The sequence below is a fragment of the Citrobacter sp. LUTT5 genome, from assembly GCF_009905315.1.
GTDB lineage: Bacteria > Pseudomonadota > Gammaproteobacteria > Enterobacterales > Enterobacteriaceae > Citrobacter > Citrobacter freundii.
In genome coordinates this window covers 918,823-976,493 of record NZ_CP047606.1, presented here as the reverse complement: position 1 = coordinate 976,493, position 57,671 = coordinate 918,823, and the positions used below count along the sequence as shown (strand labels likewise).

The 57,671-nt window shown below is 53.6% G+C and carries 48 protein-coding genes and 3 tRNA genes (2 of these 51 only partly in view); 17 read left to right on the top strand and 34 right to left on the bottom strand.

Annotation, left to right across the window (positions count from 1 at the left end; genetic code table 11):
* The 4 genes from rlmM to GUC46_RS04615 all read right to left on the bottom strand — a co-directional run.
* Positions 1-196, bottom strand: partial view of a 23S rRNA (cytidine(2498)-2'-O)-methyltransferase RlmM gene (gene rlmM / locus GUC46_RS04630; protein WP_003034040.1) — the beginning only. The gene continues 905 nt to the left of window position 1, outside the view; 196 of the gene's 1,101 nt are visible here — the first part of the coding sequence; it begins with the start codon at positions 194-196; its stop codon lies off the left edge, out of view.
* Positions 189-584, bottom strand: coding sequence for a DUF423 domain-containing protein (locus GUC46_RS04625; RefSeq protein ID WP_003034037.1), 396 nt, complete (start codon positions 582-584; stop codon positions 189-191). Before GUC46_RS04625 ends, rlmM begins: the two co-directional genes overlap by 8 nt.
* An 18-nt stretch (positions 585-602) precedes the next feature.
* Complete coding sequence (gene gcvA, locus GUC46_RS04620) at positions 603-1,520, bottom strand: glycine cleavage system transcriptional regulator GcvA (protein ID WP_003034035.1); 918 nt, start codon at positions 1,518-1,520, stop codon at positions 603-605.
* A 363-nt stretch (positions 1,521-1,883) separates the two neighbouring features.
* Positions 1,884-2,111, bottom strand: coding sequence for a YgdI/YgdR family lipoprotein (locus GUC46_RS04615; protein ID WP_003840386.1), 228 nt, complete (start codon positions 2,109-2,111; stop codon positions 1,884-1,886).
* Between the two features lie 192 nt (positions 2,112-2,303).
* On the opposite strand from GUC46_RS04615, the gene csdA reads away from it, so the two are divergent.
* Positions 2,304-3,509 (top strand): cysteine desulfurase CsdA, encoded by a 1,206-nt coding sequence (csdA, locus tag GUC46_RS04610; RefSeq protein ID WP_160179854.1) that lies wholly within the window; start codon positions 2,304-2,306, stop codon positions 3,507-3,509.
* Positions 3,509-3,955 (top strand): cysteine desulfurase sulfur acceptor subunit CsdE, encoded by a 447-nt coding sequence (gene csdE / locus GUC46_RS04605; RefSeq protein ID WP_003840390.1) that lies wholly within the window; start codon positions 3,509-3,511, stop codon positions 3,953-3,955. Before csdA ends, csdE begins: the two co-directional genes overlap by 1 nt.
* A 77-nt stretch (positions 3,956-4,032) precedes the next feature.
* Here csdE and tcdA read toward each other — a convergent pair whose 3' ends face one another.
* Positions 4,033-4,839: a tRNA cyclic N6-threonylcarbamoyladenosine(37) synthase TcdA gene (tcdA, locus tag GUC46_RS04600; RefSeq protein WP_003846496.1), complete on the bottom strand. Its 807-nt coding sequence runs from the start codon at positions 4,837-4,839 to the stop codon at positions 4,033-4,035.
* Positions 4,840-4,948: 109 nt separating this feature from the next.
* Entirely contained in the window at positions 4,949-6,046 is a 1,098-nt protein-coding gene (gene mltA, locus GUC46_RS04595; protein ID WP_003034021.1) for a murein transglycosylase A, read from the bottom strand.
* A 205-nt stretch (positions 6,047-6,251) separates the two neighbouring features.
* On the opposite strand from mltA, the gene GUC46_RS04590 reads away from it, so the two are divergent.
* The 3 genes from GUC46_RS04590 to GUC46_RS04580 all read left to right on the top strand — a co-directional run bounded on the left by GUC46_RS04590 (position 6,252) and on the right by GUC46_RS04580 (position 6,573).
* Positions 6,252-6,328 (top strand) — tRNA-Met (locus tag GUC46_RS04590).
* 48 nt (positions 6,329-6,376) lie between these two features.
* A tRNA-Met gene (locus GUC46_RS04585) sits at positions 6,377-6,453 on the top strand.
* Positions 6,454-6,496: 43 nt separating this feature from the next.
* Positions 6,497-6,573 (top strand) — tRNA-Met (locus GUC46_RS04580).
* Between the two features lie 74 nt (positions 6,574-6,647).
* Here the strand turns inward: GUC46_RS04580 and amiC are convergent.
* Positions 6,648-7,901: an N-acetylmuramoyl-L-alanine amidase AmiC gene (amiC, locus tag GUC46_RS04575; protein ID WP_160179851.1), complete on the bottom strand. Its 1,254-nt coding sequence runs from the start codon at positions 7,899-7,901 to the stop codon at positions 6,648-6,650.
* A gap of 234 nt (positions 7,902-8,135) precedes the next feature.
* Here amiC and argA point away from each other — a divergent pair, with 234 nt between their 5' ends.
* Positions 8,136-9,467 (top strand): amino-acid N-acetyltransferase, encoded by a 1,332-nt coding sequence (gene argA, locus GUC46_RS04570; protein WP_003034012.1) that lies wholly within the window; start codon positions 8,136-8,138, stop codon positions 9,465-9,467.
* Positions 9,468-9,591: 124 nt separating this feature from the next.
* Here argA and recD read toward each other — a convergent pair whose 3' ends face one another.
* The 12 genes from recD to rppH form a co-directional block, all read right to left on the bottom strand.
* Entirely contained in the window at positions 9,592-11,421 is a 1,830-nt protein-coding gene (gene recD, locus GUC46_RS04565) for an exodeoxyribonuclease V subunit alpha (RefSeq protein ID WP_003034009.1), read from the bottom strand.
* Complete coding sequence (gene recB, locus GUC46_RS04560) at positions 11,418-14,963, bottom strand: exodeoxyribonuclease V subunit beta (RefSeq protein ID WP_160179849.1); 3,546 nt, start codon at positions 14,961-14,963, stop codon at positions 11,418-11,420. Before recB ends, recD begins: the two co-directional genes overlap by 4 nt.
* The gene (gene ptrA, locus GUC46_RS04555) at positions 14,956-17,844 is read right to left on the bottom strand and encodes a pitrilysin (protein WP_003034003.1); all 2,889 of its coding nucleotides are present in this window, start codon (positions 17,842-17,844) and stop codon (positions 14,956-14,958) included. The genes recB and ptrA overlap by 8 nt, the downstream gene beginning before the upstream one ends.
* A 179-nt stretch (positions 17,845-18,023) precedes the next feature.
* On the bottom strand, positions 18,024-21,392 hold the full coding sequence (recC, locus tag GUC46_RS04550) for an exodeoxyribonuclease V subunit gamma (protein WP_048232726.1): 3,369 nt from the start codon (positions 21,390-21,392) through the stop codon (positions 18,024-18,026).
* 12 nt (positions 21,393-21,404) lie between these two features.
* On the bottom strand, positions 21,405-21,728 hold the full coding sequence (locus GUC46_RS04545; protein ID WP_003846470.1) for a prepilin-type N-terminal cleavage/methylation domain-containing protein: 324 nt from the start codon (positions 21,726-21,728) through the stop codon (positions 21,405-21,407).
* Positions 21,713-22,120: a DUF2509 family protein gene (locus tag GUC46_RS04540; protein ID WP_044713431.1), complete on the bottom strand. Its 408-nt coding sequence runs from the start codon at positions 22,118-22,120 to the stop codon at positions 21,713-21,715. Before GUC46_RS04540 ends, GUC46_RS04545 begins: the two co-directional genes overlap by 16 nt.
* Positions 22,117-22,680 (bottom strand): prepilin peptidase-dependent protein, encoded by a 564-nt coding sequence (locus GUC46_RS04535; RefSeq protein ID WP_130715406.1) that lies wholly within the window; start codon positions 22,678-22,680, stop codon positions 22,117-22,119. The genes GUC46_RS04540 and GUC46_RS04535 overlap by 4 nt, the downstream gene beginning before the upstream one ends.
* Positions 22,671-23,141: a prepilin peptidase-dependent protein gene (locus tag GUC46_RS04530; RefSeq protein ID WP_003033993.1), complete on the bottom strand. Its 471-nt coding sequence runs from the start codon at positions 23,139-23,141 to the stop codon at positions 22,671-22,673. Before GUC46_RS04530 ends, GUC46_RS04535 begins: the two co-directional genes overlap by 10 nt.
* A gap of 183 nt (positions 23,142-23,324) precedes the next feature.
* On the bottom strand, positions 23,325-24,119 hold the full coding sequence (gene thyA / locus GUC46_RS04525; protein ID WP_003033990.1) for a thymidylate synthase: 795 nt from the start codon (positions 24,117-24,119) through the stop codon (positions 23,325-23,327).
* Between the two features lie 6 nt (positions 24,120-24,125).
* A complete protein-coding gene (gene lgt, locus GUC46_RS04520; protein ID WP_003033987.1) occupies positions 24,126-25,001 on the bottom strand; it encodes a prolipoprotein diacylglyceryl transferase in 876 nt (291 codons plus the stop codon).
* Between the two features lie 188 nt (positions 25,002-25,189).
* On the bottom strand, positions 25,190-27,436 hold the full coding sequence (gene ptsP, locus GUC46_RS04515) for a phosphoenolpyruvate--protein phosphotransferase (protein ID WP_003033984.1): 2,247 nt from the start codon (positions 27,434-27,436) through the stop codon (positions 25,190-25,192).
* 12 nt (positions 27,437-27,448) lie between these two features.
* On the bottom strand, positions 27,449-27,979 hold the full coding sequence (gene rppH / locus GUC46_RS04510) for an RNA pyrophosphohydrolase (RefSeq protein ID WP_003033982.1): 531 nt from the start codon (positions 27,977-27,979) through the stop codon (positions 27,449-27,451).
* Positions 27,980-28,663: 684 nt separating this feature from the next.
* On the opposite strand from rppH, the gene mutH reads away from it, so the two are divergent.
* The 4 genes from mutH to GUC46_RS04490 all read left to right on the top strand — a co-directional run bounded on the left by mutH (position 28,664) and on the right by GUC46_RS04490 (position 31,658).
* Positions 28,664-29,359, top strand: coding sequence for a DNA mismatch repair endonuclease MutH (mutH, locus tag GUC46_RS04505; RefSeq protein WP_003840955.1), 696 nt, complete (start codon positions 28,664-28,666; stop codon positions 29,357-29,359).
* 75 nt (positions 29,360-29,434) lie between these two features.
* Positions 29,435-30,148, top strand: a complete 714-nt coding sequence (locus GUC46_RS04500) for a TerC family protein (RefSeq protein WP_003033961.1) — start codon at positions 29,435-29,437, stop codon at positions 30,146-30,148.
* Between the two features lie 144 nt (positions 30,149-30,292).
* The gene (gene ygdR / locus GUC46_RS04495; RefSeq protein WP_000758660.1) at positions 30,293-30,511 is read left to right on the top strand and encodes a lipoprotein YgdR; all 219 of its coding nucleotides are present in this window, start codon (positions 30,293-30,295) and stop codon (positions 30,509-30,511) included.
* A gap of 106 nt (positions 30,512-30,617) precedes the next feature.
* Entirely contained in the window at positions 30,618-31,658 is a 1,041-nt protein-coding gene (locus GUC46_RS04490; RefSeq protein WP_003033954.1) for an NADP(H)-dependent aldo-keto reductase, read from the top strand.
* Between the two features lie 82 nt (positions 31,659-31,740).
* Here the strand turns inward: GUC46_RS04490 and lplT are convergent, their stop codons facing one another.
* Together lplT and aas are read right to left on the bottom strand one after the other, a co-directional pair.
* Positions 31,741-32,934, bottom strand: coding sequence for a lysophospholipid transporter LplT (gene lplT, locus GUC46_RS04485; protein ID WP_016150926.1), 1,194 nt, complete (start codon positions 32,932-32,934; stop codon positions 31,741-31,743).
* Positions 32,927-35,086 carry a bifunctional acyl-ACP--phospholipid O-acyltransferase/long-chain-fatty-acid--ACP ligase gene (aas, locus tag GUC46_RS04480; RefSeq protein WP_160179835.1) on the bottom strand — a complete coding sequence of 720 codons (2,160 nt, stop codon included), beginning with the start codon at positions 35,084-35,086 and terminating at the stop codon, positions 32,927-32,929. The genes lplT and aas overlap by 8 nt, the downstream gene beginning before the upstream one ends.
* 597 nt (positions 35,087-35,683) lie before the next feature.
* Between aas and galR the strand changes: the two genes are divergently transcribed.
* A complete protein-coding gene (gene galR, locus GUC46_RS04475) occupies positions 35,684-36,712 on the top strand; it encodes an HTH-type transcriptional regulator GalR (protein WP_003033945.1) in 1,029 nt (342 codons plus the stop codon).
* Between the two features lie 13 nt (positions 36,713-36,725).
* Complete coding sequence (locus GUC46_RS04470) at positions 36,726-37,736, top strand: LacI family DNA-binding transcriptional regulator (protein ID WP_032937458.1); 1,011 nt, start codon at positions 36,726-36,728, stop codon at positions 37,734-37,736.
* 107 nt (positions 37,737-37,843) lie between these two features.
* On the opposite strand, the gene lysA is transcribed toward GUC46_RS04470, so the two are convergent.
* A complete protein-coding gene (lysA, locus tag GUC46_RS04465; RefSeq protein ID WP_130715403.1) occupies positions 37,844-39,100 on the bottom strand; it encodes a diaminopimelate decarboxylase in 1,257 nt (418 codons plus the stop codon).
* A 118-nt stretch (positions 39,101-39,218) separates the two neighbouring features.
* On the opposite strand from lysA, the gene GUC46_RS04460 reads away from it, so the two are divergent.
* Complete coding sequence (locus GUC46_RS04460) at positions 39,219-40,154, top strand: LysR family transcriptional regulator (RefSeq protein ID WP_130715402.1); 936 nt, start codon at positions 39,219-39,221, stop codon at positions 40,152-40,154.
* On the opposite strand, the gene GUC46_RS04455 is transcribed toward GUC46_RS04460, so the two are convergent.
* Entirely contained in the window at positions 40,126-40,833 is a 708-nt protein-coding gene (locus GUC46_RS04455; protein ID WP_130715401.1) for an aspartate/glutamate racemase, read from the bottom strand. The genes GUC46_RS04460 and GUC46_RS04455 overlap by 29 nt on opposite strands.
* 141 nt (positions 40,834-40,974) lie before the next feature.
* Between GUC46_RS04455 and GUC46_RS04450 the strand changes: the two genes are divergently transcribed.
* Entirely contained in the window at positions 40,975-41,301 is a 327-nt protein-coding gene (locus GUC46_RS04450; RefSeq protein ID WP_003033932.1) for a cupin domain-containing protein, read from the top strand.
* Positions 41,302-41,374: 73 nt separating this feature from the next.
* On the opposite strand, the gene araE is transcribed toward GUC46_RS04450, so the two are convergent.
* The 5 genes from araE to GUC46_RS04425 form a co-directional block, all read right to left on the bottom strand.
* Positions 41,375-42,793 carry an arabinose-proton symporter AraE gene (araE, locus tag GUC46_RS04445; protein WP_130715463.1) on the bottom strand — a complete coding sequence of 473 codons (1,419 nt, stop codon included), beginning with the start codon at positions 42,791-42,793 and terminating at the stop codon, positions 41,375-41,377.
* Between the two features lie 315 nt (positions 42,794-43,108).
* Positions 43,109-43,870, bottom strand: a complete 762-nt coding sequence (gene kduD / locus GUC46_RS04440) for a 2-dehydro-3-deoxy-D-gluconate 5-dehydrogenase KduD (protein WP_003033923.1) — start codon at positions 43,868-43,870, stop codon at positions 43,109-43,111.
* A 57-nt stretch (positions 43,871-43,927) separates the two neighbouring features.
* Complete coding sequence (kduI, locus tag GUC46_RS04435; protein WP_003840972.1) at positions 43,928-44,764, bottom strand: 5-dehydro-4-deoxy-D-glucuronate isomerase; 837 nt, start codon at positions 44,762-44,764, stop codon at positions 43,928-43,930.
* Positions 44,765-45,235: 471 nt separating this feature from the next.
* Entirely contained in the window at positions 45,236-46,414 is a 1,179-nt protein-coding gene (locus GUC46_RS04430; protein ID WP_130715400.1) for an acetyl-CoA C-acetyltransferase, read from the bottom strand.
* 102 nt (positions 46,415-46,516) lie between these two features.
* Positions 46,517-47,401: a LysR family transcriptional regulator gene (locus tag GUC46_RS04425; protein ID WP_071697464.1), complete on the bottom strand. Its 885-nt coding sequence runs from the start codon at positions 47,399-47,401 to the stop codon at positions 46,517-46,519.
* 101 nt (positions 47,402-47,502) lie between these two features.
* Here GUC46_RS04425 and GUC46_RS04420 point away from each other — a divergent pair, with 101 nt between their 5' ends.
* Entirely contained in the window at positions 47,503-47,958 is a 456-nt protein-coding gene (locus GUC46_RS04420) for a multidrug/biocide efflux PACE transporter (RefSeq protein ID WP_003840976.1), read from the top strand.
* A gap of 142 nt (positions 47,959-48,100) precedes the next feature.
* Entirely contained in the window at positions 48,101-49,330 is a 1,230-nt protein-coding gene (locus tag GUC46_RS04415; RefSeq protein ID WP_003840979.1) for an amino acid permease, read from the top strand.
* Positions 49,331-50,081: 751 nt separating this feature from the next.
* On the opposite strand, the gene rcnR is transcribed toward GUC46_RS04415, so the two are convergent.
* On the bottom strand, positions 50,082-50,354 hold the full coding sequence (gene rcnR / locus GUC46_RS04410) for a Ni(II)/Co(II)-binding transcriptional repressor RcnR (RefSeq protein ID WP_003033900.1): 273 nt from the start codon (positions 50,352-50,354) through the stop codon (positions 50,082-50,084).
* 120 nt (positions 50,355-50,474) lie between these two features.
* On the opposite strand from rcnR, the gene GUC46_RS04405 reads away from it, so the two are divergent.
* Positions 50,475-51,365, top strand: a complete 891-nt coding sequence (locus tag GUC46_RS04405) for a nickel/cobalt efflux protein RcnA (RefSeq protein ID WP_057102290.1) — start codon at positions 50,475-50,477, stop codon at positions 51,363-51,365.
* A 44-nt stretch (positions 51,366-51,409) separates the two neighbouring features.
* On the opposite strand, the gene GUC46_RS04400 is transcribed toward GUC46_RS04405, so the two are convergent.
* The 5 genes from GUC46_RS04400 to fdrA all read right to left on the bottom strand — a co-directional run.
* Positions 51,410-52,792, bottom strand: coding sequence for an amidohydrolase family protein (locus GUC46_RS04400; protein ID WP_071685087.1), 1,383 nt, complete (start codon positions 52,790-52,792; stop codon positions 51,410-51,412).
* A 12-nt stretch (positions 52,793-52,804) separates the two neighbouring features.
* Positions 52,805-53,755 carry a carbamate kinase family protein gene (locus GUC46_RS04395; protein WP_044713445.1) on the bottom strand — a complete coding sequence of 317 codons (951 nt, stop codon included), beginning with the start codon at positions 53,753-53,755 and terminating at the stop codon, positions 52,805-52,807.
* Positions 53,756-53,781: 26 nt separating this feature from the next.
* A complete protein-coding gene (locus GUC46_RS04390; RefSeq protein WP_057102292.1) occupies positions 53,782-55,332 on the bottom strand; it encodes a hypothetical protein in 1,551 nt (516 codons plus the stop codon).
* A gap of 117 nt (positions 55,333-55,449) precedes the next feature.
* Positions 55,450-56,868, bottom strand: coding sequence for a DUF1116 domain-containing protein (locus GUC46_RS04385; protein WP_003033887.1), 1,419 nt, complete (start codon positions 56,866-56,868; stop codon positions 55,450-55,452).
* A protein-coding gene (gene fdrA / locus GUC46_RS04380; RefSeq protein WP_003033884.1) for an acyl-CoA synthetase FdrA crosses the window boundary here: on the bottom strand, positions 56,868-57,671 show its 3' portion. 744 nt of this gene lie beyond the right edge of the window; the window shows 804 of its 1,548 coding nt (coding positions 745-1,548); its start codon lies beyond the right edge, outside the window; its stop codon occupies positions 56,868-56,870. The genes GUC46_RS04385 and fdrA overlap by 1 nt, the downstream gene beginning before the upstream one ends.

The following is a 57,671-nucleotide window of genomic DNA, read 5'->3' as shown; positions in this document are numbered from 1 at the left end:
AAATCAGTGAGCTAAACGGCAGCTCTTTCACTAGCTTTTCGGCATCATCCTGCTGATAGCATTCGAAGATGACGTAACCCGCATTGTCTTTCACGCGGGCAAAACCGAAGATTTCCCGGCGCCCTGCTTTATCCGTAATTTCTGCGGCGCACTCTTTTTCAAAACCCGGGCGACACAACAACACAACCTTATTCATGGCTAACGCCCTTACGTTTCAATCTAATAGCACCCACTAACATCAGCGCCCAGCCCACAAGGAAGCTGAAACCGCCGACGGGGGTAACAAACGCCCACAGCCGTAAATGAGAGAGCGCAAGGCAATACAGGCTGCCGCTAAACAGCACCGTTCCTAATGCCAGAAACACGCTACTCCAGTAAAACCAAATGCTAATGCGTCGCTGCATGGCGACGGCCAGGCCAAAGATAGCCAACGTATGGAACGCTTGATACTCAAGGCCAGTCTGGATCCACCCCATCTCAACGACACCGAGGGTTTTACTCAGAACATGTGCCCCAAAGGCACCCAACGCCACAAAGATAAAGCCACTTACGGCGGCAAAAATCAGCATAAAACGGCTGGTCATGTGAATACCCTACGTAAATTATTGTTCATAACGAAAGCGGAATTTTTCTTGTTCCGTGGCCGCTTTAGCCAAAATCCACTGACGGAAGGCGGCTATTTTACCCAGTTCTGCCTGACTGTCATGACAAACCAGATAAAATGCGTTTTTGCTGACCAGAACATCGTTAAACGGACAGACCAGACGTCCGGCTTCTATTTCGGACTGCGCCATGACGTTATTAGCCAGCGCAATCCCCTGTCCATGGATAGCAGCCTGTAGCACCATGGCGCTATGGCTGAAGATAGGTCCCTGCTGTACGTTGATATGATTCAAGCCAAGCTGGCGCGTATAGGCTTGCCAGTCACGGCGCGACGCATCGTGCAATAATGTGTGTTTAGCCAGATCGTCGGGCGTCTTCAACGGTTTATCACCGGTGAGTAATAGCGGCGAGCAGACCGGCAATAAATATTCTGCGTACAATTTTTCAACGCGCAGACCCGGCCAGTTGCCGCGTCCGTAGAAAATCGCCACATCTACATCGTCCGCCAGTTTGTCTTCCTGACGGTCCACCGCCTGGATCCTGACATCGATTCCCGGATAAGCTGAGTTAAAGCTAGAGAGTCTGGGCACCAGCCATTGGATCGCAAAACTGGGCAATAAACTGACGGTAAGTGCACCTTTTGCACTACGTGCCTGAAGTTTACGCGTCGCGTCGGTTAATTGCGAAAAAATCTCTTTGATGTCGAGGAAGTAGCTTTGGCCTTCTTCCGTTAACAGCAAAGATCGATTGCGTCGACGAAACAGCTTCAGCCCCAGGAAATCCTCAAGAGACTTGATTTGATGACTTACTGCGGCCTGCGTCACAAAAAGCTCTTCTGCTGCGCGAGTAAAGCTCAAATGACGCGCTGCAGCATCAAAAACACGCAACGCATTTAAGGGTGGTAATCGTTTTGACATGACTTTTAGGCTTTGATGTTAAATGAATTTAACAATTAGCTAACAGGCTGTAACCTATTAGTTTTTTTTATCTGAGCCATTATAAATTGTCCGTTGAGGTTCTACCAGCAAATACCTATAGTGGCGGCACTTCCTGAAGCCGGAACGAAAAGTTTTATCGGAATGCGTGTTCTGGTGGGCTTTTGGCTTACGGTTGTGATGTTGTGTTGTTGTGTTTGCAATTGGTCTGCGATTCAGACCATGGTAGCAAAGCTACCCTTTTTCACTTCCTGTACATTTACCCTGTCTGTCCATAGTGATTAATGTAGCACCGCCAAATTGCGGTGCTTTTTTTTGTCCGACTCTTTGTCGATGGATGACCGATTAGTTATCCAGTTCTACCATCTCTTTCACGTCAGTGCGGTTAATCTGCTGTTTGTTGCCGTTAGCGTCTTTATACGAAATCATCCCCGTTTCATTATCGGTCTGTGGCTTACCGTCAGCTACGATTGATCGACCATCGTTGGTATGCATCACGTAATTCGAACCGGAACAGGCGCTCAGGGCAAAAGTCAGCATACAGGCAGAGATAATTGCGGCAGTCTTTTTCATCTTCTTCTCCTTAAAGCGATTTATGCTATTAAAAACACACTCCGTAACAGGCAAAATTGCTCGCCTAACGCTATTTAGCATAAGACACTGAGCGGGCTTTGCCAGGATATCCAGAGTATTCCGATGGTTAGCGCAACCCTTGTATCAATGCCCTTTTTGCGCCACGATCGGTTTACTGAACTGAGGAATACCATGAACGCTTTTAACCCCGCGCAGTTTCGCGCACAATTTCCCGCACTCAACGATGCTGGCGTCTATCTCGACAGCGCTGCTACGGCGCTGAAGCCACAGGCGGTGATTGAGGCTACCCACCAGTTTTATAGCCTGAGCGCCGGAAACGTCCATCGCAGCCAGTTTGCTGAAGCCCAGCGCCTGACCGCACGCTATGAAGCCGCGCGGGAAAAAGTCGCAAGCCTGATTAATGCGCCGGATGAAAAAACCATCGTCTGGACCCGCGGCACAACGGAAGCGATCAACATGGTTGCTCAAAGCTATGCGCGTCCACGCCTTCAGCCGGGTGATGAGATTATCGTTAGCGCAGCGGAACATCACGCCAACCTCGTGCCCTGGCTGATGGTCGCGGAGCAAACGGGGGCTAAGGTCGTCAAACTCCCACTCACCCCCGATTTATTGCCAGACGTTGAGCGCCTCACGCAACTCATTACCCCGCGCAGCCGCATTTTGGCACTCGGGCAAATGTCGAACGTCACCGGTGGCTGCCCGGATCTGGCCCGCGCCATCACGCTCGCCCATGCGGCTGGCATGGTGGTGATGGTTGATGGTGCCCAGGGGATTGTCCATTTTCCTGCCGACGTACAACAGTTAGATATTGATTTCTATGCGTTCTCGGGCCACAAGCTGTATGGTCCAACCGGCATTGGCGTGCTGTACGGTAAGCCTGGATTACTGGAAGCTATGTCACCGTGGCTCGGCGGCGGAAAGATGATTAGCGAAGTCAGCTTCGACGGTTTCACCACCCAGGCAGCCCCATGGAAGCTGGAGGCCGGTACGCCTAACGTTGCTGGCGTTATCGGGCTAAGCGCAGCGCTCGAATGGCTGGCGGACGTCGACGTTGCACAGGCCGAAAACTGGAGCCGGGGTCTGGCGACGCTGGCAGAAGATGCGCTGGCGAAACGCCCCGGCTTTCGGTCCTTCCGCTGCCAGGATTCCAGTCTGTTAGCCTTTGATTTCTCGGGTGTTCATCACAGCGATATAGTTACGCTATTGGCCGAATATGGCATTGCGCTGCGCGCGGGGCAACACTGCGCGCAACCGCTACTGGCAGAACTGGGCGTATCCGGGACACTACGCGCCTCATTTGCCCCTTATAATACACAAAGCGATGTGGATGCGTTGGTCGCAGCCGTCGACCGCGCGCTGGAAATATTGGTGGATTAATGACAAGCCCTCTGTTCGCCGGACACCCGTTTGGCACAACCGTAACCGAAGAGACGTTACGCAATACCTTTATCCCGCTCACTCAGTGGGAAGATAAATATCGTCAGCTGATACTGCTGGGTAAGCAGTTGCCGGCACTTCCGGATGCGCTAAAAGCACAGGCCAAAGAAATCGCGGGCTGTGAAAACCGCGTCTGGCTGGGGCATACTCTTCATGAGAATGGCACTCTGCATTTCTTTGGTGACAGCGAAGGTCGAATAGTACGCGGGCTGTTGGCGGTATTACTCACCGCGGTCGAAGGTAAAACGGCCGCCGAGTTACTGGCGCATTCACCAATGGAATTATTTGACGAGCTGGGTTTACGCGCGCAGCTCAGCGCCTCGCGTAGCCAGGGGCTACATGCTCTTAACGAGGCAATTATCGAGGCTGCTCAGAAAGCCGGATGACGGCGCTGATGTGTCTTATCCGGCCTACAACACCGCACAAACCGTAGGTCGGATAAACATAGCGCCATCCGACACAATCAGGGCTGGCGCGCCGCTTTGGCCATCATCTTCTTCAGCGCATGGGAGACGGCAACAAAACCAAAGGTGGCGGTCACCATCGTGGCCGCGCCAAACCCGGATGCGCAATCCATACGTTTCGGCCCTTCCGCCGTCGCTTTCATCGCACATACCGAGCCATCTGCCTGCGGGTACACCAGCGCTTCGGTCGAGAACACACAGTCCACGCCCAGCTTGCCTTTGCTGTTTTTCACCACGCCAAAATCGCTTTTCAGCCGTTCACGTAGCTTGGCCGCCAACGGATCCTGGATGGTTTTTGCCAAATCAACGACCTGAATCTGCGTAGGATCTATCTGTCCGCCCGCACCACCGGTGGTCACCAGCGGAATTTTGTTACGCCGACAGTACGCGATCAGCGCCGCTTTTGGACGCACGCTATCAATCGCATCAATGACATACGAAAATCCTGCACTCATATATTCAGCAACGTTATCCGGCGTGACAAAATCATCGACCACGTTCACCCGGCACTCCGGGTTAATCTGGCGGATACGTTCAGCCATCACTTCAGCTTTTGCCAGGCCGACGTTATCGCGTAAAGCATGGATCTGGCGGTTAGTATTGGTGACACACACATCATCCATATCGATGAGCGTGATGGCGCCAATGCCGGTTCGTGCCAGCGCTTCCGCCGCCCATGACCCCACTCCGCCAATCCCAACCACGCAAACGTGCGATTGAGCAAACAGTTGCAGCGCATTTTCGCCATACAGACGCGCCGTACCGCCAAAACGCTGACGCCAGGCATCACTTATAACCACAGACATAACACCTCAAATTCATTAATACTACGCAGTATGGCTGCCGGATGGCGCTTCGCTTATCCGGCCTACGCGCTAATTTGTAGGCCTGATAAGGCTAGCCGCCATCAGGCAACTAGCCGCTAAATACGTTACCCGCACCCGGCGCGGTTTTCAGCACCCACACGCGTCCGTAGTGATTATACCACCCGGCACGGTGTCCGGCGTCTGCGCCAATACCCTGATAGATGTCGAAGTGCTGTCCTTTTATCGCCCCGCCCACATCCAACGCCACCATCAGACGCAGTTCATACTGGCCGGTAAACTTGCCGTTATTGTCCAGTAACGGGACTTCCGCCAGTAACGTTGTGCCCGCAGGAATGATACTGCGGTCAGAAGCCACGGATGCGCGGCCAATCAACGGTACCGCGCTGGCCCCTTTCACCGGAGCAAAAGATTGTGGTTTAAAGAAGACAAACGATGGGTTCTGCTCCAGCAGCTCACGCACTTCGGCTTCGCTGTGCGTTTCACCCCAATGACGAATAGCCTGCATCGACATATCTTCTTTTTTCACTTCGCCACGGTCGATAAGCACTTTACCGATACTGCGATAGGCGTGGCCGTTTTTCCCGGAATAGCTAAAGAAGTTGAGCGGGCTGCCATCGCCAAAATCGATGTAACCACTGCCCTGAACATCCATAATGAAGTTATCCATCAGGGAGTTGCTGTATGCCAGAATATAATTGTCGCTTAGCGCACCCGCGTAGATCTCGGCACGGGATGGTAAGCGCCCACGTTTTGGCGGCATACGATAGATAGGATACTGAAACTCGCCCTGGCGCGTATGCCGCGCCTGGATAACCGGCGTGTAGTAACCGGTAAACTGGACGTTACCGTAGTTATCAGCCCCTTCCATTTGCCATGCATCAATACCAAACTGACGCATACTGCGCGTATCACCGCCCGCGCGTAACCATTGCTGGATAGCGTTGTAGACGTTGCTCTGGTTACCGTACAAACGTGGCGAAGCGCTGCGAATTTGATTAACCTGCTCGGCGAAATCACCGGCATTGATTGGTGCACCAACCGCATCAGGCTGGTTCACCAGTGAGAAAGGCTGGGTAAATTTCCCGTCTTTATACTGCTGCCCACGATCGGTGGGTTTTGAGGAACACGCGGCGAGCATCGCGACTACAGCTCCCGCCAGAAGATATTTTGCCCAACGTCCTTTCATTGTTCTCGTCTTATGTTGCCTGAATGCGAGACGAAGATAACAAACCCCCGAACCTAATGAAATGCGTATACATACCCGAACGCAAATTTTGAGCAAAAAATAATCCAGAATGCGTTGTTTTTGTTCATTTTCACCCTAAAAACGTGATCAAGGTGAAAAAAGGGTTGCATGAAAATGCGAGCAGAGTATAGTGCGCATCCACGGACGCGGGGTGGAGCAGCCTGGTAGCTCGTCGGGCTCATAACCCGAAGGTCGTCAGTTCAAATCTGGCCCCCGCAACCAATTAAAATCAGAAGCAGTAACGTTACTCGATGGAAGAGTAATGACGGACGCGGGGTGGAGCAGCCTGGTAGCTCGTCGGGCTCATAACCCGAAGGTCGTCGGTTCAAATCCGGCCCCCGCAACCAATACAATCTGATACAAGTTTACTCGATGAAGAGTAAAGACGGACGCGGGGTGGAGCAGCCTGGTAGCTCGTCGGGCTCATAACCCGAAGGTCGTCGGTTCAAATCCGGCCCCCGCAACCAACATTATGAACACCCTGACGGGTGTTTTTTTGTATCTGCGGTCCATAAAAAAAGCGCTTTTCAGCGCTTTTTTGTTATCCCCTTCTCGCCAGTGTCGCCCCATCGGCAAAATAGGCTTTAATCCCTGCCAGAATCGACTCTGCAACTTCCTGCTGGAAGGTCGCCGTTTTGAGTTTGCGCTCTTCCTCAACGTTACTGATAAATGCCGTTTCGACCAGAATGGACGGGATATCCGGCGCTTTCAGTACTGCAAACCCGGCCTGTTCAACTTGGTTCTTATGCAGGTTGTTGATTTTACCAAGCTTATTCAATACCGCCTTACCAAACTTCAGGCTGTCGGCGATGGTCAGCGACTGCACCATGTCAAACATGGTGTGGTCGACGTAACGGTCACCGCTCTTACTGACGCCACCAATGAGATCCGAGGCGTTCTGGGTCTGCGCCAGATATTTCGCTGCGGTACTGGTCGCGCCTTTGGTCGAGAGCGCAAACACCGAAGAACCGCTGGGTTGTCGACTGGTAAAGGCATCGGCGTGAATAGAGACAAACAGGTCTGCGCGCTGCTTCTGCGCTTTTGCCACACGGACTTTAAGCGGAATGAAAATATCTTCATTTCGCGTCATAAAGACCTTCATGTTGCCCTCTTTCTCTATGAGAGCTCGCAGACGGCGGGCAATCTGCAGTACCACATCTTTTTCACGCGTCTTGTATTTCCCCACCGCACCGGAGTCTTCCCCGCCGTGGCCCGGATCCAACATAATGACAATGGGGCGATCGCGTCCCGCTTTGCCCGGCTGTGGGCCACTCTGCGCAGGCGGTACCTGTTTATCCAGATCGCCCCTGTTGTAATCTTCCAGCAATGCCAGCAGCGGATCCTGAACATCCTGGGCATTTGCGGGATAGAGATCCATCACCAGACGTTCTTTAAAGCCCGCCACCGGTGCCAGGGCAAAAAGTTGCGGCTTCACATTCTGTTTCAGCTCGAACACCATCCGTACGGTCTTTGGATCAAACTGGCCAACGCGCGCCGACTTAATATACGGATCGTCAGGACGAATCTGCGTCCCAATGCCCTTGAGCACCGAGTTCAAATTAACGTCTTCAATATCCACAACCACACGCTCAGGATTACTCAGGGCAAACTGTTTGTATTTCAGCAGACGGTTAGATTCTACCGTGACGCGAGTGTAGCTGGACGCAGGCCAGATACGTACGGCAACGACCTGACTCACGGCTGCCAGACCCACCTGGCTGACGCTCAAAAGCCACATAGCACCCGCACCTTTCAATAAACGGCGGCGACTGATTGCTGAATTGGATCCCGACATGCTTCTCCCGAGCAAAAGAAATCTTTTTAGAGGTAATACGTAAAACGTCCGAATTGACCGGAAACTTTAGCGAATGACGCATAATCTGTCATCTATAAAAGGGTAAACATTCTTTTTATATTCACGGCATTACTGAGAAAAATCTTCGGCATGGGTAAAAATTACGCTTGCGCACAGCGCAAAAACAGAATAAAAATACATAAATTACGAATAATCATGCAATGAGGGTGTGCCGTGGTGAAGGAGCGTAGAACCGAACTGGTACAGGGATTCCGCCATTCTGTTCCCTATATCAATACCCATCGGGGAAAAACGTTTGTCATTATGCTGGGCGGCGAAGCCATAGAGCATGAAAACTTTTCCAGTATCGTCAATGACATTGGTCTTCTTCATAGCCTCGGCATCCGCCTGGTCGTAGTCTATGGCGCACGACCGCAGATTGATGCCAATCTTGCGGCGCATCATCATGAGCCGGTGTACCACAAAAACACGCGCGTCACCGATGCGAAAACGCTGGAGCTGGTCAAACAGGCTGCGGGGCTACTTCAGCTTGATATTACCGCCCGCCTGTCGATGAGCCTGAATAATACGCCATTGCAGGGTGCACACATCAATGTGGTCAGCGGTAATTTTATTATCTCCCAGCCGCTGGGCGTTGATGACGGCGTAGATTACTGCCATAGCGGGCGTATTCGTCGCATCGATGAAGATGCCATTCACCGCCAGTTAGATAGCGGCGCGATTGTGTTGATGGGCCCGGTCGCCGTTTCCGTCACTGGTGAGAGCTTTAATCTGACGTCAGAAGAGGTCGCCACGCAGCTGGCTATCAAACTGAAGGCAGAGAAAATGATCGGTTTTTGCTCGTCTCAGGGTGTCACCAACGATGATGGCGATATTATTTCCGAGTTGTTTCCTAACGAAGCTCAGGCTCGCGTTGAGTTGCAGGAAGAGAAAGGCGATTACAGCTCCGGTACGGTGCGCTTCCTGCGCGGAGCAGTGAAAGCCTGTCGCAGTGGCGTACGCCGCTGCCATCTGATCAGCTATCAGGAAGATGGTGCATTGCTGCAAGAACTGTTCTCCCGCGACGGCATCGGTACGCAGATCGTGATGGAAAGCGCCGAGCAGATCCGTCGCGCTACCATTAACGATATCGGCGGGATTCTGGAGCTTATCCGCCCGCTGGAACAGCAAGGTATTCTGGTCCGCCGCTCGCGCGAGCAGTTGGAAATGGAGATCGACAAATTCACGATTATTCAGCGTGATAACCTGACTATCGCCTGTGCCGCTCTGTACCCTTTCCCGGAAGAGAGAATTGGCGAAATGGCGTGCGTAGCGGTACATCCGGACTACCGTAGCTCGTCGCGCGGGGAAGTATTGCTGGAACGGATCGCCGCGCAGGCCCGGCAAATGGGGCTGAGCAAGCTGTTCGTGCTGACCACGCGCAGCATTCACTGGTTTCAGGAGCGAGGCTTCACGCCGGTAGATATCGACCTGCTGCCGGAAAGCAAAAAAGAGATGTACAACTATCAGCGGCGGTCAAAAGTGCTGATGGCGGATTTGGCATAGGCGTGGTTGCCGGATGCGGCATACAGTTCGCTGGCACATCTTTGGTATGCAGATCGTAGGCCTGATCAGACGCAATAGCGTCGCCATCAGGCACACAGCCGGATGGCGCTGACGCTTATCCGGCCTACATCATGCCATCATTAAACAACGCCGACAATCCGCTGCGGCGTTCAGTGCGGGTGGCAATGGCGCCACTCAATATCCGCTCATCGGCATACAGCGACAAACGACGGCGTGCGCGGGTAACGGCGGTATAGACCAGCTCGCGAGTCACCACAGGTGAATGCTGGTTGGGTAAAATCAACGCCGCGTGGTCAAACTCAGATCCCTGCGATTTGTGCACCGTCATTGCCCAGGTGGTTTCATGTTCAGGCAAGCGGCTGGGCTGGACCGATTTGATAGAACCGCCCGGCAGCGCAAACCACACCCTCAGACCCTGCCCACGATCCAGGGCAATGCCAATATCACCGTTAAATAATCCCAGCGAACTGTCATTGCGCGCGATCATCACTGGCCTTCCCTCATACCAGCGGCTATGCGTCGAACGGTGAATTTTGCGTTTTTGCGCCATCACCTGCTCAATGCGTTCATTCAAACCACCCACGCCAAACGGACCTTCCCGCAGGGCACACAATAGCTGATACTCATTGAAGGCCTGAATGACAGCATCCGGCTCGGCGCGCTCGCGCAGTAAATCCAGATAGTGACCATAACCCGCCAGCGCTTCCTCCAGCATCGCAGCGTAATCTTCGCTGCTGTGCAGAGCGCGTTTTTCGATGTCGCCAAATCCCTGCTGGAAGACCGTTTTTATCGCGGCTTTGTCACCACGATTAATCGCCGCAGCCAACTGACCGATTCCGGAATCGCTACCGAAACGGTAGCTCTTTTGCAGCAGGCACAAACTGTCGCGCAGAGCAGCCGCCTGAGTTCCCGAACCAGCTGGAATAGTGGTTTCAGTCAGGCGACTAAGCTGGCGGGCACGCTCCGGGGTAAAACCATCACCGACGAAAGCACAGATATCCCCCAGTACCGCCCCCGCTTCAACAGAAGCGAGCTGGTCGCGATCGCCCAGAAAAATCACCCGCCCGTGTGGCGGTAGCGCATCGATAAGGCGCGACATCATCGGCAAATCGATCATCGAGGCTTCATCCACTACCAGCACGTCAAGATGCAGCGGGTTTCCTGCATGATGCCGCAAGCGTTGGCTACCAGGCTGAGCGCCTAATAATCGATGCAGCGTACTGGCATCATCGGGAATGCGCTTCTTTTGCTCATCGGTCAGCGGCAGTTCACGCAACGCCGCGCCCAGCGAGGCGGTCAGACGTGCTGCTGCTTTTCCCGTGGGCGCCGCCAGACGAATACGACAGCGTTCACCGTCCGCCATCTGAATCAACGCCGCCAGAAGCCTCGCCACCGTTGTTGTTTTTCCGGTCCCCGGTCCGCCGGAGATCACCGATATACGACGGGTAAGCGCGACAGCAGCGGCCACTTTTTGCCAGTTAACGCCTTCAACGGGCGGAAACAGCGCTGCCAGCGTGTGGGTCAGCCGTTGTTCATCCACCTCAATGGCGTAGTTAACTTCGCCGAAAAAGCGCGCCACCGCGCGTTCGTTATGCCACATCCGGTTCAGATACAAACGATCGCCGTACAGCACCAGCGGTGTGGGCTGCTCGCCACGGCTTACCGCCCCGGAGGCCAGCAGGCATTCCGCCCAGTCTTCGGGCTCTCCCGCTTCAGCGAGCCAGGCGCTTAACAGAGGATGGGCGTCCTCACTTCGGGATAGACGCGAAAGCGGTAAGCAGACGTGCCCTTCTCCTGCTTCACGGCTGAGCAACGCCGCTGCCAGCGCAACGGCAGGGTTATCATTTCCGGCAACCGCCAGCGCGAACTGGGCATCCAGAGGGCGGAGCTGCTTTTGCTCAACGGCTTCCAGTAATCGTTTCTGGATTGTCATGACATCTCCTCCAGCGGCACACCGGCAAACAACTCGTCCATCAAAGCGATCAACTCTCCGTCAGGTCGGGTCGCATAAATTCCCTGCTGCGGATTTTCACGGTCAACGCCACGCAGGAAGAGATAGATAACTCCGCCAAAATGGCGTTCATAATCGTAATCAGCAATGCGATGGCGCAAGTAGCGATGCAGCGCCAGGGTATAAAGTTGATACTGCAGGTCGTAGCGATGCGCCTGCATGGCAGAGGTCATCGCCTGCTGCGTATAGGCGGAGCTGTCTTCACCCAGCCAGTTCGATTTGTAATCGAGCAGGTAATAGCGCCCCTGATGGCGGAATACCAGGTCAATAAAGCCTTTTAGCATGCCGCGCACCTGCATAAAGTCCAACGCAGGGCACCCCGCCGAGAGCGGATCGTACTGGCGAATCAACGCATCAAGTTGGTTGGCCATCAGCGGCTGCGAAATCGGCAGATAAAACTCCATCTCCACCTGTTTTTCTCGCGCGGAAAGCTGGCTCAAACTCACGCCCGTCTCGTTGAGAGGCGCCTGCAAAATGGCGTCCAGCCATTCGGTCAAAACCGGCGTCCAGTGCGCGTCATAACCGCCCAACGCCAGTTGCTCCTCGACCCAATGCGGATCCACCGGTTGCGTAAAATCGAGATTTTCAAACAGGCTATGCAAGAACGTACCCGGCGAAGCGCCGCGCGGGAACTGATGCGGTGTGAGTCCTGATTCTTCAATAACCTCACCGACGCCTGCGGCATCGATATCCAGTCGAGGGATCAGATCCTGCGCAATACCATGTCCACGCTGTTGCAGACCGGAATAACTGGTCACGCGCCAGCTATCGCCGGGCGTACGCTGCAGTATTTTTGCACTCAGTTCACTGCTAACAGACTGCGCAACCTGCCAGGGTTCGCCGTCAGGCTGCGCGGGAATCTGGCAGGCAATATCGTCGCAGCACAGCGCTTCAATCGCGCCACGCAGACCCGCGGCATCCATCGGCTCGCCTTTTTGCAACAGGCGACCAAGGGCGCTCTGATGCACATCGGTATCCCCTTTTTTATCGCCCCGACGTCGTACCAACGGCGCAACGCCAAGGCTGCAGTGCCATACCGAACGGGTTAGCGCGACATACAGCAAACGCAGGTCTTCCGCCAGACGTTCCGCTTCTGCCAGCTCAACGCTCTCCTCGGCATCGCTGAGATCCAGCACTGCTTCAAAGGAGCTGCGATCGTGGTAGAAAGCCTGATCCTGGACGCGGAAATTGGTGATAAATGGCAGCCAGACCAGCGGATATTCCAGCCCTTTCGATTTATGGATGGTGACGATTTTAACCAAATGCTTGTCGCTTTCGAGCCTGAGCTGCTGACTGGACGCATTGCTGTCGGGTTCAAGAATATGCTGGGACAACCAGCGCACTAGCGCATGCTCGCTTTCCAGCTGCGAGCCCGCTTCCTGCAACAGTTCGCTGATATGTAAAATGTCGGTCAGTCGACGTTCGCCCCCCGCCGTCGCCAGCAGGTTCTCCGCAATCTGGCGGGCAGCCATCAGCGCGCGCAGCATCGGCATCACGCCGCGTTTATGCCAGATCTGACGATAACCATCGAACTCCTCGACCACCGCATCCCAGGCATTTTCGTCATTATTTAACGCTTCAAGATCCTGCGCATTCAGCCCCATCATTGAGGTCGCCAGCGCGCTACGCAGCGTGTTCTCACGCTCCGGCGTCATCACCGCCTGCAGCACCCACAGCAACTCCTGCGCTTCCAGCGTTTCAAATACGCTGTCACGGTTAGAGAGGTAGACGGAGGGAATGGCCAGTTGCGTCAGCGCATCGCGGACCAGCGCCGCCTCCTGGCGGCTACGTACCAGTACGCTGATGTCCGACGCGCGTACCGGGCTGGAGGCTTTGCCACTGACCAGTTGCGCAGCGCCAGAATGCCCGGCCTTAAGCCAGTCGCGAATTTGCATGGCGCACACCTGCGCCATGTAGTTCTGATAGTCGCCTACGCCACAGCTTTCCCCTTCCATCAGCCACATACTCATGGCTGGCTGCGTTTCACCGTGTAAAACAAACTGAAGCGACTGGTTTTTTTCTGCGAATTTTACCGGACTGAAGGGGATTTCGCGGAACATAAAGGCGTCGTCCATCTGGCTGAAAAGCGTATTCACGCTATTGACCATGCCAAGGGCCGAACGCCAGTTAGTATCGAGCGTATAGTGTGCGCTGACTTCGCTGCGCGCCTTCATATAGGTGAAGATATCCGCGCCGCGAAACGCGTAAATCGCCTGTTTTGGATCGCCAATCAGCAGAAGTGCGGTATCCGGCTGATGCTGCCAGATCCGACGAAAAATACGGTACTGCTGCGGATCGGTATCCTGGAATTCATCGATCATGGCAACCGGAAAACGGGTGCGAATAGCCGTCGCCAGCGCATCGCCGCTTTCACTGCGCAACGCTGCATCCAGACGGCTGAGCATATCGTCAAAACCCAGCTCGCCGCGGCGGCGTTTCTCCTCGGCAACCGCCGCGCGGATCTCCGCCAGCGCCCGGGTGATCACCAGATCGCGCAGGGTTAACGGTTCGCTAAGCAGTTCATCAATAGCGACGAAAAGCGGGTGCTGAGGAGTTATCCCGCCCGCTTTGGTTCGCTCTTCTAAAAAGCGCTGGGAGAATTTCTCCAACGCATCAGGCAGCTGATAGCTTTGAGTTTCTTCCTGCGCCCACGCGCTGATCTTTTCGATCCACTTACCCTGGTTAGCGCGATTAAATTTACGCCGATCGATCCCGGAGGCTTCCAGCAGACCATCCAGCTCATCAACAGAATCACGCCATTGCTGCTTGATCTGGTTAATGCGTGCAAGAATTTGTTCATGCCGGGAGGCCAGTGTTTCGTCATCGGGCGGAGGAGCCTTGATAACCGGTGCTTCCCCTTGCAGATAGCGATCGATATCTCTCAGCAGCGCCTGCGGTCCTTTCCACGTTTCAAAAACCACCTGCGCAATGTCGCGGGGCAGCGGGTAGCAGTGCCGACGCCAGAAGTCCGCGCAGGCCTGATAGCGCAGCAGCGATTCATCTTCTATCAGTTGCTGTTCGAACAGCATGCCAGACTCAAAGGCGTTAAGGCTGAGCATACGCTGACAAAAACCGTGGATGGTAAACACCGCCGCTTCATCCATCTGTCTTTCAGCCAATAACAGCCACTGAGAGGCCTGTTTTTTATCGGCAATTTCATCTAACAAACGGGCATATAGCGGGTTGTCGGTGGTTTCACGCAGGCAGGCAATTCGCAGTTCATGAATGTTGCTACGAATTCGACCGCGCAACTCTTCGGTAGCCGCCTCAGTGAAGGTGACTACCAGCAGTTCTTCGACGGTCAGAGGACGAGGAAAGGCGGCAGAGCCGCCCAGTCCAAGCAGTAAACGTAAATACAGGGCGGCGATGGTAAAGGTTTTACCGGTGCCCGCAGAGGCTTCAATCAGACGCTCGCCCGTCAGGGGCAAACGCAGTGGATCAAGGGACTCAGCGGCATCATTCATTCTTATCACTCATCAGGGGTAAGGTTTGCTGCAACGCGCTGACGGTCTGCCACACTTTCCAGCCTTCCGGGTGCACATATTCTGCTTGCCCGTTCTGACTGCCGGAAACCTGTGACAATATCGCCATGCCTTGCGGCTCAACCACCGCCTGATGGAAGAAGTCGGCAAGTTTTTGCGGCGTCAGCAGTTTAATCTGAGCCACTATTTTATCACGTGAATCGAAGCGCATATTGCCGCGATCAAAATCTTTGCTTAACTGTGAGGCTTCTGCCCCCAGCGTTTGCGGCGCCTGCAGCATTTGCGCAATAATCGCCTGCTGAATTTGCGCGAACTCTTCAGGTTTCATCGCCCGCAGCTTCGCTTCCGCCGTCGGGAAGAACGCTTTATAACGCTCCCAGAGGTAAGACGGCTGCTTATCACTGCTTTGCAGCAGGAACCCCATTCCCCACTGACGGCCAACGCTCATCGGGAAAGCAAATACGGCGTAACCTAACTGTTCTTCAGTACGCAGTTGATTGTAGAACCACGGCTGAACAATCTGCCCCAACATGGCGCTGTAGGCTGAACTGGCGTATTCATCGTATCCGGTTGGCACAAATACCGCCGCCAGTGCTGAATCCGTGCTGCTGCCTGCTTTTTCAAAGATGACGGACTGCTTCTTGTCCACAACCACATCTTTGTTGCGACACCACTGTGACCCGTTCGCACCAAGCTGTTTTTGGATATCCCGCGCCATGCTCGTTGTCTGAGCTTCGCTCATATTACCAATGACCAGGAATTCAGGTCGCGCACCGGTTTTTAAGGCGTCGCGGTAGGTCATCACCTCTTTCAGGGTGATGGAAGGCAGCAACTGACGGCGCTCATCACGTGAAAAATAAGGCACCTGAGAAAGCATCTGCACCGGCATAATAGCCTGATCGTAGGCTTTACCCTTTTCTGCGGAATCCATCATCTGGGCATACCAGGATTTCGCCTGTTCCAATTGTTCATCCGTTGAGGTATAGCTGAAATAGCCGCTCAGCAGCGCCTGAAAAAGCTGCGGCAAACGTTGGGTGTAGCCGTTGGCGTTAAGCATCAACCCATTGTTAGCGTTGGTAGAGAAACCAATTCCACCTACCGATGCCTGGTTACTTAACTGATCGAGCGCAATCCCCGCCAGGTAATCGTTAAGTGCGAATAAGACCTGGTTGCGGGCGCTGTCCATGGCTTTCGGGTTACGCAGGATCACGCTGACGTCAGCCTTCGGCTCGCTGGCAAAATACTGGCTCGGGGCATACACCACGCGTAAATCCGGCTCATCAACAATCAGCTCCGGATGAGCGTATTTTTTATCCGTCTTAATCAGCGTGAAATCATCCGGAATGTAGGGGTTCACCTCCGGTAACGACAGCGCAATGCCCTGTGCTTTTTGCTGCCAGTCGGCAAAGGTTTTGTCGCTGATTTTATCCACCTGGTAAGGCGCATCGACAAAATAAGCGGTTTTATTATGCGGCTCTTTCGCGCTGATATACCAGATACGTGCATTCTGCGGCGTCATCATTGCCAGACGTTGCTCAACAGCTTTCGCATCGTACTGGTCAGCAATATTCACCGCATCCAGCGTATGCTCGACGGGAACGCGGATCATGGTATCAGCCAGCCATTCCACGTAGTCCATATCACGGGTGATGGAGGGATAACGGAAATCGAGATCCAGCACATGCGCCAGCTCGTCAAAATAGCGTTTATCGACGCCTTTCTCGCGTAACAAATTGAGGTAGCTAAAGATTGCCGCGACAACTTCATCGCGATTCGCCAGCCCCTTGTCGGTTAACGTCGCGGAAATGGCTAACACGCCGCTGTTCCCGTTGACTACCGGATCGGAGTCTGCGCGAATACCTTCAACCAAGCCCTGCTTTTGCAGCCAGTCAGACAATGTGCCCGGACTACGATTGCCAATCAGGTAGGTCACCAGCTCATCGGTTTTACTGCGGAACTGCGCGCTGTTGTTATCAATACGAAACTCGACGCGCAATACTTTACGCGGCATTGCCGGAACATAGTGGATGATGATGCCCTTTTGCGCATCAGTGACGACCGGTACGGTAATTTCAGGCTTTTCGATATTTCTGTTCGGCACGCGCCCAAAGGTGTCAGCCGCTATCCGCGCCAGCTCTGGCAGCGGTTTATTGCTATAAATCACCGCCTTCATCAGGTTCGCGGAGTAGTACTTTTCATGAAATTTTTGTAACGCCTGTACCACCGGGTTGCCCGGTTTGTCGCTTAATGTCTCTAGATTCCCGCCAGAGAAACGCGAGCCAGGGTGCGCCGGGTTGATAGTCTCAGCGCTCACCTGCGCCATACGCATCCCGTCTCGGGTACGCGCCAGCGTCAGCTCGGAGTTAACCGCGTTACGCTCACGGTCGGCATATTTTTTATCCAACAATGGATCGGCAATAGCATCCGCCAGGCGATCCACCGCCCCCACCAACGCGTCGTTTTCGACTTCAAGATAGAAGGCCGTACGATAAGGCGCAGTGCTGGCATTGTGGCTACCGCCGTGCATTTTCAGAAATTCAGCCAGGCTGTCCGGCTGCGGGTATTTTTTCGAGCCCATCAGGCACATGTGTTCGAGATAGTGCGCCAGCCCCTGATGATCGTCCGGATCTTCCAGCGAGCCCACGGGGACTACCAGTGCAGAAAGGGATTTCACGGCCTGAGGATCGGATACCAGCAGCACAACCATGCCGTTATCAAGGCGCACGGCCTGATACTGACGGGTATCTTTATCGCTTTTACGGATGGTTTCAGCTAAAGGCTGCCAACCGGTATCTGCCTGACTTACGGGAACCCAAAGGGCGACGAACAACAGTAATGCGCTGAACCAGGTGCTGCGGGGCATTCACAAACCTCATCATTAACGTATTCACCTGTTCACTACAAACCACGCATAAATACATGGTCTGAACAGGGCAAGACTATGTGCTGAACGAGCCAGCATCTTCTCTTTGTAAGAATCAGTCCGTGACAGAATGCGCATCATAGTGGAAGCCACCGAATTGCGCAATTTTTATACAGCCATCATGACTGATTGAAGCGAAAAATCGGTAACAGGTAGCGTTGAGACTGTAAAACAATAGTCTCCAGCGTATCAGCATCCAGTTGACGCCAAAGACGCTGATACCAGATATCATCACCTTCGCCACGTACTATCATGTTGCCTTCATAGGCTTGCAGAAACTTACTGCGCGCTTTTTGCAACGTTGCATCGTCATCTAACATGGCATCATTTGCGGCGTCATAACAGGTTTTTATCCATGCACCGCCGCTTTCGGGCAATACCAGCAATGGTGACGACATGCCTTCCCGATACCCCTCAATGAGTTGCGACAGATACAGCAACGCCTGTTCTGCATCCAGCGGCGGAAAACGCCATTCCCCGTCTTTACGCAGGAATAATCGGCTCTCTCCCGTACCGCCACTCGCACAATAGACAAGATGTTCCAGCCAAAGTTGCACGCCCTGCGCAATGCTGATCAAAGATGGGCGCCAGCGCAACAAACCGTCCTCTTGTACCTGCGGCAACCAACCGGTGATTTGTACGCCGTTACAGTTAAGATCGATTTCCATGCTCTGACAGGGCTGACGACAGGCGATAATACGCTCAGCCAGCGACTGCATCTCCTGACGCTGCGTATCCCACAGAATTTCGCCAAACGGCCCATAGGGTAGCGTGCCTGCCGCACGAAAACGGCGGAACAGTCGTTCAGCGTCGTTCTCTTCAACCAGTGTATTAAGCAATTGCTGATTAAGCTGATAGCGGGTTAATCCTTCAAGGGTGAAAGGCTCCGTGTCCGGGATCTCACTCTCTTCAGAGCGGAAGTTGACCCTCAGACGCATCTGGAAAAAGGCGCGTACCGGATGTGCCCAAAATCGCTGCAGTGTTTCCAGCGTTAGCGTTTCTGGCATTTCAAAAGGAAGAGGCTGCACAAAATCCGTGTGCGCTTTTCCTGACAGGCTCGCCGCAGGTAGCCATTCCCGGGCATAGCTTTGCTGTTCGCCTGGTAGATAGTTTTGCGCATCAAAGGGCATACGGGTATGCAAACGGGTAATGTGCGCTTTTACCCTTGTCTCGCTTTGATCGCAGGTCAACAATTCGTCACCCGGCAGATAATGGCTTTGCCCAATGTAGTCCATCAGTTCTTGCACCAGCACCGACGGGAAGCGCTCGCTGTTATCCTGGATCGAGCGGCCAATGTAGCTGATGTAGAGCGTCTGCTGTGCCGAAATCAATGCTTCGAGGAACAGATAGCGGTCATCATCACGACGGCTGCGATCGCCCCGCATCGGTTTTTGACTCATTAAATCAAAGCCCAGCGGCGCAAGCTGGCGTGGATAAACGCCATCGTTCATACCCAGCAGGCACACCACTTTGAACGGAATGGAGCGCATCGGCATCAGCGTACAAATGTTAACGGGACCCGCCAGGAAGCGCTGGCTGATGCGTTCCTGATCAAGGCGCTGGGCCAGCTCATCACGTAACAGAGAGAGCGGTATAGCATCGCCGTACTCGGCCCCTAAACCTTCAGTGATAATAGCCTGCCACTGCTGTTCAATCAGCGTCATCGCCGCTTCGGTATCCGCGTCCGGCAGGAAGAAATCATTAAGCATTTCCCGACAAACAGGTAGCCACTCTTCCAGCGGTCGTTCCTGCGCTAACCCTCTACGCCAGAGATTAAGCTGCATCAGCAACGAGGCCAGATGCCCTACCAGCTCGGCAATCAAACCGCTGGACTCATCGTAAGGCAATACCGATTGCCACTCGCCCTGCGCGCTTTCCATCGCGTAGCCGAGCAGCATACGCGTTAAACCAAATTGCCAGGTATGCTGACCTGTAGGCGGAAGTTCCAGTTCACGCACGTTATCGTCGTCAATTCCCCAACGAATCCCGGATTCATTGACCCATAAGCGAAGATAGCGCAACCCTTCTTCATCAATGTTGAAACGCGCCGCCAGCACGGGGACATCCAGTAACGCCAGGACATCCTCTGAGACAAAACGGCTATCCGGTAGAGACAGCAGACTAATAAAAGCCTGTAAGACGGGATGAGACTGGCGTGCCCGACGGTCGGAAATCGCATAAGGTAAGTAACGCTCGGCTGGTGCACTGCCAAAGACCGACTGAATGAATGGGCTGTAGCTATCGATGTCCGCCACCATCACGATAATATCGCGCGGCGTCAGCGTTGGGTCCGCTTCCAGCATGGCCAACAGCCGATCATGCAGAATTTCCACCTCGCGCTGTGGGCTATGGCAGACATGGAAAGTCACGCTGGTATCGTTCAGATCAAGCCGGCGTTTATTGTCACTACGGGAATATTCTTCCAGCGTGACGCCCGCCACGGCATGACTTTCGAGTTCCAGAATATCCGATTGAATATTATGCAAAAGATTGTCAGGCGTAATGTCGACAAACGCATCCAGTTCCTGACTATTTTCCAGCTCCGAAAGCAAATAAATGTAATCACGCCCCAGCTTGCCCCACGAGGCCAGCATCGGGTTGCCCACATCCTGTTCGCCATCGCTGTTAAATAATCCTTCGGCTTTCTGGTTATCACGAAACAGCGGCAGGTGCCGTTCTTCAAAGCTGTGCCGACGCTGACGCGCCATCAGCTTCGCCAGCCAGGCAGGATCTTTAATATCTCCCCAGTAGTAGCGACAAGGGTTGGTAAACAGCAGATGAATATCGATGTGCTTACCCAGCGCTTGCAATGCCTGCAAATAAACCGGCGGCAGCGCCGAAATGCCGCAAATAAAGACGCGAGAAGGCAGTCCCTGCGGGCACTCGGACGCGTTTTCCAACGTCTGAATAAATCGTTGGTATAAATTGGCACGATGCCAACGCGGCTGGCCCAACTCCGCGGTGTATTCCACCAGCGCTTTCCACAACGGTGCCTGCCAGGCCTGAGACTCGCCGAGTCCCTCAACCAGTCGCCCCGCTTCCCACTGGGTCAACCAGTCAGGGCGGTAGACTAAATACTGGTCGAAAAGGTCAGCCGCGCGCGAGGAAAGCTGAAAAAGCTTACGTTTATCGGTGTCGTCCGTCAGATAGTGGCGCAACAATGCAAAGTCATCGCCATCCAGTAATTGCGGCAACAGCGTCATCAACTTCCAGCTCATGCTCTGTTTGTTGAACGCGCTCTCTTTCGGGATATCCGGCAGCACGCGCACAAACATATCCCAGATAAAACTCGCGGGCAGTGGAAAATCGATATTGGCGGCAATACTAAACTTCTGTGCAAGAGTCATTTGTAACCACTGCGCCATACCGGTACTTTGAACCAGGATCATCTCAGGCTCAAAGGGGTCGTCCAGCCGCTCGCGCTCAACGATAAACTCCATTAACGCTTCCAGCACATCCAGACGGTTGGAGTGGTAGACCCTTAACATAGCGACTCCTGACTACTGACGATTCGGGCAATGCAGACGCGTCATCTGACCCTGCCTGCCGAGGGGTGAAGAAATTATGACGTTGATGCTGACACATCCCGCTCTCGTTGTCTGCATTCGGTTAACCTGCCAGTTCACAGGCGATGAAAACTGGTACAGCTGGCTTTGCTGCCAGGCGTGACGCCAGAGTTGTTGATACTGGTTTCTGATAATAAAGCTGTTCATTAGCACCCGCTGGTATCCTGACAACGCGGTCACAATCATGATCATCAGTACCATTGCCAGCATAACTTCCGGCAGACTAAAGCCACGCTGACTGTTCAAGGGATCTGGCATAACGTCTGCTCCTTAAGCGGACAAAAATCGCTCCAGCCATGCGCCGAGAATTCTATGTTGCCATCAATAACCGCCCCCTGACGCCATAAAAATACTCCTTCATAGTGGGCGATTAGCAGCACGAAATTATTGGTAAGCAGGCGCAGGCAAACCGCGGCATTCTGCGTGGGATCGCGCCGACACTGTACGACGGGTTGTAAGCGCCAGGGTTGTATACGCCCCCATTCCATCGCGGATTGCACTACCGCCTGACGCTGCAGCGCCTGACTTTGTGTGACCACACGCGCAGCAAAACTAGCCTCCTGTCTGCTAACGCCTTGCAGCAGCAGACTACCGAGCACCAGCAGCAACAGGACCATTGCCAGAGAGGATACGCCTCGCTCACGGTTCACAGGTTGAATCCCGTAACGCTGTAGACTGCTTCAACAACTTTTTGTGGTTCGTCATTGCTCACTCCACGCAAACGCAGCGTAAGAAGCGGGGAATATCCGCTAAAATTCAGCCGTTCAACCTGGAATGCCTCAATCTGGATGGTAGTCTGATCGGTCATTTTCTCCCATCCTTTTCCAGTACAGCCGGTGGCTCCACGCAGGGTTTCCAATACCTTGTCCTGTAAACGAAACCCGATAGCATCAGCCTCTTTCGCGGAACTGCTCTCCCAAACGCCGTTGCCGTTGGCATCCCAGCGTGCAATGACACAGTCCCCCTTAGCCGATATCACCAGTCCCTCTCCGACACAGTTTCCTCGGCAATATCCCGCCCGTTGAAGATGCTTCGCCACGGTGTAGGCCCGCTGCCATATTTCATCTTCCAGCGCTAACTGGCGCGTGTTACGCAGAATCTCTCGCTGTAGCGCCGGTAAAAATTGTGCTGAGCTAAGTAATAAAATACTGCTAATCGCCATGGCAATGAGCACCTCCAGCAGTGAAAATCCCCGTTCGTTTACTGACATAATCTGGCCTCATCGCGCTCACAAAGCCTGATTCGCCCCCAGCCAGACACCACCACGCGCCATTCCCCTGCCGCATTTTTCAGGCGTATATGTCCGGCCCATGCCGTATTGCGCAGTCCAAAAAAAGCCAGTGAAGGCGTGATATCAGCCATTTCGACATCAGCCCAGAGTGGCGCAAATATCAACGGTGAAACAGGCTGACACGAAGCTTGTGATGTCGCTGAGCTTGCCAGACACCATGTCCCCCCTTCGCGGAGCACGTTGATGACGTGATCACGATTGCGCCAGTTAGCATCTTCACGCAGTTGCAGCAGGTAGTCCCGCACCTGGCAGGCGGTCTGCCACAGCCGCTGTTGCTGCTGCCAGCGCTGCCAACCATACAGCCCAGATGCACCAAGCGCCGCGACGATCAGCATCGCAATCAGGGTTTCGAGAAGCGTGTAACCTTGTTGTTTTTTCATGTCGCCAGTATGGCGTGAGGAAAATGAATAACGAGCGGGAAATTCGGTTTCTACGGCGAGCTACGGGAAATATTTGTCGCGTTGCAGACCGTTGCACTATTTCAGGAATGTTCGCCGAAGAACGTGATTTTAGACAAAAAAAACCGACGCTCACGGGCGTCGGTTGTGTCAGCATGAAGCTGGTTAGATAGCCACCGGCGCTTTAATACCCGGGTGCGGATCGTAGCCTTCAATTTCGAAGTCTTCGAAGCGATAGTCAAAGATAGATTCAGGCTTACGTTTGATAACCAGTTTCGGCAACGCGCGAGGTTCACGGCTAAGCTGCAGATGCGTTTGATCCATATGATTGCTGTACAGGTGCGTGTCGCCACCGGTCCAGACAAAATCACCCACTTCCAGATCACACTGCTGCGCCATCATGTGTACCAGCAAAGCGTAGCTGGCAATGTTAAACGGCAGGCCGAGGAACACATCGCACGAACGCTGATACAGCTGACAGGAGAGCTTGCCATCCGCGACGTAAAACTGGAAGAACGCATGGCACGGTGCCAGCGCCATTTTATCCAGCTCGCCGACGTTCCATGCAGAAACGATAATGCGGCGAGAGTCCGGGTCATTTTTAAGCTGGTTTAACACGGTGGTGATCTGGTCAATATGGCGACCATCTGGCGTAGGCCACGCGCGCCACTGTTTACCATAAACCGGGCCTAAATTACCGTTTTCATCCGCCCATTCGTCCCAGATTGAGACGTTGTTTTCATGCAGGTAGGCAACGTTAGTGTCGCCCTGCAAAAACCACAGCAGCTCATGAATGATCGAGCGTAAATGGCAGCGTTTCGTCGTAACCAGCGGGAACCCTTCCTGCAGATTAAAACGCATCTGATGACCAAAAATGGAAAGCGTTCCGGTTCCGGTACGGTCGTTTTTCTGTGTGCCTTCATCCAGCACTTTTTGCATCAGTTCTAAATACTGTTTCATGGTTCCTCAGGAAACGTGTTGCTGTGGGCTGCGGCGGTACGCCCAAACCATCATAATAATGCCTGCGACAATCATCGGGATAGAGAGGATCTGCCCCATACTGATGTACTGTACCCAGGTGCCAGTAAACTGCGCATCCGGCTGGCGGAAGAATTCAACGATAATACGAAACGCGCCATAACCAATCAGGAACAGACCGGATACCGAGCCCATTGGACGCGGCTTACGAATGTACAAGTTGAGAATGATAAACAGCACAACACCCTCGAGCGCCATCTCATAAAGCTGTGAGGCGTGGCGCGGCAGCGAGCCGTAGGTATCAAAAATAGACTGCCATTGCGGGTTAGATTGCAGCAGTAAAATATCTTCGGTACGGGAGCCCGGGAACAGCATGGCGTACTTGAAGTTCGGGTCAACGCGTCCCCACAGCTCACCATTGATAAAGTTACCCAGACGCCCTGCACCCAGACCAAACGGAATCAGCGGGGCAATGAAATCAGAAACCTGGAAGAACGAACGTTTGGTGCGTTTGGCGAAGATAATCATCACCAGGATCACACCGATAAGTCCACCGTGGAAGGACATACCGCCGTCCCAGACGCGGAACAGATACAGGGGATTATCGAGGAATAACTCGAAGTTATAGAACAGTACGTAACCAATACGCCCACCGAGGAAAACCCCGAGGAAGCCCGCATACAGTAAGTTTTCTACTTCATTTTTGGTCCAGCCACTGCCCGGGCGATTCGCGCGGCGCGTCGCCAGCCACATCGCAAAAATAAACCCCACCAAATACATTAAGCCGTACCAGTGAAGCGCGACGGGTCCGATTGAGAAAATGACCGGATCGAAATCCGGAAAATGCAGATAGCTACTGGTCATCTGTCACCACAAGTTCTTGTTATTTCGCTGAAGTCAGACAGCAATTGATAAGCGCGCCTGCATAATGCAGGCGCTCCAAAGGTGCGAATGATAGCACAAGGGGTTAGAAGCGGATGCCGGGAAGATGTAAAAGATCTGTATAAGTAATCTTTACCCCGTAATGCCTGATGACGCTACGCTTATCAGGCCTACAATCCCCCGCGAATCAATCCCCCCATGCCGCGGCGCTCCATAAAGGCCGCTACCTGATGGCGTACCTCTGCTGCCATCTGCGCTTCCAGGCTGCGCTGCGCCAGCGTTTGCGCCTCATCAAAATCGATATGACGCAGCAGATATTTGACGCGAGCGACAGAACGACCGTTCATCGACAAATGACGGAAACCCAGGCCGATCAGAATAGCCACGCACATCGGGTCGCCCGCCATTTCACCGCACAGGCGTAAATCGATACCGCTTCTTTCGGCTTCCTGCGCAATCATCGCCAGCGCACGTAACATCCCCGGATGCAGACTGTCATAAATGCTGGCTACCCGTGTGTTGTTACGATCGACGGCCAGTATGTACTGGGTAAGATCGTTGGTTCCGACCGAGATAAAGTCAATCCGGTTTGTCAGATGCGGCAGCATGAACACCATCGACGGAACTTCCAGCATGATGCCAATGCGCGGTTTCGGGATCTCGTAACCGATCATCTCCTCCACTTCGCGTCCGGCGCGTTCAATCAAACGTCGCGCTTCGTCCACTTCATCAATGCTGGTTACCATCGGCAGCAAAATGCTGAGGTTGCCGGTTGCCGCGTTGGCACGCAGCATGGCGCGAACCTGGATCAAAAAGATCTCTGGCTGATCGAGCGTTATGCGGATCCCTCGCCAGCCAAGGCACGGGTTCTCTTCACTGATCGGCATGTAGGGCAGCTGTTTATCGGCACCGACATCCAGCGTACGTAGGGTCACCGGCTTGTCGTTAAACATTTGCAGCATGCCCTGATACTGCGCAACCTGTTCTTCTTCCGAAGGAAAACCGCTTTGCAGCATGAACGGGATTTCGGTGCGATACAGGCCAATACCGTCGATCCTGCTACCCAGCTTTTCTTCATGTTCCGGGCTGAGACCCGCATTGAGCATCACCTTCACGCGCTCGCCGCTTTTCAACTGTGCTGGCTGGTTGACGTCGTCTTCCGCCAGGCGGCTCAGCTCAATTTCTTCACTGATAAGACGCTGGTATTCCTGAATCAATACCGGTTCCGGATCGACCAGCAGTTCACCGCGATAACCGTCCACCACCAGCGTGCGACGATGCAGCACCGACGGCTGGATATCGGCCCCCATAACGGTAGGGATACCCAGCGCACGAACCATAATTGCCGCATGAGAGTTGGCTGCGCCGTCCCGGACAACCACGCCGACTAACCGGTCCTGAGGAAGCTCCGCCAGCGTGGTCGCCGAAAGTTCATCCGCCACCAGCACGAAGCGTTCCGGCCAGGCATTCGGCCCCTGGATAGAGTCGTCAAGGTGGAACAGCAGACGTTGGCCGAGCGCGCGTAAATCTCCGGCCCGCTCTTTGAGGTAGTTATCGCTCAGCGCGGCAAATTGTTCGGCAAACTTTTCGATGATCGTTTTAACCGCCCACTCGGCCACCGAACCGTTATCCACTTCCGCAAACAGCTCGCGGCGCAGACGGGTATCGGAAAGCAAGTGCGAGTAAAGATCAAAGATCGCCGCCGTTTCTTTCTGCGCCCCAGCGGTAAAACGCTTGCTGTAGCGGCGGAATTCGTTCGCCGCCTCTTCCAACGCACCGGTCAGTCGCTCGCGCTCAAGCACCGGATCCAGCGTTGAAGCCTGATAGACCTGCTCCATCAGCGGTAGCGTCGCATCCTGCCAGCCTTCCGCTATTGCCACGCCGGGGGCGGCAGGCAAAGCACGGATGCGCGTTTGCCGGTATTGACCGAACAGCGCGTTTAGCTGCGACTGCGAAAGTATGGCCGCCATTTGTGTGGCGAGCGTGACGAGGAAAGACTCTTCACTTTCATCGTACTGACGCAGTTCACGCTGCTGCACCACCAGTACACCTAAAAGCTGGCGACGCTGAATGATCGGTACGCCTAAGAATGCACGAAAACGCTCTTCTTTTACCGAAGGAATGTATTTAAAGCTGGGATGTTTTTGCGCATCGGCGAGGTTGATAGGTTCCGCCAGCCTGCCAACCAGGCCAACGATACCTTCATCAAACGCGAGTGCGACAGTGCGACCACGTGGTTTTTTCAGTCCCCGGGTCGCCATGAGGTAATAACAACGTCGATCGTGATCGGCCAGATAAACCGAACAGACCTCTGTATCCATCGCAAGACAGATGTCGGTAACCAGTATATTCAGCGCTTCATTCAGACGCGGAGCACTGGCCACCTTTTCGACTATTTCGCGCAGGCGGGTGAGCATAATTTGCGTAGCTTAACCTCTTTTACGTCTGTACGCAGGTGTGCTTTGCGGCTTAGGAGTGCTCTCCTGAAGCGCCATGACAACACTTGCGAATTCTTTCATCACCCTGCGATAGACATCGCGTTTAAATGACACCACCTGTCGAACCGGATACCAGTAACTCACCCAGCGCCAGCCGTCGAACTCAGGTGTACTGCTGGTTTGCATATTGATTTCAGCATCGCTGCTGACCAATTGCAGAAGAAACCATTTTTGTTTCTGGCCGATACAAACCGGCTTCGTGTCCCAACGCACCAAACGTTTCGGTAACTTGTAACGCAACCAGTTACGAGTAGAAGCAAGGATCCGTACATCTTTACGACTGAGACCCACTTCTTCAAAGAGTTCCCGGTACATCGCCTGCTCTGCTGTCTCTCCTGCGTTGATCCCACCTTGTGGGAATTGCCAGGAGTGCTGACCAAATCGCCGGGCCCACATGACCTGCCCCTGGCGGTTACAAATTACTATCCCTACATTCGGGCGGTAGCCATCGTCATCAATCACCGGACTACCTCAACATAAACCTTATATACAAACGATTGTTTCACACTCCTGAGGGGCGGTAAACCACTCTGTTAAGGGTGCGATATTCTAATAACAATTGAATAACTCACAGTTAAAGGCCGAGTTATAAACAGAAGAAGGGCAAGCAAGGCGATTTTATTCACCTTTTCTGTGGATATAGTTGTGAAGAAGTACGGAATTACTATGGGAAAACCCAGAACAGTCCGAATAAGACATTCGTCACAGAGTAAAAATAGTCTTATACATTCATAAAGTTAAAACTGACCCACGCAGATAAACACACAGAAATGTGATGTACATCACTCATACGATCTTCACGCTGATGAAAGATCGACCAGCGTCGGTTTTATCCACAGATTATGCCAATAAGTTAGGCACAATTTGTGTGAAAATTCGATTTTCGTCGCACGTCAAGGCTGTAAATTGAAACAGTAGTGGGGGTTTTTCACAGTTATCCCATCTTTCTGTGGATAACATGGTGTAAGATCCTGTTCATTGTCAGTGACCAGAATTGGAAAACCCGCTTCGCTGTTGCGCAACTCTGCAAACGTGAATCTAAAAACCAATATAAATCATATAATTGAATAAAGCATGTGGAAAAAGATAAACTCTGTCCACACGGTATAAAATCATTGCTTATTTTTTCACCTAAGGGTTAACCCGATGCCAGAACTCCGCCCGTTGCTTTCTCCCCCTGAATCTGAAGCCCAGTTGCTGAGCCAGGCACGACAGCTTTCGGGCTACGCGTTAGGAGAATTAGCGGCAATGGCGGGAATCGTTACGCCGAAGGATCTTAAGCGCGATAAAGGCTGGATTGGCGTGCTACTGGAAATCTGGCTCGGTGCCAGCGCGGGCAGTAAACCAGAGCAGGATTTTGCGGCGCTGGGCGTGGAGCTGAAAACGATCCCTGTGGACAGTCTTGGCAGACCGCTGGAAACCACCTTTGTGTGCGTGGCACCGTTAACCGGCAATACCGGCGTCACCTGGGAAACCAGCCATGTACGGCACAAACTCAAACGCGTTCTGTGGATCCCGGTAGAAGGCGAACGCAGCATCCCGCTGGCTGAGCGCCGCGTCGGCTCTCCCCTGCTGTGGAGCCCGAATGAAGAAGAGGACCAGCAATTGCGTCTGGACTGGGAAGAATTAATGGACATGATTGTGTTAGGTCATGTCGAACGCATCACCGCTCGCCATGGGGAAGTACTGCAACTGCGTCCTAAAGCCGCTAACGCCCGCGCGCTTACCGAGGCCATTGGTGCCAACGGCGAGCCCATCCTGACCCTGCCACGCGGCTTTTACCTGAAAAAGAACTTCACCCGCGCATTGCTTGAGCGACATTTCTTGTTCCAGGCGCAATAGGCACCGCCCGGCCTTTCACCCGCCGCGTTACGAGCCTATAATTACCGCTTCTTTTTTTTGGCAGGACTTTGTTCGATGTTATTTGCATGGATAACCGATCCTAACGCCTGGCTTGCGCTCGGTACGCTGACGCTGCTGGAGATCGTTCTTGGGATCGACAATATTATTTTCCTTTCTCTGGTTGTAGCCAAACTCCCGACAGCGCAACGCAATCATGCCCGACGTATTGGGCTGGCGGCGGCGATGATCATGCGTCTGGCACTGCTGGCTTCTATCGCCTGGGTAACGCGACTGACAAACCCGCTATTCGAGTTGTTTGGCGAGGCAATATCAGCACGCGACCTGATCCTTCTGCTGGGGGGATTGTTCCTGATCTGGAAAGCCAGCAAGGAGATCCACGAATCCATTGAAGGTGAGGAAGAGGGGTTAAAAACCCGCGTATCTTCTTTCCTGGGCGCGATTGTGCAGATCATGTTGTTAGACATTATCTTCAGTCTGGATTCCGTGATTACTGCGGTTGGTTTGTCCGATCATCTGTTTATCATGATGGCGGCAGTAGTGATTGCCGTAGGCGTGATGATGTTTGCTGCTCGCCCAATTGGTGAGTTTGTCGATCGCCACCCTTCAGTAAAAATGCTGGCGCTCTCGTTCCTGATTCTGGTCGGTTTTACGCTGATTCTGGAAAGTTTCGACGTCCACGTTCCGAAAGGATATATCTATTTCGCCATGTTCTTCTCTATCGCGGTAGAGACCCTGAACCTGTGGCGTAATAAAAAAAATCCGCTCTGATGAAATCCATCGCTCCCTGCAAGGGGAGCGAATGCCCACCACACCTACCCCTTCTCACAGTTTAAGATTTTACTGCTTTCACCCTGCACAACTTCGCGTTATTACTAAACTATTGTCAGACGCAGGCCATGTGAGGATAAGCAGATGAAAAAATGGGCAGTTTTGATTTCCGCCGTAGGACTGGCTTTTGCCGTTTCCGGATGCAGCAGCGATTATGTAATGGCGACAAAAGATGGTCGAATGATCCTGACCGATGGAAAACCAGAAATTGACGATGATACCGGTCTTGTGAGCTATCACGACCAGCAGGGCAATGCGATGCAGATTAATCGCGATGATGTGTCCCAAATCATTGAACGCTGATGGTTGAGGTCAGCAGCGCGCTGGCCTTAACAATTTTACTTCCCTTTTTCGCTTCCCTCAGCCATTTTTATAATCCTTATGTCGTGATTATAAAAAGGAAACGGCTATGCAATATCACCGTATACCCCACAGCTCGCTGGAAGTCAGTACACTGGGGCTGGGCACAATGACGTTTGGTGAACAAAACAGCGAAGCCGACGCACATGCACAGCTCGATTATGCCGTAGCGCAGGGCATTAATTTGATCGACGTTGCCGAGATGTATCCGGTACCGCCGCGTCCTGAAACCCAGGGTCTCACCGAAACCTACGTAGGTAACTGGCTCGCCAAACACGGCAGCCGCGAAAAGCTGATCGTCGCTTCTAAAGTCAGTGGACCATCACGCAACAACGACAGCGGCATCCGCCCGAATCAGGCGCTGGATCGTAAAAATATCCGTGAAGCGCTGCACGACAGCCTGAAAAGACTGCAAACCGATTACCTGGATCTGTATCAGGTTCACTGGCCGCAGCGCCCGACCAACTGCTTTGGCAAGTTAGGCTACAGCTGGACAGACTCCGCGCCGGTCGTTTCCCTGCTGGATACGCTGGACGCGCTGGCCGAGTTTCAGCGCGCCGGGAAAATTCGCTACATCGGCGTTTCTAATGAAACCGCATTTGGCGTGATGCGCTATCTGCACCTGGCGGACAAACACGATCTGCCACGCATCGCCACCATCCAGAACCCCTACAGCCTGCTGAACCGCAGCTTTGAGGTTGGACTGGCAGAAGTGAGCCAGTATGAAGGCGTTGAGCTGCTGGCATACTCTTGCCTGGGCTTCGGTACATTAACCGGGAAATACCTGAACGGCGCGAAACCTGCCGGTGCACGCAATACGCTGTTTAGCCGTTTCACGCGCTACAGCGGCGAGCAGACGCAGAAAGCCGTTGCGGCCTATGTGGATATCGCGAAACGCCATAATCTGGATCCTGCGCAAATGGCGCTGGCATTCGTGCGTCGTCAGCCGTTTGTCGCCAGCACTTTGCTGGGCGCCACGACCATGGAGCAGCTAAAAACCAACGTTGAAAGTCTGCATCTGGAGTTGAGCGAGGAAGTGCTGGCAGAGATTGAAGCGGTGCATCAGGTGTATACCTATCCTGCACCTTAACAGTTAGCGCCTGATGGCGCTGCGCTTATCAGGCCTACAGACAGCGTTCCCTGTAGGCCTGGTTGCAACAGCATATAACAGACTAATGGCGGCGCTGCCAAATCCACAGCGCCGCAATCGCCAGCGCAAACAGCGCACCGAACCCAATACCAATCGCTACCGCCGGAATCCCCACCAGCACCGCCAGTGAGTAAATACCCAACATCAACAGCATCGCGCTGTTTTCACCCAGGTTTTGCACCGCAATCGCATTACCTGCGCCGACGCTTTTCTTACCCCGTTCCTGCAGCAACGCATTCAGCGGCACCACAAAGAACCCACCACACACGCCGATAAGCATCAGCAATGCGTAGGCCGGAAGCAGCGAATGTTGAAGAGAAAAAATCAGCACCACGACGCCAATCAGGATCCCCGCAGGCATACAACGCGACACGGTTTCCAGCGTCACCAGCTTCGCAGCCGCCCCCGCGCCGACGACAATCCCGATCGCGACCATGGCATTGAGATAGGTCGGCGTGGCGTTATCGGTGATGCCGAGCGCCACCGGAACCCACAGTACCAGCAGAAAACGCAGCGTAACGCCCGCCCCCCAAAAAAGGCTGGTTCCCACCAACGAGAAGCGTGTTTCACCGTTGCGCCACAGCGAGGAGGCGGCACAGAAGAAACTGCGCGTCATTTTCCCCAGATGCCAGGACTGGCCAGGGCGAGCCGCGGCCAGTTTCGGGATATACAGGTTAGCGACCACTGCGCCAGCATAGGCCAGCGCACAGGCAGAAAGCGCGGCAATCACGTGCCAGTCGGCCAGAACGCCGCCGGCGACAGAACCGAGCAAAATCGCGGCAATGGTGGAAGCTTCCATCAGGCCGTTGGCCTTCACCAGTTTGTCGCCGGTAGTCAGTTCACCAAGAATGCCATACTTGGCCGGTGAATACGCCGCCGCGCCAATCCCCACTAACGTATACCCGAGGAACGGATTAATGCCGAAGCAAATACTTGCCGCACCCAGCAGTTTCAGGGTGTTCGCGAACATCATCACTCTGCCTTTGGCAAAGCTATCCGCCACCTGTCCAACAAACGGCGCAAACAGAATGTAAGCACCCACAAACACCATTTGCAGGATAGGCTGGCTCCAGTCCGGATAAAATTGCTCCTTCAGCAACGCCAGCGTAGCAAACAGCAACGCGTTATCGCCAAACGCCGACAGAAACTGCGCGGCGATAACGGACATCATCCCTTTGGACCAGATTGACGTGTTAGTGTGCACTGACTCACTCATGTTTTTTTTCCGGCTCATCGACCCAGCTTTTCAGCGTAACAAAATCCGGCTTACCGCTGCCGAGTAATGGGAGTTGCTTCAGGTGGCGTATATCACGCGGTACGGCGAGTTCAGGTACGCCGTGCGCCCGCGCATACTGCTGGAGTTTTTCACGCGTGAGTTCGCTATCGGTGGTAAACAGCACCAGCGCCTCACCTTTGCTGGCATCGCTCTTGATCGCCGTGGCATGCATTTTGTCTGCTGATACCGCCAACGCCAGTTGCTCAACCATTTCCAGCGACACCATCTCTCCGGCAATTTTAGCAAAACGCTTAGCGCGCCCCTGAATCTGCACAAAGCCGTTTTCATCAAAGCGCACGATGTCTCCGGTGTCATACCAGCCGCGCTCAATCTCACCTTGCGCATTCTCTGCCGTCGGCACTTCCAGCACCCCAGGTTTTTCGACGCGCAAATAGCCGCTCATAATATTAGGGCCTTTCAGCTGTAAACGCCCACCGTCCTCAATTCCCGGAACGGCCAACAGTCGAGCATCCATACCAGGCAAGATGCGCCCTACCGTTCCCGATTTTGCCGCCATCGGTACGTTAATCGACACCACCGGCGCACATTCCGTCACCCCATAACCCTCAAGGACGCGCAGGCCAAATTTCTCCTGCCACAGTTGCTTTGTGCTGTCCTGCAGTTTTTCCGCTCCCGCAACCACATAGCGCAGGCGATGGAAATCGTATGGATGCGCGAAACGCGCGTAGTTGCCGAGGAACGTTGACGTACCAAACAACACGGTGCAGTTCCGGTCGTATACCAGCTCTGGCACAATGCGGTAATGCAGCGGGCTGGGATAAAGAAACACTTCTGCGCCAGTTAGTAGCGGCGTGAATAATCCCACCGTTAGCCCAAAGGAGTGGAACAGTGGCAGCGCCGACATAAAGCGATCATCGGCGGTGAAATCGGCAATCGTTTTAATCTGCTCAACGTTCGCCAGAATGCTTTTATGACTGTGAACCACGCCTTTCGGATGGCCTTCTGAACCGGAGGTAAAGAGGATCACCGCAGCGTCTTCCGGCTGCTGCTTCACCTGCGCCAGATGCGGTGCCAGCAGATGTGAGAAAATCCACAGCTTATCGCTAAAGGTCACATCAGCTTTCAAGTCTTCCAGATACACCCAACGCACCTGGGTGAGCTGTTCCGGTAAATGCCAGAGTTTGCCTTTATCAAGAAACTGTCGGGATGTGAAGATCGTTTTTATTTCAGACGCAGTAATGGCGCTGGTTAATCCTTTCACACCCGCGGTGTAGTTCATCATGGCTGGAATGCGTCGACGCGCAATGGCGCCAAAAATGACCGCCGCGCTGATTCCCGCATTTGGCAGCATCAGGCCGATTCTTTCACCCTCGGTGCTGTATTTTTCCAGAATACGCGCGACAAACAGCGTTTTCGTCAGCAGTTTGCGGTAGCTGTCCGGAGTGAAATTAATATCTTCAATGCAGTTTTTGCCTGCGCCAAAACGGTATTTCGCCGCCAGCAGCGACTCGTAGAGCGTCTCACGCGGACGAACCGCCATGCGTGCTTCCATCATAATTTGATGCAGCATCTCTCCGGCGATTTTACGGCGATCGCGAGCTCGCGGTGCTTCCGGCATCGGCAGTTGTGTCGGCGGTAGGATGTGTAAGCGGATGCGCGGGAAGAATCGCTGTTTAACCAAACCTTTCAGGCGACTAAAGCGGGAAAGCTCCGCGCCTTCGATGCGCACAGGAACCACCGTGGCCCCTGACTTTGCCGCGACAAACCCGGCGCCGTCATAGATTTTCATCAATGAACCGGTGGTCGAAATACGCCCTTCTGGGAAGATAACCACCGGGCGGCCCTGTTCGACCAGACGAACCAGATGTTTAATCGACATCGGTTTGGTTGGATCTAACGGTACGAAATCAATCAACGGGGTTAGCCAGCGCATATACCATTGCTGGCTGATCGAGGTGTAAACAGCGAAGACGGGACGAATCGGTAAAAAGAGCGCCAACAGGATGCCGTCTATAAATGAGACATGGTTGGGAGTGATTAGAACGCGTTCTCCCTGTAGCGCGCTGACATCGCCCGTGACGCGAACGCGGAAAAGCACGCGAAACAGATTACGAAAAAAGCCAAATAGCATCTCAACTCCCTGTGCCATTAATTATATAAACATCAATGGTGGGAGAGTATACGAGTTGGGGAATAGGCGCGACAGGTAACTGTTAAATACAATTCGAAAAAAAACCTGCGCATCCGCGCAGGTTGGTGCAAGAGACAGGTACGAAGTGCGTACCGAATAATCTCACCAATCAATACCTCTGGGATCTTGATTGTGGTCATCAGCAGCCAGATACGCCAGTGCGAAAACGCAAAGGAATGAACCCAAATGCAACGAGTTGTGTAAATTATCGGTTACTGTTACAGATAGGCTGAAGGTAAAAAAAAACCTGCGCATCTGCGCAGGCTGGTGTAATTCTAGTGATCAACCCGAAAGTTGATTTCACCTATCAATACCTCTGGGATCTAAACTCTAGCAATCTGCTCAGTTCCCTCACCAGCGAACAATCGCAACAGCACATCGCAAAGTGTAAGCAAAAATTAGCATTTTCTATTTTCTGTCTTACTTCGCTCGTGTGCGCTCACATTTGCGACGTTCTGACGGGCAATCTGCTTGAACAGCCAGCCATTTTCCGTAACACTGACGGAATGTAAGCGTTTACCCACAACAGGTACTATCATGGCGACCATAAAGGATGTAGCCCGACTAGCAGGTGTATCAGTCGCCACCGTTTCTCGAGTGATTAATGATTCCCCTAAAGCCAGCGAAGCATCGCGCCTGGCTGTAACGAGTGCAATGGAATCACTCAGCTACCACCCCAACGCCAATGCGCGTGCGCTGGCACAACAATCCACAGAGACCATCGGTCTGGTCGTTGGTGATGTGTCCGATCCATTCTTTGGGGCAATGGTTAAAGCTGTCGAGCAGGTGGCCTATAACACCGGTAATTTTTTACTGATTGGCAACGGCTACCATAACGAACAGAAGGAACGACAGGCGATTGAACAGCTCATTCGCCACCGCTGCGCAGCCCTTGTTGTCCACGCAAAAATCATCCCGGATGCTGAGCTGGCATCACTAATGAAGCAAATCCCCGGCATGGTATTAATTAACCGAATTCTGCCAGGATTCGAACAACGCTGCGTTGCCCTTGATGACCGTTTCGGCGCATGGCTAGCGACCCGCCACCTCATTCAACAGGGCCATACGCGCATTGGCTATCTGTGCTCCAATCACACAATCTCAGATGCGGAAGATCGTCTGCAAGGCTATTACGACGCGCTGGCAGAGAGCAATATACCGGTCAGCGATCGCCTGGTAACGTTTGGTGAACCGGATGAAAGCGGCGGTGAACAGGCGATGACCGAGTTACTTGGTCGTGGCAAAAACTTCACTGCGGTAGCCTGCTACAACGACTCAATGGCGGCTGGTGCCATGGGCGTATTAAATGATAACGGCATTGATGTACCGGGAGAAATCTCGCTGATTGGTTTTGATGATGTGCTGGTTTCCCGCTACGTGCGCCCGCGTCTGACCACGGTACGCTATCCGATCGTGACGATGGCAACCCAGGCTGCCGAACTGGCGCTCGCGCTGGCGGAGAAGCGCCCCGTGCCTGAAATTACCCACGTTTTTAACCCAACTCTGGTGCGTCGCCATTCCGTTTCGACGCTGACAGAGCCGGGGAATTCATCGTCAAACGATTAACCAGGATAGCGTTATGACTACGATGTTGGACGTTTCACGACGCGCAGGCGTCTCAAAAGCGACCGTTTCGCGCGTACTGAATGGCACGGGTCAGGTAAAAGAGAGCACGCGCCAGAAAGTGTTTAAGGCCATGCAGGCACTTGATTATCGGCCTAATTTTTTAGCACGATCTTTGGCAAACCGCACCAGCAACAGCATTGGTCTGGTGGTTTCTACATTTGATGGATTCTACTTTGGCCGGCTGCTGCAACAGGCTTCACGCCAGACGGAATCTCACGGCAAGCAGTTGATCGTCACCGACGGACACGACACACCAGAGCGTGAGCAGGAAGCCGTGCAAATGCTGGCGGACAGGCAGTGCGACGCCATTATTCTCTATACCCGCTATATGAGTGAAAAAGAGATAATGTCGCTGATGAACAGCATCGCTATGCCCTTGCTGGTCATCAACCGTGATGTAAGCCAGGCCCGCGATCGCGCGATTTTCTTTGAACAGGAAGACGCGGCCTATCAGGCGGTCAATTATCTTATCTCCCAGGGCCATAGCGATATTGCTTGTATCACTGTGCCAGGCCATACCCCGACCGGTAAATCCCGCCTGATGGGGTATCGTAAAGCGCTGGAAAAAAACGGTATTCCCTGGGATCCCGACAAGGTCAAATACGGCGACTCCACGATGACACGAGGCTATGAAGCCTGTCGTGAACTGCTGGAGGAAGGGGTGAAATTCAGCGCACTGTTCGCCTGTAACGATGACATGGCATTGGGCGCATCAAAAGCGTTACATCAGGCCGGGCTGAGGATCCCAACGGACGTCTCACTGTTTGGTTTTGATGATGCACCCAGCGCCAAATGGCTGGAGCCGGGGCTGTCTACCGTTTATCTGCCGATTGATACCATGATAACCACGGCAATCGACCAGGCTATCCGGCTGGCCAACGGCGAGAGCGTCGAGCCAATCCCACCGTTTACCGGCAAACTGGTACTACGTGACTCAGTAACGCTCGGGCCGTATTTTAAGTAATTAAATGCCGGATGGCGGCACAAGTGCCTTATCCGGCCAACAGCGCCCACAGTTAATTTCGTAGGCCGGATAAACGTAGCGCCATCCGGCATTTCACCACGCTGTAATCAGATTAATTCCAGCGCTAACAGCTCATCAATGGTCTGGCGACGGCGAATCAGCCGCACCACGCCGTTATCGAACAAAACCTCCGGCAGCAGAGGACGGCTATTGTAGTTTGACGACATAGACGCGCCGTACGCCCCGGTATCATGCAAGACCAGATAATCACCCGGCACCACCGCAGGCAACAGACGGGTTTCCACATTTCCGCCCTCCTGCTGGGTAAACACGTCGCCAGATTCGCACAGCGGCCCGGCCACCACGGTTTCCCGTTGCGGGGCGTGTTCCAGAGACCGACTATCCCCAGCCAGCGCGGAGATATGGTGATAGCTGCCGTACATCGCCGGGCGCATCAGATCGTTGAAGCCCGCATCGATCAGCACAAAGTGACGGCTACCCATCTCTTTTACGCTGCGTACCTGTGCTACCAGCACGCCGGCTTCCGCGACCAGAAAACGACCCGGCTCAATCTCAAGCGCGACCGGATGCCCCAGGTATTTAGCAATCTGCTCACGTGCAGCGTTCCACAATCCAAAGTAGTGATCGGTATCGATCGCCTCTTCACCTTCGCGATACGGGATTGATAAACCGCCGCCCGCAGAGATCGCCTCCAGATCCTGATCAAATTCAATCACCTGACGCACCATCGCACCGCACACCTGCTCCAGATGCGCGTAGTCCACACCGGAGCCAATATGCATATGAATCCCCACCAGCTTCAGCTTGTAGCGCTGAATCACCTCCAGCGCCGCGGGAAGATCGCTATACCAGATCCCGTGCTTGCTGTTTTCGCCGCCGGTATTGGTTTTCTGACTGTGTCCATGCCCAAAGCCAGGGTTTACGCGTAGCCACACGCGATGGCCCGGCGAGACCTGACCCAGTTGTTCCAGCATATCCACTGAACCGGCATTTACCGGAATGCTCAATTCATGCACCCGGGCGAGCGTCGCGTCATCGATCATATCGGCGGTAAAGACTATCTCATCTTTTCCTGGCTCAAAGCCCGCAGCCAGCGCACGTTCAATTTCGCCCAGCGAGACGGAATCCACCTTCACGCCCTGCTCGCGCATCAGGCGCAGAATATGAATATTCGAGCATGCCTTCTGGGCAAAACGCACCACGTCAAACTGGCTCAGTTTGGCAATCTGCGCGCGGATAATCTGCGCATCATAGACCCACACCGGGCAGCCGAATTCGGCAGGCAGGCGCAGCAGGTTGTCGGCGGTCAGGTCAGTGTCTGTGTTGTTGAGTGGGCGTGGCATGGTGTGCTCCAGTAATGGCTTTTTTATGATTACGCCACAGCCCGAAAAGAATAAAAAATATCGTTTTATCGTGAGTCTATGCAAAAATGATATGGATTGGTTCATTCGAGGATTGCCCATGCCCGCCGTTAACCTGCGACACATCGAAATTTTTCACGCCATCATGACGGCAGGCAATCTGACGGAAGCCGCGCGCATGCTACATACCTCGCAGCCCACCGTCAGTCGGGAACTGGCCCGATTCGAGAAAGTACTGGGATTAACGCTGTTTGAACGCACGCGTGGCCGGCTGCACCCAACCGTGCAAGGGTTACGTCTGTTTGAAGAGGTGCAACGTTCGTGGTATGGCCTGGACAGAATTGTGAGCGCCGCCGAAAGCCTGCGCGAGTTTCGCCAGGGCGAATTGTCGATTGTTTGCCTGCCGGTATTCTCACAGTCCTTTTTACCACCACTGCTGCAGCCATTCCTCGCACGCTATCCGCAGGTCAATATTCAGATAGTGCCGCAGGAGTCACCGCTGCTGGAAGAGTGGCTGTCGGCGCAGCGCCACGATCTGGGGTTAACGGAAACGCTGCATACGCCAGCCGGAACAAAACGCACCGAATTGCTGGCGCTGGATGAAGTGTGTGTGCTGCCCCAGGGGCATCCGCTGACTAAGAAAGCGGTGTTAACGCCGCAGGATTTTCAGGGGGAAAACTACATCAGCCTGTCACGGACCGACAGTTACCGTCAGCTACTGGATAGCCTGTTTAATGAGCACCAGGTGAAGCGCCGTATGGTGATTGAAACCCATAGCGCCGCTTCAATTTGTGCAATGGTGCGGGCAGGCGTGGGGATCTCGGTGGTAAACCCACTGACCGCGCTGGATTACGCCAGCAGCGGGATCGTTATCCGCCGCTTCAGTATTTCGGTACCGTTTACGGTCAGCCTGATTCACCCGCTTCATCGCCCCGCCTCGGCGCTGGTTGATGCTTTTACAGCGCATCTGCAAGCCCATCTCCCGAGGCTTATCGATCCGCTGGAGGCTATTTTGCATCCACAACCGAAAGCATAAACGCTACCGCATCTTGCGCATGGATTGCCGCGGTGTCGAAAACCGGTAGTGGGCTTAGCTCGGTGGGAACCAGCAGACCAATCTCGGTACAGCCAAATATAACCCCTTGCGCGCCCTGTTTCGCTAACTGGTTAATGACGCTCAGGTAATAGTCGCGGGAGGACTCGCTGAATTCACCGAGACACAGTTCGTCGAAAATAATCTGGTTTATTCTCTGACGGTCATCAGCGTCAGGAATAAGCGTGCTAATGCCAAATTCAGTCTGTAAGCGCCCGCGATAAAAATCCTGCTCCATGGTGTAACGCGTGCCCAGTAGCGCCACATTGCGCATCTGCTGCTTTTGTATCGCCCGACCCGTCGCATCGGCAATATGCAGGAATGGCACATCACAGGCGGCTTCAATCGCCTCAGCAACCTTGTGCATGGTGTTGGTACACAGCACAATCCCTTCCGCACCCGCCTGCTGTAACCCCAGCGCCGCCTGCGCCAGAATATCGCCTGCTTTATCCCACTCACCGCGACTCTGGCACAACTCAATCTCATGAAAATCCACGCTGTGCAGCAGGATCTGCGCTGAATGCAGGCCGCCCAGGCGCTGTTTTACCCCTTCATTAATAAGTCGATAATAAGGAATGGTAGATTCCCAGCTCATACCGCCTAACAGACCGATCGTTTTCATCATTTCCCCTGACTCGTTGTTGTCTCTCCAGTGAACCAAAGATGTGATCAACTTTCCACATATGTTGGCGTGCATTTCTTTTTTTAATTTTCTGATATAGGTTTAATGAAACATTGTTTTAATTAATTACAGGAAGGCCGGATGTTTATTTTTCATAAAGAGACCACGCTTGACGATCTGGGCAATGGCGTTACCCGGCGCATTCTTGCTCACGACGGTAACATGATGGCGGTTGAGGTGAACTTCGAGCAAGGCGCGATAGGCCCGATGCACAATCATCCGCACGAGCAGCTGACTTACGTGTTGTCCGGTGAGTTTGAATTTACCATCGGCGAAGAAAAGCATGTCGTTAGGGCGGGCGATACCCTGTATAAACAACCCAACATTATGCATGGCTGCGTCTGTTTAAAACCGGGAACGCTGCTGGATACCTTTACGCCCATACGCGAAGATTTTCTACACGGGTAAAGCGCTAAATAAAAAAGCCGGGTATCGCTTACCCGGCTTACATGAGACGTCATCCGACACTCCGTCTCAACATTTACACCCCAATATCTCTTAACTTCTCACCTGCCATCAGCTTACGTTCGATATGCTCAAGCGTGACGTTTTTGGTTTCTGGAATCAGCCAGAACGTAATACCGATAAACACGACGTTCAGCGCAGTATATAGCCAGAACGTACCGGCGGCGCCAATGCTATCGAGCAGCGTCAGGAACGTTGCACCAATGATCATGTTCGACACCCAGTTGGTGGTGGTGGAGCAGGTAATACCAAAATCACGGCATTTCAGCGGCTGAATTTCCGAACACAGGATCCACACCACCGGCGCGGCGCTCATCGCATAGCCTGCAATACACATCATCGTCATGCCAACTGACAGCCAGGATAGTCCACTGGAAGCCGTGCCGTTATCAAACTGCATCAGGCAATATCCGAGCACCAGCGTCCCGATGGCCATTACGCTGAACCCAATTTTCAGCGCCGGTTTACGTCCTGCTTTGTCGACCGTGAAGACGGCAATAAAGGTAGCGAACATAAACGTTAAGCCAACCACCAGCGTGGCAATCATCTGCTGCTCTGTGGTGGTAAAACCCGCCATTTTGAAAATGCGCGGCGCGTAATACATGATGATGTTCATCCCGGTGAACTGCTGCATCGCCTGCAGTAACATCCCAAGAAAAACTGCGCGGCGCACGTTACGGTTAATTTTAAACAGCGCCCAACCACCCTGCTTCAGCTTCAAGCTTTCACGGATTTCGTTCAGCTCATCGCGGGCCTTTTCTGACGTATCGCGCAGCATGCGCAATACTTCTTCAGCTTCAATGTGGCGACCTTTTTCCGCCAGCCAGCGCGGGCTGTTGGGCAGGAACACAACCAGAATAATCAGCAATACAGCCGGAAGCGCCAGCACGCCCAGCATAGCGCGCCAGTTACCGCTGTAGCTGAACGCGGTATCAGACAAAAAGGCCAGAACGATGCCCAACGTCACCATCAGCTGATACATACTGATCATCTTGCCACGCACGTTTTCGCTTGCCATTTCAGAGAGATAGAGCGGTGCGGTGTAAGAGGCGATCCCCACCGCAACGCCCAGTACCACGCGGGCAAAAATGAGCATTTCTACGCTGGAGGCAAACGCCGAGCCCAGAGATCCGACGACGAAAAGGATCGCCCCCGCCATCAGACTGTATTTACGTCCCAGGCGGAATGACAGCCAACCGTTAAACAGCGCACCAATTGCCGCGCCCAGCATCATGCTGCTGACCACCCACTCCTGCAGGCGGCTGGTCAACACAAAGTGATCGGTGATGAAAGGCAACGCCCCGGCAATCACGCCAATATCCAGGCCGAATAACAACCCTGCGACAGCTGCAGAGATAGAAACAAACATATTCATACGTCGCGTATCGCGCACTGGGCGCGGCGTTAAAGCAGCATCATTATTTATTGAGACCATTTTTTCCTGCCAGATACAGAGTAACCATGCCATTGAAAGTAAGGGATCCCTTGCAGGAAGCGTCAGGCGGGAAACGGCAAAAACATGGATTAAATAGCTACACCACATCGTTATGTGATGGATATTCCAATTTTAAAATTTACCAACAATCACTCAATTAAATTTAATTAATTGATATTAAAGAATATTAAAAACAATAAATTGATACGTATGAAATTTAATATGGAATAATTTATAACCACAATATGGATTTTAATGATTCAAAAGTAAAAAAAACCCTGCCATTTAGCAGGGTTTGTTGGCTCTGGAAAGCAATTAACGCGCCAGCCAGCCGCCGTCTACCGCAACGGTATAGCCGTTGATATAGTCAGATGCGCTGGACGCCAGGAACACGACAGGCCCCATCAGGTCGCTCGGCAGACCCCAACGCCCCGCCGGAATACGATCGAGGATTTCTGCGCTACGCTGCTCATCAGCACGCAGCTGTTGAGTGTTATTCGTCGCCATGTAACCCGGCGCAATCGCGTTGACGTTGATGTTATGTTTTGCCCACTCGTTCGCCATCAGACGGGTAACACCCATTACGCCGCTTTTAGACGCGGTGTAAGACGGCACGCGGATCCCGCCCTGGAAGGAAAGCATAGAGGCGATGTTGATAATTTTACCGCCGTTACCCTGGGCGATAAAGTGCTTCGCCGCGGCCTGAGACATAAAGAACACGCTCTTAATGTTCAGGTTCATCACGTCATCCCAGTCTTTTTCGCTGAAGTCGATCGCATCGTCACGACGGATAAGACCCGCGTTGTTGACCAGAATATCGATATGGCCAAATTCTGCCACTGCGCGCTCCAGCAACGCCGGAATACCGTCGATTTGACGCAGATCGGCGGTCAGGCTTAAAAAACGGCGGCCCAGTGCGGTCACACGTTCGATGGTTTCTGTCGGTTCAACAATGTTGATACCGACGATATCGCAGCCCGCTTCAGCCAGGCCCAGCGCCATACCCTGACCCAAACCGGTATCACAACCGGTCACAACGGCGACTTTACCTTCAAGAGAGAATGCATTCAAAATCATTGTAAATCCTTAATTTTTTATAATGCCCGCCGCAGCAGGCACGGCTGTCGCCCGCAACTAGCGCAGATCTTTTACTGCAACATGGTCCATATCATCAAAGACCTGGTTTTCGCCGACCATGCCCCAAATGAACGTATACGCTTTTGTGCCGACACCGGAGTGAATAGACCAGCTTGGAGAAATCACCGCCTGCTCGTTGTGCATCACAATATGACGCGTTTCCTGAGGCTGCCCCATCATGTGGAATACGCAGGTATCTTCTTCCATATTGAAGTAGAAATAGACTTCCATACGACGTTCATGGGTATGACACGGCATGGTGTTCCACAGGTTACCCGGTGCCAGTTCAGTCAGACCCATGCTCAACTGGCAGGTTTCCAGAACATCCGGCACAAAGTATTTGTTGATGGTACGACGGTTACTGGTGAGGTTATCGCCCAGCGTCACTGGCGCAACGTCTGCAGGCGTGACTTTCTTAGTTGGGTAAGTCGTGTGGGCCGGCGCGCAGTTGTAGTAGAACTTCGCCGGTTTTGTCGTATCAATACTGGCGAATACCACCTCTTTTGCCCCTTTTCCGACGTACAGCGCGTCGCGATGGCCAATTTCATAGCACTGGCCGTCAACGGTAATCGTGCCCGGGCCGCCGATATTGATCACACCCAGCTCACGACGTTCGAGGAAATAGGTTACGCCCAGCTGTTTGCCGACTTCGCCACCCACAGAGACGGTTTTGGCCACTGGCATAATGCCGCCAACAATGATGCGGTCGATGTGGCTGTAGACCATGGTGTATTCATCTGCGACAAACACTTCTTCGACCAAAAACTCATTACGCAGCCCCTGAGTGTCCAGGGTTTTCGCATGCGCACTATGGATGCTTTGTCTTACGTCCACATTTACCTCCAGTGATAAATTGACCGTGAATGCTTAAACGAATAGCAAAACGCTGTTCCGTTTTATCTTATGCACTCATGATATTCCTCCCTGAATGTGTTTTCAATTATAAATAAAACGATGTTTCACTTTTTTCGCATCTTATTATCAAAAGTGTAAGTGCGATCACGCTAGCGCGTATGAATAGCGAAATGGACCTTAATAAAATGATTGAATAACAATACGATAAATTTATTTATTCATTAGGGGCGGGGATAAAAAATGAAAAATTCAGCCGAGATGATCAGTCGAAAAGACACCTTTTCTAACAAAGTGCGCAGTTAATCACATGAAATGAAACAATGTTTTGATAAGTTAACTGTGTTTAGAGTGTATGTTTCTGTAACTGGCCTTGCCCTCCTGCAGGAGGGCTTTTTTACAGGTGTAGGGAAAACACGTAGAAAGGCGTTTAAGACGGTAAATGTAAGATCGTTAATCTCGTTCGATAGCGAGCGCCACACCCTGACCACCACCGATACACAGCGTTGCCAGGCCCTTATGCGCCCGACGCTTCACCATTTCATGCACCAGCGAAACCAGAATTCGGCAGCCAGACGCACCAATCGGATGACCGAGCGCAATGGCTCCGCCGTTAACATTCACCCGCCGTTCATCCCACTCCAGCATTTTCCCAACGGATAATGCCTGCGCGGCGAAGGCCTCATTAGCTTCGATAAGATCAACATCAGCCAGTTGCCAGCCCACACGCTCAAGGCAGCGGCGGGTCGCATACACTGGCGCAATCCCCATGAGCGCAGGGTCGACCCCGACGCTGGCAAAGGCGCGAATACGGGCCAGTACAGGTAAGTTCAACTCTTGCGCCTTGGCCTCGCTCATCATCATCACCGCAGCGGCGCCGTCATTGATGGATGACGCGTTACCTGCCGTTACCGAACCGAGCCTGTCAAAGGTAGGATCCAGACGCGCCAGCCCTTCGGCGCTGGCATCGGTACGCGGCTGCTCGTCGGTATCCACCACCAATGATTGCCCATTACGCTGTGTTACCACCGGCACGATTTCATCTTTAAAGCGTCCAGCATCAATTGCCATCCGCGCTTTGTGCTGCGAGTGCAGCGCGTAGGCATCCTGCAATTCGCGGCTAATGCCGTATTCTCGCGCCAGGTTTTCCGCGGTAACGCCTATGTGATAATCGTTGAAGGCATCCCACAGACCGTCATGTACCAGGCTGTCTACCAGTTGGCTGTTCCCCAGCTGTGCGCCGGTGCGGCTATCGGTAAGGACATGCGGGGCACGGCTCATATTCTCTTGCCCGCCCGCAATCACAATGTCGGCTTCGCCGCACTGGATAGCCTGGGTCGCCAGATGCAGCGCTTTCAGGCCCGAACCGCAGACATCGTTAATGGTGATGGCGGAAACGGTATTGGGTAGCCCACCATTGATGGCAGACTGACGCGCCGGATTCTGCCCGGCACCTGCGGTAAGCACCTGACCGAGGATCACTTCATCCACAGCATGAACGTCCACGCCCGTGCGTTCCAGTAACGCCCTGACCACCATGCTGCCTAATTCAACGGCAGAGTGGCGCGCCAGCGTCCCCTGGAAGCAGCCAATCGGTGTCCGTAACGCCCCGACTATCACAACCTCTTTCATCACCACCTCAGCGCAAAATAACACCGCAATAGTAGATGATTGTTAAAAAGAGTTATCAAGGTTGTTTAAAAACGGTGATTTTTATCACAAAGGAAATTCGTATCATTTATTGGTCATCTGAACGCCACTCTGCTGTAAATGGTCGCGCAGCCAACTTCCCGCCACGCCAGGCGGTGATTTCTTATTCCACAACAGATCGATAGAGATAGCCTTTGGCCAGCCGGGCAGCTTTAATTGAACCAATGGTTTTTCTGCCGCAAACTCCTCCACCAGCGCACACGGGAGCGCGCACCAGCCGAATCCCTGAACAGCCATACTTAGCAATAACAGGTAGTTAGGAGCCGACCAGACGGGACCGCGCGCCACGTTAGTCCCGCTTTCCAGATAGGTATTCAAACGCAGCTCGCGCCAGGTGTGTAGCTGCTCCCACTGCAGTTTTTCTTGAGCCGCCAACGGATGCGATGCCGCCACGTATAATCCCATCCAGGTTTGCATCGGCAGACGCGTAACGCCCATGTCGGTCGGGTAATCCTCCCGCGCTTCGATCAACCCCACCTGAGCACGTCCTTTTTGCAGCAGATCGATAACGTCCTCGTCTTCGCCAATCAGACATTCAAACTCGGTATGGGGAAACTTGCGGTCAAACTGCACCATCAACTCTTCCAGCACATCCGGATGCAGCGTGTCTGACAACACGAAGGTCAGACGCGCTTCCGTTTCACCCGACAGCGAAATCGCCGCTTCATCCAGACGATCGCTGGCCGTCAGAATCGCCTGCACATAACCCAGCACCCGCTTACCTTCTTCGGTCAGCGTTGGCTGGCGTGATGAACGGTCAAACAGCGCAAAACCAAGGTCGGCTTCCAGATGCGCAATGGCCGTACTGATGGTGGACTGGCTTTTGCGCAGCCGCCGGGCCGCCGCAGAAAATGAACCGCAGGAAACGGTCTCCACAAATGCCGTTAACGCTTCAGGAGAGTAACGCATGAACTATCTACTTTATCGATGGGTACTATCTTTTAGATATCACATTAAACGATAAAATTGCCACCATTCCGTTATCCGGGCATCAAAGAAGGTTTTAGGTTATGCAACACGATACAGTCCAACGCCGCTCGTTAGTAGAGCGTATTTTTCATGCCGTCTGCTTTGAAGGCATTGCCACCGCTGTTCTCGCACCAACCACCGCATGGTTGATGCAGCGCTCGGTGCTGGAAATGGGCGGACTGACCATTCTTCTCGCCACTACAGCGATGATCTGGAATATCATTTATAACGCCCTGTTTGACCGTCTGTGGCCGTCGCACCTGGTAAAACGTACGGCAAAAGTGCGAGCATTTCACGCCTTAGGTTTTGAGAGTGGTTTTATTGTGATTGGGGTGAGCATCGTGGCGTATGTGCTGAACGTCAGCCTGTTTCAGGCATTCACGCTGGAAATAGGTTTCTTCCTGTTCTTCCTGCCGTATACCATGTTCTATAACTGGGCTTATGACACGTTACGCGAGCGTGTTATGAAGCGTCGCCAGCAGCGCGTTACTGCCTGATAATTAAAATAATAGTCGGAATTTTCTCGGTTCCGGCTATTCATCCATTCACCAGCCCGCTTGTTCACACCTCCCCCAGCCCCTGCCATTTGTGGTAAATTGCGCTTCTTTTTGTTTATTTTATAGTTGATACGTTCAAATAATGTCGAAATTTTGGTCAAAAGAAGAGACTCTCTGGAGCTTCGCACTATATGGGACTGCCGTCGGCGCAGGAACCCTCTTCCTCCCCATACAGCTGGGTTCTGCAGGCGCGGTGGTATTGTTTATCACCGCTCTCGTCGCCTGGCCTTTAACCTACTGGCCGCACAAGGCGCTGTGCCAGTTTATCCTGTCTTCAAAAACGTCGGCTGGTGAGGGGATCACTGGCGCGGTTACACACTACTACGGCAAGAAGATTGGCAGCCTGATCACCACCCTCTATTTTATTGCCTTCTTTGTGGTGGTACTGATCTACGCCGTGGCGATAACCAACTCACTCACCGAACAGCTGGCAAAACATATCGAGATAGATCTTCGCGTGCGTATGCTGGTCAGTCTGGGCGTGGTACTGGTGCTGAATTTAATTTTTCTGATGGGTCGACAAGCCACCATCCGGGTGATGGGCTTTCTGGTGTTCCCGCTCATCGCGTATTTTTTATTCCTTTCGCTCTACCTGACCGGAAGCTGGCAGCCAACGTTACTCACCGGCCAGATGTCTGTCGATCAGCACACGCTTCATCAGGTTTGGATATCTATTCCCGTGATGGTTTTCGCTTTTAGCCATACGCCAATTATCTCCACGTTTGCCATTGATCGACGTGAGAAATATGGCGAGCAGGCCATGGGTAAATGCAAAAAAATCATGAAGGTAGCCTACGTCATCATCTGCCTGAGCGTGCTGTTTTTCGTTTTCAGCTGTTTGCTTTCGATTCCGACAAACTATATCGAGGATGCAAAAAATGAAGGCGTGACCATTCTGTCAGCACTATCGATGATGCCTAACGCACCGGCATGGCTGTCGATTTCAGGGATCATCGTTGCCGTCGTGGCGATGTCAAAATCGTTCCTCGGCACCTACTTTGGCGTGATTGAAGGGGCAACGGAGGTAGTAAAAACATCGTTGCATCAGGTGGGTGTGAAGAAAAGCCGGGCCTTTAACCGCGCCCTGTCCATCATGCTGGTCTCGGCTATCACGTTTATCATCTGCTGCATTAATCCTAATGCTATTTCAATGATTTACGCGATTAGTGGGCCGCTGATTGCCATGATTCTGTTTATCATGCCGACATTGTCTACCTATCTGATCCCGGCGCTGAAGCCATACCGTTCAGTGGGTAACTTGATCACCCTGATTGTCGGTCTGCTGTGCGTATCTGTGATGTTTTTTGGCTAGAACGTGTTGCTTAACGGCTCATTTTCAGAAAGCATCAACCAGTGTTGGCGGAGGTAATAAACATGTTATCTCAGAGAAAGGATTCCGTTCACCTCATATTAATCGTTTCTCTGAAGCACAGATTCCTGTGAACGTGCAAGGGAGGCTCACCGCCGCCTCCCTTGCAACCCAGGCTCCCGGCGGGAAAATCGTCGCTGCGCGATTCATTCGTCTTATTCCGTCTGCCTGTCGGGTCGGGGCCGAGCCTGCGTCCCTGCAGGCCGTCCCCTCTGCCCGCATCCCTGCGGGCAGACCCGGTCAGCCGTCAACGCCTCATCGATTTTCAGCCGGGCCAGGGTGTCGCTTCAGCGCTCTGACTTCCAGTTAAATCTGTTTTGCTGTTCAGAGATATTCAAATAAAAGCGCGGATGGTCAGGTGTTGGCTGGTCCGGCTGAAAATTGCCGACGTGTTTCCGTAAGGACGGGAGAGCCAGCATGGATGCTGGCTCAGGGCGCGTTTTGCATGGACGCTACCTCGCGCCCGACCCGGTAGCCTGGAGGAATAAGCGGAGGGTATTGCGCAGCAACAATTTTCCCGCCGGGAGCCGGGATTGTAAAGGGCGTGGCGAAGAACGCCCTTTACACGTTCACGGGTATCTGTGCTTCAGATAAATGACACTGCTGAGGTGAACGGAACCCTGAGCAAGAATAACATGTTCACCCTACATACTTAACTGGACAGTATTGAATGTGGATGAGCCGTTAAACTGGCTTATTTGATGTACGAATCCAGTACTTTCAGAATCACATCCAAATCTTCTTCGCGCTTTATTTCATCGCCCTGATGCACAATGTGCTCGGTCAGATGACCTTTAATCACTTCGCGCATTAATCCATTTACTGCCCCGCGGATCGCCGCTATTTGCTGCAATACCGCCGCGCATTCATGCGGTTCATCCAGCATGGTTTTCAACGCCGCTACCTGCCCCTGAATCTTGCTGGTTCGGGCTTTCAGCTTTTGTTTGTCGCGGATCGTATGTGACATAACTTTACCTTTTTAACGTCTGGCCGTAGGGACAATACCATCGACATTCTACTGGGGGGTAGTATTTGATACTGGGGGGGAGTAGAATCAGGTGAAATTAAACAACTAAGAATCATTCTCATGGGTGAGTTTTCTACGCTACTTCAGCAAGGCAACGCCTGGTTTTTCATTCCCAGTGCGATTCTATTAGGGGTGTTGCACGGTCTGGAACCAGGGCATTCCAAGACGATGATGGCGGCCTTTATTATTGCTATTAAGGGGACAATCAAACAGGCGGTGATGCTGGGGCTGGCAGCAACGCTGTCGCATACCGCCGTAGTATGGCTGATTGCGCTCGGTGGGATGTATATCAGCAAAGCGTTTACCGCCCAGGCCGTTGAGCCCTGGCTGCAATTTGTCTCGGCGATAATTATTCTCGGGACCGCATTCTGGATGTTCTGGCGAACCTGGCAGGGAGAGCAGAACTGGCTGGCCCAGACGCATCACGACCACGATCACGGGCATCACCGCCACCATGTTCATGACGACCATCACCACCATCATCATGATCACGATGACGATCATCACCATCATCATGACCACGATCATAACCATGCCGCGTTAGCAGGGCTGAGCGAGGGTTCGAAAGAGTATCAGGATGCCCACGAACGGGCGCATGCCACCGATATTCAGCGCCGCTTTGCGGGCAAAGAGGTCACCAACGGCCAAATATTACTGTTCGGTCTGACCGGTGGGCTGATCCCGTGCCCAGCTGCCATTACGGTGCTACTGATATGCATCCAGCTCAAAGCCTTCACGCTGGGCGCCACCATGGTGCTGTGCTTCAGCCTCGGGCTGGCGCTGACACTGGTAACGGTGGGCGTGGGGGCGGCAATCAGCGTGCAGCAGGCGGCCAAGCGTTGGAGCGGATTTAACACGCTGGCACGCAAAGCGCCCTATTTTTCCAGCGTGCTCATTGCAATGGTCGGCTTATATATGGGGATTCACGGCTATATGGGGATCGTCGGTTAATATATGAGAGCGCAGCAGCGATAGCCGCTGCGCGGAAAACCAAACTAGCTTGCGACATTCCCCCACACCAGTTGCCCTTTATGGAAGGTCGCAGTGCGTGGGGAGATTCGCGCGACCGCTTCCGCTGAGCATGAAGCATCTACCAGCACAAAGCTGGCTTCATCCTGCGCTTTCGGCCAGACGCGCTCACCTTTATCGTTAAGCGGCAGCACATCACCGGTAGCGAGAAACAGCGCCCGCGACAGGTTGAGTTCATTCGGGCGAATATAGAGCTGCGCGTACAGATTCGCCTTCTCCAGCATGTCTCCCAGGCCGTACGGCGACCAGTGGTCAATCACGCTGTCGGTCCCGGTAATCACTTCCACGCCTTTGTCGCGCAGCTGTTTTAGCGGCATGTGCATCGTGCCAATCGGCACCGTCGAGGCAATGGTAATCTGCTGCGCCGCCATGCGGGTTGCGAGTTCATCCACCTGCTGTTCGTTCAGCGTAGACAGCGCAAACGCGTGGCTGATGGTCAGTTTGCCCTTTAACTGCGGCGTTTTCTCCACCGTTTCTACCATGTAATTCACCGCCGCCACGCCCGCCGGACTGGTTTCATGCAGATGGATATCCACGCCTTTGTTGTAATCGAGCGCAATCTGGAACATGGTATCGAGTGATTTTTCCATCGCCCCATCCACGCTGGTTGGGTCCAGACCGCCGACATAATGCGCTCCCGCCAGCATCGCTTCACGCATTAGCGGTTCAGATTTTGATAACAGCAGGCCATGCTGTGGAAATGCCACAATTTCACAGGCAAAACCAGGCTGGCGACGCGCCAGCACCGCCTGCAGGTTCTCCAGGTTTTTCAGTCCGGAAACCGGTTCTATGTTGCAGTGACTGCGGGCAATCGAGGTGCCTTTGGATTGCAGCAGATCGATCAGCTTTTCCGCCCGCTCCTGGGTGTAAGGCTGGAGTTCAGGCAGCAGCTTTTGTTCCAGGCGGATCATATCCTGAATGGTGGTGCCCGCCGGACGGTTCAGCGAACGCCAGGGACCGCCGTAAAAGGTTTTATCCAGATGGATATGCATGTCGCGCATGGCGGGCAGCATCAGCTTTCCACCCGCATCGTAGTGCGGCAGCGTCGCATCCGGATGCTGCTTATTCTCGCGCAGCGCAACTATTTTCCCGTCCTGGATTTCAACGGTTTGCAGCGCGGTACGGGTGTGCACCACCACTGAGCTTTCGTAATCAAACCCCGCTTCCAGCAGGACGTTATCCAGGTAATAGTGCTTATCGTTAATCGTCATTGTGCTCTTCGACCCGCAGGTGTTCCCGACAGGATTAGCAGCATACGCGACCGGGGCGACTGCGCCAAACAGCGCGGCAGCAGTGACCATTTTTCCGCTCTGGCTTAAAAATTCACGGCGGCTGTTACTTTCCTTCATTCGCATCTCCTCTCAGGAATGGACAATATGGGTGCCCGTTTCGCCGCGCAGTGCGGCGGGCAGGCATTCCGGCGTGGTGATGATCACTCGTTTACCGCCATGCTCCAGAAACGCCAGGCTGGCAACAATCTTGGGTAACATGCTGCCCGGCGGGAAATGTCCCTCCTGCATGTAACGGGTCATCGTGGCGACATCCACCGTATCCAGCGCCTGCTGGTTAGGTTTGCCAAAATGAATACAGACCTGCTCGACGCCGGTGGTGATCACCAGAATGTCGGCGCGGATCTCCTGTGCCAGCAACGCCGTGGAGAGATCTTTATCAATCACCGCATCCACGCTCTGGTAATCCCCCTGATCGCTACGCACCACCGGGATGCCACCACCACCCGCACCAATCACCACGAACCCCTGCTGAGTCAGCGTTTTGATCGCCTCTGCTTCAACAATACGTTTTGGTTCAGGGGAAGCCACAACCCGGCGGTAGCCGCGTCCCGAATCCTCAACAAAGCGCCAGCCTGGATTGACCCGCAGCAACTCATCGCGCTGCGCTGCGCTAAAGAACGCCCCGATAGGCTTGGTCGGATTAGCAAAGCCCGGATCGTTTTTGTCGACCTCCACCTGCGTGACCACCGTGACTGCCTTCTGCTCGCCGCGCCGCGCCAGACGGTTGTTCAGCGCCTGTTGGATCAAATAGCCGATGCCCCCCTGCGTATCTGCGACGCAGTTTGCCAGCGGGGTAAGCGGCAACCCTTCACGCTCGTGCGCGATTTCCGCACGTCGGAGATCCAGCCCCACCTGCGGCCCGTTACCGTGCGTCAGCACAATGTTGTAGTCCGATGCCAACATCTCCAGCACCGTATCCGCCACCGCCTTCACCGCTTCAGCCTGGTGCTCAATCGACTGGCTGGCGTTATCTTTGATAATGCTGTTGCCGCCAATGGCAACGACCACAAGTTCTTTCATAGTGTTATCTTCCGCTTACAGGCGATTCAGGTCGTTTTCGTCGGTTCCTGCTCAGGCGCAGTCACCGCTTCACGGCTATCAAGAACATGCTTGAGGACAAACATGCCGCTCATCATCAGGTAGGCCACAACAAATATCATCGAGCTGCCCTCAGCAAAGCCAACTGCCGGGGAGTGGATCACGCCAAACAGCGATAACAGTGCCCCAAAGGCTGCGGCAATCGCCCCGCGCAGCGGCTTATTCATAATGGCGAAGATAGCGACGCAGCCCCACAGCATGCTGGCCAGCGGCGCACCGCTTCCCAGATGCACCAGTCCGTCGTAATAGACACCTTTGCTGTGCAGTAAGTCGCTACCCAGTTTCCCCGCGGATGTTCCGGCGGCGCCCATCACGCTGTTAACGATGGTCAATGCCCAGTTAGCGATCCACGGGAACAGGCAGATGAAGATGACAGGAACCTCGACTTTGGGCGTTTCTCGCACCACCTGGTTGGCGGTCACCACACCGATAAACACCAGAATCGGCACTATCGCAGTCATCGGAATAATGGCGAGCATAAACGCGCCCAGGCCAAACAGCGGTACCAGGAACATGGTGATGCCTGAAGCGAGGGTATAGCCGATGCTGGCGCCCATCGCTTTCCAGCCAGCATGCCCAACATACACGGTCACCGGGAACGGGTTGCCCAGCATGCAGCCAAGCATGGAGGCAAAGCCGTTCGCCATCATCACCTTACGGGTGTTGTACTCATCCCCCGCCGCGTGCGCACTTTCAATGTTCTCAAGGTCGAAAATGTAGTTCGCCAGACCCAGAGGAACCGCAGAAGCCAGATACGGCAGTGCATGCGGCAAACCTTGCAGGAAGCTGTCGACATGAATTTCCGGCGGGTTGAAGCCAAAGGAAGACATCGACGCTTTAATGGCCTCCGGGCTTTGTAAACCGGAGATCCACGCCAGGGCCGTACCGGCAATCAGCAGCAGCAAGCCGGTAGGAATGCGGGCAAAAATCGGCTTCTTACCGAACCAGTTAATGAAGATCAGCAACAGGACGATGAAGGAGACGGTCGGCGCTTCGAATGCCTGCAGCATCGGGTTCATCGCCAGCAGCAACAGTCCCAGGCCGGACAGACAAGAAAGCAGTACCGTACGTGGAATCATCTTGCGGATGGTCTCGCCCAGGAAGGAGCCGCCGACCAGGATCAACGCTTCGACAAAGCACCACACCAGGGCTATCTGGATAGCAAAGTTGGCATCTTTGGTTTGCTGATAAACCGGCATCAGTACCAGGAAGGTTACGGTAAAGATTGACGGTGCGCTCGGTCCGGACGGCAGCGCCGTCACATCTTTACGCCCGGTGTGTTTTGCCATCTGCAGGCCAAACCAGGCGTAGCAGACGCTGGCCACCAGCACCGCCAGACCAAAGGCAGGCGCAATGCGACCATAGACAATTTCGGTAGGGATCCCGACGACAAAAATGAGCAGCCCCATCATTGTCAGCAGGTTAGTCAGGTTGTTGGTCATCAGCCCAAAGTAAGCTGCCCAGTCACCACGTTTCCATTCTAGTTTTATGCTGTTCATGGAATATCCTTAACAGGTTAAGCATCGTTTGCGATCGCGGAGATCGCCCAGCCCTGCAGGTAAGCAACGTTTTTCGCTTCGCTACTGTGGGGCTAACCGCGTTAGCCCCGATTGTTGTTATTGGCAGTAGCGGTCGCGCCAGTTGAGGATCGCCTTTTCAAAACAGGCGAATGGCGGGTGGACTATTCCGGCGCCGATCATGCCGATCCCCGCATCTTTGTGCGCAATTGCGGTGTTAATCACCGGCAGAATGCCGGTGCTGCCCACGCGCGTAATATCGATAGCGGTCGGTACGCCCATAAAACCAAGCAGCGGAATGGTGACGTTGGGGTTTTCGCCGAGAGTGATTTCGCGCATCTGGCGAGAGAAATCAACGGCCTCTTCGACCGTACCACCCACCAGTGCCACGATGGCCGGCGCCGTCGCCATGGCGAAACCGCCAATGCCGTAGGTTTCGGTGATCGCGCTATCGCCAATATCACGTCCGGAATCTTCCGGCTTGTACCCCGCAAACATCGGGCCAATCACCTGCTGCGCCGGACCGGTAAACCACTGACCCGGTAAGCCGCTGATGCGCAGACCGAACTCAACGCCGTTTCGCGCCATCGTCGTCACCACGGTGCTGTATTCAATGCCGTGGGCGGCGTCCATTGCGGCTTTACACATCGCCATCCAGGTCGGTCCGGAGAAGTAATCGCTGCTGAGGACAAATTCAAACACCTCACGCTGCTGCTCAACCGGATAACCGGTCTGAATAATCCACGGCGTCAGCGCCTGAATCAGCAGCGCCGTCCCGGCGTTGTTGCGGTTATGACACTCATCGCCCATGTGCAGCGCCTGCGCCAGCATCAGGCGCAAGTCTATTTCTCCCGCCAGCTTCATGGCGTCGCGCAGCATCGGTCCCAGCACATCACGCATCCAGTTCAGACGATCAATAACGCTCTGATCGTTCGCGCCCATACGCAGGATCTTCGCCATCTGCTCGCTCATATTGGTATATGCGCGGTTGCCGTAGGTTTTGTTCTCAACGATGTGCATAAACATCGACGCTGACGTCACACCCGCCATCGAGCCAACGCAGTCATGCTCGTGACATGGTGAGAAGATAATTTCACCCGAGGCGGCCAGTTCGGCAGCTTCATCCAGATCTTTCGCCAGTCCTTCAAACACCAGCGCCCCGGTTACCGCGCCCTTCATTGCACCGCACATTTTTTCCCAGCGGATTGGCGGCCCGGCGTGCAGGATGGTGTTGCGGGTCATCCCCGGCACGACATTGATTGCCTGGTCATAGCCAATCAGCACCGGATGCGACTGGATAATACGTTCCAGCGCCTGCTGGTTAGCGGCAGCGATTTTGTCTGCTAGCGGCGAATCGGCAATCTCGTCCAGTGCAGCAACCACCTGCATGTTGCCCTGGCCCGGCGGCGTCCAGTCGAGTTGGGTCACGGGAACGTTCTGCTTTTTCAGGTCATCGCTGAACATCGCGATACCGACATTAATCACATTCAGCGGCTGGTTAAACAGTGTCTGGCTCATCAGGCTTCCTCCCCTTTACAGATAAATTCACGCGCCAGCAATCCGGTGTTGGTGCTACTGCTCGCCCAGATAACGCCCGCATCAGTCAGCATCTGACATTGTTTTTCCAGCGACGGCGTATCAAGATCGGTTCCCAGCACATAGCCGAGAATCTCAAGCGGACGACCGTCTGCGGCGGCGATCGCTTTGGCTTCAACGATCGCGTCGAGCATCACGCCAACCGGATCTTCATGCGATCCAAAACCAAGGACGAAGTCCATCACGATCACGCCGACTTCAGGATCGCGCGCTTCCTGCAACAGACGACTAATGCGGTTGGTGGGATCGATCATCGGGTGCGGTTTACCGTTGGTAAAATCGTCATCACCGAAATCGAGGAAGGTATGCGCCACGCTGCGGTTGAGATCTTGCAGGCGGAACGCCGGATCCGGATGAATGTTGCTGTAAACTTCGGCATGTTTTTCCATGGCAGCAAACATCGCCTCATCGCACAACGTGCCACCGCAGAACAAGCCACGGATGTACTTTTGTTGCGGGGTCAGACGGGCACGAACCTCTTCAATCAGCGGCCAGTTGAGCGGATGCAGATCCAGGCTCTCTTTTTTCACGCCGGTCAGCAGTACCGCTTTCAACGCCGCCTCTTTAGTACCGCGGGCAAACTGTAGGCCTTTTTCATCCGCAGGCGCGGCTTCACGTCCGAGGAAACACACCACCACGGGCTTATGACAGGCGCGCGCACGTTCCAGCACCTTGCGCGCCACCGCTGGCGCAGGAGGTTTAGAGATAAGCGCGATGATCTCAGT

Excerpts from the sequence above, each read along its gene's own strand:
- GUC46_RS04625 (WP_003034037.1), bottom strand. The coding sequence starts at position 584 with ATGACCAGCCGTTTTATGCTGATTTTTGCCGCCGTAAGTGGCTTTATC.
- gcvA (WP_003034035.1), bottom strand. The coding sequence starts at position 1,520 with ATGTCAAAACGATTACCACCCTTAAATGCGTTGCGTGTTTTTGATGCT.
- GUC46_RS04615 (WP_003840386.1), bottom strand. The coding sequence starts at position 2,111 with ATGAAAAAGACTGCCGCAATTATCTCTGCCTGTATGCTGACTTTTGCC.
- csdA (WP_160179854.1), top strand. The coding sequence starts at position 2,304 with ATGAACGCTTTTAACCCCGCGCAGTTTCGCGCACAATTTCCCGCACTC.
- csdE (WP_003840390.1), top strand. The coding sequence starts at position 3,509 with ATGACAAGCCCTCTGTTCGCCGGACACCCGTTTGGCACAACCGTAACC.
- tcdA (WP_003846496.1), bottom strand. The coding sequence starts at position 4,839 with ATGTCTGTGGTTATAAGTGATGCCTGGCGTCAGCGTTTTGGCGGTACG.
- mltA (WP_003034021.1), bottom strand. The coding sequence starts at position 6,046 with ATGAAAGGACGTTGGGCAAAATATCTTCTGGCGGGAGCTGTAGTCGCG.
- amiC (WP_160179851.1), bottom strand. The coding sequence starts at position 7,901 with ATGTCGGGATCCAATTCAGCAATCAGTCGCCGCCGTTTATTGAAAGGT.
- recD (WP_003034009.1), bottom strand. The coding sequence starts at position 11,421 with ATGACAATCCAGAAACGATTACTGGAAGCCGTTGAGCAAAAGCAGCTC.
- recB (WP_160179849.1), bottom strand. The coding sequence starts at position 14,963 with ATGAATGATGCCGCTGAGTCCCTTGATCCACTGCGTTTGCCCCTGACG.
- ptrA (WP_003034003.1), bottom strand. The coding sequence starts at position 17,844 with ATGCCCCGCAGCACCTGGTTCAGCGCATTACTGTTGTTCGTCGCCCTT.
- recC (WP_048232726.1), bottom strand. The coding sequence starts at position 21,392 with ATGTTAAGGGTCTACCACTCCAACCGTCTGGATGTGCTGGAAGCGTTA.
- GUC46_RS04545 (WP_003846470.1), bottom strand. The coding sequence starts at position 21,728 with ATGCCAGATCCCTTGAACAGTCAGCGTGGCTTTAGTCTGCCGGAAGTT.
- GUC46_RS04535 (WP_130715406.1), bottom strand. The coding sequence starts at position 22,680 with ATGTCAGTAAACGAACGGGGATTTTCACTGCTGGAGGTGCTCATTGCC.
- GUC46_RS04530 (WP_003033993.1), bottom strand. The coding sequence starts at position 23,141 with ATGAAAAAACAACAAGGTTACACGCTTCTCGAAACCCTGATTGCGATG.
- thyA (WP_003033990.1), bottom strand. The coding sequence starts at position 24,119 with ATGAAACAGTATTTAGAACTGATGCAAAAAGTGCTGGATGAAGGCACA.
- lgt (WP_003033987.1), bottom strand. The coding sequence starts at position 25,001 with ATGACCAGTAGCTATCTGCATTTTCCGGATTTCGATCCGGTCATTTTC.
- ptsP (WP_003033984.1), bottom strand. The coding sequence starts at position 27,436 with ATGCTCACCCGCCTGCGCGAAATAGTCGAAAAGGTGGCCAGTGCTCCG.
- mutH (WP_003840955.1), top strand. The coding sequence starts at position 28,664 with ATGCCAGAACTCCGCCCGTTGCTTTCTCCCCCTGAATCTGAAGCCCAG.
- GUC46_RS04500 (WP_003033961.1), top strand. The coding sequence starts at position 29,435 with ATGTTATTTGCATGGATAACCGATCCTAACGCCTGGCTTGCGCTCGGT.
- ygdR (WP_000758660.1), top strand. The coding sequence starts at position 30,293 with ATGAAAAAATGGGCAGTTTTGATTTCCGCCGTAGGACTGGCTTTTGCC.
- GUC46_RS04490 (WP_003033954.1), top strand. The coding sequence starts at position 30,618 with ATGCAATATCACCGTATACCCCACAGCTCGCTGGAAGTCAGTACACTG.
- lplT (WP_016150926.1), bottom strand. The coding sequence starts at position 32,934 with ATGAGTGAGTCAGTGCACACTAACACGTCAATCTGGTCCAAAGGGATG.
- aas (WP_160179835.1), bottom strand. The coding sequence starts at position 35,086 with ATGCTATTTGGCTTTTTTCGTAATCTGTTTCGCGTGCTTTTCCGCGTT.
- galR (WP_003033945.1), top strand. The coding sequence starts at position 35,684 with ATGGCGACCATAAAGGATGTAGCCCGACTAGCAGGTGTATCAGTCGCC.
- GUC46_RS04470 (WP_032937458.1), top strand. The coding sequence starts at position 36,726 with ATGACTACGATGTTGGACGTTTCACGACGCGCAGGCGTCTCAAAAGCG.
- lysA (WP_130715403.1), bottom strand. The coding sequence starts at position 39,100 with ATGCCACGCCCACTCAACAACACAGACACTGACCTGACCGCCGACAAC.
- GUC46_RS04460 (WP_130715402.1), top strand. The coding sequence starts at position 39,219 with ATGCCCGCCGTTAACCTGCGACACATCGAAATTTTTCACGCCATCATG.
- GUC46_RS04455 (WP_130715401.1), bottom strand. The coding sequence starts at position 40,833 with ATGAAAACGATCGGTCTGTTAGGCGGTATGAGCTGGGAATCTACCATT.
- GUC46_RS04450 (WP_003033932.1), top strand. The coding sequence starts at position 40,975 with ATGTTTATTTTTCATAAAGAGACCACGCTTGACGATCTGGGCAATGGC.
- araE (WP_130715463.1), bottom strand. The coding sequence starts at position 42,793 with ATGGTCTCAATAAATAATGATGCTGCTTTAACGCCGCGCCCAGTGCGC.
- kduD (WP_003033923.1), bottom strand. The coding sequence starts at position 43,870 with ATGATTTTGAATGCATTCTCTCTTGAAGGTAAAGTCGCCGTTGTGACC.
- GUC46_RS04430 (WP_130715400.1), bottom strand. The coding sequence starts at position 46,414 with ATGAAAGAGGTTGTGATAGTCGGGGCGTTACGGACACCGATTGGCTGC.
- GUC46_RS04425 (WP_071697464.1), bottom strand. The coding sequence starts at position 47,401 with ATGCGTTACTCTCCTGAAGCGTTAACGGCATTTGTGGAGACCGTTTCC.
- GUC46_RS04420 (WP_003840976.1), top strand. The coding sequence starts at position 47,503 with ATGCAACACGATACAGTCCAACGCCGCTCGTTAGTAGAGCGTATTTTT.
- GUC46_RS04415 (WP_003840979.1), top strand. The coding sequence starts at position 48,101 with ATGTCGAAATTTTGGTCAAAAGAAGAGACTCTCTGGAGCTTCGCACTA.
- rcnR (WP_003033900.1), bottom strand. The coding sequence starts at position 50,354 with ATGTCACATACGATCCGCGACAAACAAAAGCTGAAAGCCCGAACCAGC.
- GUC46_RS04405 (WP_057102290.1), top strand. The coding sequence starts at position 50,475 with ATGGGTGAGTTTTCTACGCTACTTCAGCAAGGCAACGCCTGGTTTTTC.
- GUC46_RS04400 (WP_071685087.1), bottom strand. The coding sequence starts at position 52,792 with ATGAAGGAAAGTAACAGCCGCCGTGAATTTTTAAGCCAGAGCGGAAAA.
- GUC46_RS04395 (WP_044713445.1), bottom strand. The coding sequence starts at position 53,755 with ATGAAAGAACTTGTGGTCGTTGCCATTGGCGGCAACAGCATTATCAAA.
- GUC46_RS04390 (WP_057102292.1), bottom strand. The coding sequence starts at position 55,332 with ATGAACAGCATAAAACTAGAATGGAAACGTGGTGACTGGGCAGCTTAC.
- GUC46_RS04385 (WP_003033887.1), bottom strand. The coding sequence starts at position 56,868 with ATGAGCCAGACACTGTTTAACCAGCCGCTGAATGTGATTAATGTCGGT.